Origin of the sequence: Nocardia testacea NBRC 100365 (assembly GCF_000308775.1) — a bacterium.
Classification (GTDB): Bacteria; Actinomycetota; Actinomycetes; order Mycobacteriales; family Mycobacteriaceae; genus Nocardia; species Nocardia testacea.
In genome coordinates, this window is the sequence record NZ_BAGJ01000260.1 from 1 (window position 1) to 46,036 (window position 46,036).

Consider the following 46,036-nt stretch of genomic DNA (forward strand, 5'->3'; position numbering starts at 1 on the left):
GGTCAGCGCGGCCAGCCGGTTGCGGAACTCCACCCCGCCCAGCGAATCGAACCCCAGCTCGGCGAACAGCGCGTCCGGGTCCACCGCCGCGGCCGAACTGTGCCCCAGCACCAGCGCGGCCAGCGACCGGATCTCGTGCAGGACCAGGTCGTAGTGCTCGGCTTCGGGTGCCGTCGCGAGCCGCTGCGCCAGCGATCCGGTCTCCGCCGCCGGCGCGGCGGCCGGCGCCCGCACCAGATCGCGCAGGACCGGCGGCAGCACCCCCGAGCGCGCGAGCGCGGTGAGTGCTTCGATATCGAGCAGTGCGGTGAGGGTGAGCGGATGGCCACCGGCGAGCGCCCGGTCGAACAGGGCCAGGCCCGTCTCCGCGCCGATGGGCACCAGACCGAGCCGGGTGCGGATCTGGCGCACCATGTGCTCGGCCCCCGCCTCGCCGAGCCCCGCCGCCATGCCGATGGTCCACAGGCCCCAGGCCAGGGTGTGCGCGGGTAATCCGGCGGCCCGGCGCTGCTGGGCGAGTGCGTCGAGGAACCGGTTCGCGGCCGCGTAGTTGCCCTGGCCCTGCCCGCCGAGCAGCGGCGCGGCCGAGGAGAACATCACGAAGGCCGACAGATCGTGCCCGAGGGTGAGTTCGTGCAGGTTCAGCGCCGCATCGATCTTCGGCCGCAGGACCCGGTCGAGCTGGTCCGGGGTGAGTGTGTCGATCGTGCCGTCGTCGATGACGCCCGCGCTGTGCACCACCGCGGTCACCGGATACTCGGGGCCGACCGAGTCCAGCAGCGCGGCCAGCGCCGCGCGGTCGGCGATATCGCAGGCGGCGACCCGCACCCGTGCCCCGGCCGCGGTGAGTTCGTCGACCAGTTCACCGGCCCCCGCGGCCGCCGGCCCGCGGCGGGAGACCAGCAGTAACTGCCGTACCCCGTGTGCCGAGACCAGATGCCGGGCCACGAGCGCGCCCAATCCCCCGGTGCCACCGGTGATCAGCACCGTACCGGTACCGAAGGTCACCGGTCCGGCATCCGGCGCACCGGCCCGCGCCAGCCGGGGCACCAGCGCCCCGGACTCCCGGACGGCGACCCGGGGTTCGCCGAGAGCGACGGCGTCGAGCACCGTACGCGAGGTCAGCGGGTTCGTCCCGGTGAGGTCGAGTTGGACGATCCGGCCCGGATACTCCGCCTGCGCGCAGGCCAGCAGACCGGACACGGCCGCCGCCGCCGGATCACAGAACTGTCCCGGGATATCGGCGGCATCGCCGGTCACCGCGACCAGCGTGCGCTCCCGGGTTCGCTCATCGGCCAGCCAGGCGCGCACTGCCGCCAGCGCGGCGCCGACCCGCGCCCGCGCCACCGCGGCCGTCTCCCCGGTCCCGCCGGCCTCGTCGGTCCGCCAGACCACGACTCCGGGAGCGTCGGATGCCGCGAGCAGCGCGCCGAGCCCCGGGTACACCTCCACATCACCGGTGACGGGGACGGCGCCCACCGCCGCGACCCGGCCGCCCACCGCCGCGGCCGGTGCGGGGGCCGGGGTCCAGGTGAGGGTGTAGAGCGGATCGGTACCGGTCCGGGACCGGTGCAGCATCCGGGTGTCGACCGGCCGGGCCAGCACGGATTCGATCGTGGCCACCGGATTCCCGGCGGGATCGACCGCGTCCACGCGGACCGAGTCGGTATCGACCAGCCCGACCCGCACGCGCACCGTATCGGCCCCGGGCCGGGACAGCCGCACCCCCGCGTAGGAGAAGGGCAGCGGCACCTTCCCGGCGTCGGTATCGGCCAGCCGGTCCAGGGCGGGATGGAAGGTGGCGTCCAGCAGCGCCGGGTGGATGCGGAAGGACTGCCCGTCCAGCCCCTCGGGCAGGCGCAGCTCCGCGTACACCTCGTCGCCGGAGGTCCATGCCGCCCGGACGTCCTGGAAGGCGGGACCGTAACCGAATCCCATCTCGGACAGGCGTTCGTACAGTCGCGCCGGGTCCAGCGCCGCGGCGCCCGCCGGCGGCCACACCCGCGCATCGAACCCCGGCCCGGCGTGCCCGGTCGCGGCGGGGGCCAGTACGCCCACCGCGTGGGTCGTCCACGCGGTCTCACCGGTGGACTCGCCGGCGGCGCGGGAATGCACGGTGAAGCGGCGGCCGCCGTCGCTCGCGGCGGCCTCCACCACGACCTGGATGTCCACGGCGGCCTCGTCGTCGAGCAACAGCGGCGCCTCCAGGACCAGCTCGCGGATCGTCTCCGCGGCGAGCCGGCTCCCGGCGTACAGCGCCAGTTCGACGAACCCGGTACCCGGGACCAGCACCGTCCCGAAGACCGCGTGGTCGGCGAGCCACGGGTGGGTGCGCGTGGAGATCTGTCCGGTGAACAGCCACTCGTCCCGGCCGGCGAGCGGATGCGCCGCGCCGAGCAGATGTCCCGAGGGCTGTCCCGGCGTGCCGGTCCCCGGTTCCAGCCAGTACCGCTGACGCTGGAAAGCGTAGGTGGGCAACTCGGCCCGGTGGGTGACCCGCCCGGCGAACAGCGGCTGCCAGGCGACCTCGAGCCCGGCGTTGTGGGCCTGGGTGAGCATCCGGGTGAACTGGGTGAGCTCGTCGGCCGTCCGCCGCGCCGCGGCCGCGACGAGCGTCCCGGCCTCGATCTCCGGACGTTCGGCGAGACATTCGCGGGTCATCGCGGTGAGTACCGCGTCCGGACCCAGCTCCAGGAAGCGTCGCGCACCTTTTTCGACGAGCGTGTCGACGGCGGCCGCGAAGCGCACACAGCCCCGGACCTGCTCGACCCAGTAGCCCGGTCCGGCCGGGTCCGCCCCGGTCGCCGAACCGGTGGCGATGATCGGGATCGACGGTGCACGGTAGGTCAGACCTTCGGCGACCGAACGGAACTCCGCGAGCATCGGTTCCATCAGCACCGAATGGAAGGCGTGGCTCACCCGCAGCCGGGAGTTGCGGATCCCGTCACCGGCCAGCAGCTTCTCGACCGCGTCGACCGCGTCCGCGGTCCCGGAGAACACCACCGAGCGCGGGCCGTTGACCGCGGCCAGGGACAGGGTCTGCGGATGGTCTGCCAGCAGTTCGGCCGCGTCCGCCGCGGTGAGCGCCGCCGCCAGCATCGCGCCACCGGAGGGGAGCGCGCCCATCAGCCGGCCGCGGGCCGCGACCAGCGCACAGGCGTCACCCACCGACCACACACCCGCCACATGGGCGGCGGCGAGTTCGCCGATGGAATGTCCCGCCACCAGATCGGGGGTGAGGCCGAAGGATTCGAGGAGCCGGAACAGCGCGACCTCGTAGGCGAACAGCGCGGGCTGGGTGAACTCCGTCCGGTTCAGCAGTTCCGTCGCCTCGGGGTCGAACATCAGCGCCCGCAGCGAGCGCCCGAGCAGCGGGTCGAACCGGTCGCACAGCTCGTCCAGGGCTGCCGCGAACACCGGGAAGGCGCGGTAGAGCTCGCGGCCCATCCCGGCCCGCTGGGCGCCCTGCCCGGTGAACAGGAACGCGGTCCGGCCGGGTTTCGGGCCGGATTCCCGTGCCGCGCCCGCCCCGGTGGCCAGGTCGGCCAGCCCCGCCAGCAGTTGTTCCCGGTCGGCGCCGACCACCGCCCCGCGGCGGTCCCACCGGGTCCGGTGGCCGAGCAGGGTGGCCGCGACGCTCCACAGGTCGGCGGTGGGCCGTTCGAGCAGCCAGTGCCGCAGCCGATCCGCCTGCGCCCGGAGCGCGTCGTCGGTTTTCGCGGAGAGCAGCAGCGGGACCACGGTGGTGGTCGCGTGCGGGGCCGGAGCAGCGGGGGCGGCGGTGTCACCGGCCGGCTCCGCCGGCGCCTCTTCGATGATGACGTGGGCGTTCGTGCCGCTGATACCGAACGAGGACACTCCGGCCCGGCGGACCCGGCCGGAACCGGCCGGCCACTGTTCGGCCCGGCTCAGGACCCGCACCGCCCCGGAGGACCAATCCACGTGCGGGGACAGCTCTTCCGCGTGCAGCGATTTCGGCAGCACCTGGTGGCGCAGCGCCTGCACCATCTTGATCACGCCGCCCACGCCCGAGGCCGCCTGCGAATGGCCGATATTCGATTTCAGCGAGCCGATCCGCAGCGGCCGGTCCGCGCGCTCCCGGCCGTAGGCCGCGAGCAGCGCCTGGGCTTCGATCGGATCGCCCAGCGCGGTCCCCGTCCCGTGGGCCTCCACCGCGTCCACATCCACCGGTCGCAGACCCGCGTCGGCCAGCGCCGCCGCGAGCACCCGTTCTTGTGACAGGCCGTTGGGCGCGGTCAGTCCATTGCTGGCGCCGTCCTGGTTCACCGCCGAACCCCGCACGATGCCCAGCACGGTATGCCCGGCACGGCGGGCGTCCGACAGACGCTCCAGCACCACCACACCGACTCCGTCGGCCCAGGCCACCCCGTCGGCGGCGGCCGAGAACGATTTGCACCGGCCGTCGGCGGCCAGACCGCGCTGCCGGGCGAAGTCCAGGTACAGCGTGGGGGTCGCCATGACCGTCACCCCGCCGGCCAGCACCAGGGAGGCCTCGCCGCGGCGTAGCGCCTGGCAGGCGAGATGAATCGCCACCAGCGACGACGAGCACGCCGTATCCACGGTCACCGCCGGGCCTTCCAGTCCCAGCGCGTACGACACCCGGCCGGAGGCCACACTGGCCGCCGAGCCGATGGACACATACCCTTCGGCCGCCGGCCCGGACGCCTTGGCGATGGTCCCGTAATCCTGGTACGCCACCCCGGTGATCACCCCGGTCGCGCTGCCGCGCAGCGAGGCCGGGTCGATACCCGCGTGCTCGAGCGCCTCCCACGAGACCTCGAGCAGTAATCGCTGCTGCGGGTCCATGGCCACCGCTTCCCGGGGGCTGATACCGAAGAAACCGGCATCGAAATCCCCCGCACCCCGCAGGAAACCGCCCTCGCGGGTGTAGACCTTCCCGAACCGATCCGGGTCGGGGTCGAACAATCCGGCCAGGTCCCAGCCGCGATCGGTGGGGAACCCGGCCACCGCGTCGGTGCCGGAGGCCACCAGATCCCAGAGGTCGTCGGGGGATTCGACTCCGCCCGGGTACCGGCAACCCATCCCGACGATCGCGATCGGCTCGTCGAGTCTCTCCCGCAGTTTCGCCAGATCGTCACGCGTCGTCATCAGCTCGACAGTGACCTTTTTCAGGTACTCCAACGTCCGGTCGGAAGAGTCACCGGTGCCTTTGTCCATGTATCACATCCGCAAATTCGAAAATGGGTTGCCAGAAAGCCCGGTCCGGGACCTTCCGGTTTCCAGGAGAATGCTCACGCTGTTCGGGTCGACTTGCTTTACCCGGTAAACCAGTTACCCGGACAAAGGGCCGTCATTGTTTTTCGATCGACCACTGCGGCGACAATGCCGAGAGGTTTGCGTCGAATGTCGTTTTTGTCCCGCCGCCGACCGGCGTGTATGTCAGAGGCGCGGGACGGGGATTATTCGATGTCTTCGGACACTGCACATTATCGTCCGGACCTGCCGGGCCGCCGGTGAATCACCGATAACATCATCGCGAACGACGTTGACAGTTCGTTCCATTCGGGTAAACGAACCGTGGGCGCCACCATCGAATTCACGCACACAACCCGTGGCCACCAGAACCATTTTCCCGTCCCAAGAACGAAACCACTTCTCGATCGGATTCCCCGGCATAGCGGAATCCGTGAGTTCGCCGGCCGGATCCGCCGGCCGCGCAATCACAATGCCACCGTGCTCGAATTCCCGCAACCGGCCCGTTAACGGTAACCGGCCCTTCGCCCGAATGACACTGCGACGCAACGTAAGAGAATTTCCGGCGGCGTTGGCGCCGCGTTTCCCCGAGAACCCCGCGCGCACCGCGCCGGCACCCGCGGCCGCACCGAACCGCACACCCGATCGCCGCACCCCCGGCGCCCGGGCCGCCGTCACCACCACCGGACCCGACCGGATGATCGGATCCGTCACCTCGACCTCACGCTCGAACTCTCCACATCGCACACATCTGAAAACCGACCGATCAACACGGTCGGAGACGAGTGTGGCAGAGTGCGCGCGGATTCGCAGCCCGGACCCCCGTAACACGTCGCGGCACACCACGGTTCGGGCCGCGCAAACCGTCGCGACCTGGACTTTTCCATCGATCGGTACACCCACCGCCCGCGGCTCGCCTCGACAGTCGGCACCGGCGCCCGCATCCGAGTTCGCCCGGAGACCGGACACCGCCCCGAGCACAGCTATTCGCACACGCGGCAATTCACCAGCACAGCATCCGATTCGCCTCGACGCTGCCGTCGACCGGGCGGCACGGACGGAGAGGTCCGGGCGCCGCGTCTGGTTCGCCGTGGGGGCCACGGCCGTCTCACTCGCCATACGGCTCCTTCAGCGACTCGGCTCGCCGAGCGCCACCAAAGGGCAATTTCGTTCAGCGTATAGGCCTTCCCACCAGTGACGAGACCGCCGGCCGGGGCCTGGGATCTCACCGGCCCGCGGTACGGCACCATCGGACGATGCGAACAGGTGCACGCCGGACCGCCGGTGTCCGGCCGGATAGCACCGAGCGGCTCCCACCCGACTTCTACCGGCTCTGGGGCGCGTTCACCGCCGGCCAACTGGGCAGTGCCCTCGGTGCGGGTGCGCTGCCGCTGGTGGCGATAGTGCTGGTCGGCGCCTCCGATCTCCAGGTCTCACTGATGGTGGCGGGTGCCGGGGTCGCGGCGGCCGCGGTTGCCCTGCCACTCGGCCCGTTCCTCGAGTTCCGGCGCAAACGCCCCGTCATGGCGGGTGCGGGTATCACGGCGTGCGCCGCCCTGATCTCGGTCCCGATCGCCGCCCGGTTCGGCATGCTCACCTACGCGCACCTGTGCGTGACCGCCGCGGTACAGACCTTGTGCTCCGTCGTGTTCAATGCCGCGCGCGACGCGCACCTCAAAGCACTCGTCCCCCGCGTCCGACGGGTTCGCGCCGGCAGCCGGCTGGAAACCACCTTCTGGACCGCGACCACACTCGGCGGGCCGGTCGGCGGACTGCTGGTCACCGTATTCGGGACGACGACCACCCTGATCGCCGATTCACTCGGGCACCTGGTCTCGGCGCTCGGCATCCGCCGGATCCGCACACCCGAAACGCCACCCGCGCAACGGAACAGCGGTGGCCGCACGCCCGCCGGGATCAGAGCCGGCTGGACCTACCTCTTCGCGCACCCCACCCTGCACCGGCTGTTCTGGAACGCCATGCTCTTCGGCGGCTCGCTGGTGCTCATCTCACCGTTGCTGGCGCTGCTCATGCTCCGCGAACTGGGTTTCCCACCGTGGCAATACGGGCTGGCCCTCGGAGTGCCGGGACTCGGCGGACTGCTGGGATCCTGGTGTGCCCCGCGACTGGTCGCCCGGTTCGGCGAACACGCGGTCCTGCTCGGCTCCGGCACGCTGCGCACCTGCTGGCCCGGGCTACTCGTGCTCGCCGGACCCGGACCACTCGGCCTCGCCGTTGTCCTGGTCGCCGAAACACTGCTGCTCTTCTGCGCCGGCGTGTTCAACCCGGTGTTCGCCGCCTATCGCACCGACCACACCGCCGCCGACCATATGGTACGGGTCGGCACCGCCTGGTCGATCAGCGCGAAATGCGTCCAGCCCGCATTCATCGCCCTCGGCGGTGTCCTCGCGGCCGCGATCGGTGTCCGCGCGGCGATCGGCGTGGCAGCGCTGGCGTTACCGGCCAGTACCGCCCTGCTGCCCTGGCGCGCCGGCCACGACGCGCGGCCGGACCCGGCCGGCGGCGGACCGTGCTCAGGGCTCGATCAGTCCCGCGCGGATGGCGTAGCGGGTCAGCGCCAGCCGATCACGTAACCCGAGCTTCTGCAGGATATTGGCCCGATGCCGGTCCACGGTCTTCACACTGATGACCAGGTCGCCGGCGATCTCGCGCGACGAATAACCCTCCGCGACCAGTTTCACGATCTCCTCCTCGCGCGGCGTGAGCAGACTGCGCGGCAGGGGTTCGTCGCGGTCGCCGTGCTGCAACCAGTCGCGGATCAGGGAGTTCACCGCGCCGGGATACAGATAGGACTCCCCGCGCAGGGTCGCCCGGCAGGCCTCGAGCAGGTCGCGGTCCGCCACGGATTTCAGGACATAGCCGGAGGCGCCGACCCGCAGCGATTCGAAGAAATACTGCTCGTTGTCGTACATCGACAGCATGAGGATCCGCACGTGCGGGGCGGCCCGGTGGATCTCGCGGGCGGCCTGGATCCCGGTCATCCGCGGCATGGCGATATCCAGGATCGCCAGGTCGACGGGGAGGTGATCGATCTGCTGCACCGCCTCGTGACCGTTGGCGGCCTCGGCGACCACGGTGAGATCGGGTTCGGCGTCCAGGATCAACCGCAAGCCGGAGCGGACGAGCGCGTGATCGTCGGCAAGCAGGACTCGGGCCACGGCCGGGTTCGTCACGGCGTGCTCCTTTCGCCTCGATGTGGGATACGCAGGCAGATCTCGGTGCCACCACCCGGCGGCGACTCGATGGCCAGGGTGGCGTTCACCAGCAGTGCGCGTTCGCGCATCCCGCGGATACCGGCACCGTCCCCGGCCACCCCGCCGCATCCGTCGTCGGTGACCCGCAGCATCAGCGAATCGCCGTGCACCCGCAGGCTCAGCCCGACCCGGTGGGCGCCGGCGTGCCGGGCGATATTGGTCAGGCTCTCCTGGGCGACCCGATAGCAGACGAGTTCGATATCGGGGTGCAGCCGCGGCAGTTTCCGGTCGACGTCGCGGGTCACACCGATCCCGGCCGTCGAGCTGAACTCGCTGCACAACGCGCTCAGGGCGCTGGAGAGCCCGAGATCGTCGAGCACATCGGGCCGCAGCCGCCGCGCGATCCCGCGTACCTCGTCCAGGCAGGAACGCACGGTCTCCTGGGCGCCGTGCAGGACGTCGACGACATCGGCGGGGGCGCGGTCGGCGGCCCGCTTCATCGACAGCAACGCCACTGTGAGACTCTGGCCGATCTCGTCGTGCAGTTCGCGCGCGATCCGCCGGCGCTCACCCTCCTGGGCGGCCAGGGCCGACGCGCTGGCCGCCGCCCGCTCGGCTTCGAGCCGGTCGACCATCGCGTTGAACGAGTCGATCACCCGGGACAGGTCACCGTTGCCGCGCTCGTCGAGCCGACCACTGCGCCGCAGCGGGTCCACCCGGCGCATGGAGACGACGAGCTGGTCCAGTGGAGCCAGGCTGGTCCGCAACAGGAAGGCGTTGGCCGCCAGGATCACCACCAGCCCCACCGCCAGCACCGGTATCTCGGTCAGCCGCACCCGCGACGAGACGGTCGCCGGCGAGACCGCCAGCACCAGGGTGCCGAGGGTGAAGACCAGTCCGTTGATGAGGAAGATCCGCCGGAACAGCGCGTCGACCGGGGTCCGGGTATGCCGCCGGAACAGGCCGTTACCAGTGTCCGGACGGTCCATGACCTCAGTGTGGCCGCCGGCACGCGGGCTGTCCATGGGGTGTGACACCCATCTTCGGGGCCCGCCGCTACACAATGCCGGCCACCGGAGATGGGTAGCGGCACCGATGGCCGGTGACACCGCCGCGCACCGAGACTGGGACCCGGGAAAACCGGCTGCGGGAGGAGCGTTCGACGTGGACATCGACCGCGGCACCATACCGGGCCAGGGCACCGTGCACCACCTGCTGACCCGCAGCGGTGATCGCTTCGCCCTGGTCACCGGCACCGACGGCGAGAAACACCTGCACGTCTACCGCACCGCCCGCGACGAACCCGTCCACTCCATCGCACTGGGCCCGGACGAAGCCGATCAGCTCGCCGAACTGCTGCACAGCAGCCCGCTGCCCGACCGGGTGGCCCGGCTGGAACGGCTGATGGACCGGTTCACCGGCGACAGGTTCCGGTCATGACCACCCTCTCCCCGCACGCGCGACGGGACCATCCGATGCAAGCACACGAGATCGCGGTCGCGCTGCCGACCGTTCGCACCGGCGACCCCGTCGCCAAGGCCATGCGGTCGATGGTGGTCAACCGGCTGCCCGGCCTGATCGTGGTCGACGCGGCCGGCCGGCCCGTCGCGGTCCTGCCCGGCACCCAGGTGCTGCGGCTGGCCATCCCCAGCTCCTATCAGGACGATCCCGCGCTGGCGCGCACCATCGACGAACTGCACGCCGAGCTGTTCTGGCGCGAACCCGGTGATCTCACCGTGGGCGACTGCCTACCCGAACACGCGCCGCGCCCGGCCGTGGTGCACCGCGACGCCACCCTGCTCGAAATCGCCGCCCTCATGGCACAGCGGCACAGCCCGTTGGTCGCGGTGGTGGATCGGAACCGGACCCTTGTCGGCGGCATCACCCTCGAACGACTACTGATCAGCCTGGCCGTCGCCGGGCCCGACGACTGATCCGCCGGGCCGAGGGGAGCTGCGCCGATGAACCAGATCCTGGCGGTCGTCGTATTCGTCGGGGCGTTCTGGTTCATCGCCACCGAACGCGCGGACAAGGTGAAGGTCGTCCTGGTGGCGGCCGGGGCGATGACCGTGCTCGGTCTGGTGCCCGGCGAACAGGTCTTCTACGACCCGCACGTCGGCATCGACTGGAACGTGATCTTCCTGCTGCTCGGCATGATGATCATCGTCGGCGTCATCAAGCAGACCGGGCTGTTCGACTTCCTCGCCATCTGGGCCGCGAAACGGTCTCACGGCAGCCCGTTCCGGCTGCTGGTGATGCTGATGATCATCACCGCGGTCGCCTCGCCGCTGCTCGACAATGTCACCATCATCATGCTCGTCGCGCCGGTCACCATCGTGGTGTGCGGGCGGCTGGGGTTCGCCGCGCAACCGTTTCTCATCGCCGAGGTGCTCGCCGCCAATATCGGTGGCGCGGCCACTCTGGTCGGCGATCCGCCCAATATCATCATCGGCAGCCGGGCGGGCCTGACGTTCAACGATTTCCTGCTGCACATGGCCCCGGCCGTGGCGGTGATCTTCGCGCTGTTCGTGCTGTTCACCCGCTGGCTGTTCCGCAAGCATCTGCGCGAGCGCTCCGAGCACATCGAGACAGTGGCGGCCCTGCAGGAACGCCGGGCCATCACCGACCCGCGCCTGCTCACTCGTGCCCTGCTCGTACTGGCCGGGGTCGTGGTGGGATTCGGCCTGCACTCGGTGCTGCACGTGGCGCCGTCGATCATCGCGCTGCTCGGCGCGGGCGCCATGGTGCTGATCTCCCGTCTCGATATCGGCGATATCCTGCGCGAAGTGGAATGGGGCACGCTGGTGTTCTTCATGGGCCTGTTCGTGATGGTCGCCGGTCTGGTGCACACCGGTGTGATCGAGTTCCTCGGCGACGCCGCCGTCGCGGCATTCGGCGACAATCCGCTCTTCGCCTCGGCGGTCCTGGTTTTCGGTTCCGCCGTCGTGGCCGCGTTCATCGACAACATCCCCTATACGACCACCATGGCCCCGGTGGTCGAGGGGCTGGTCGACCGGACTCCCGACCACGGGCAGAGCCGCGCGCTGTGGTGGGCGTTCGCCTTCGGCGCGGATTTCAGCGGCAACGGCACCGCGGTCGCCGCCAGCGCCAATGTGGTCGCCCTCGATATCGCGCGCCGGGCCGGCCACCGGATCACGTTCTGGCAGTTCACCAGGTACGGCATCGTGGTCACGGCGCTCAGCTGCGTCCTGGCCTGGGCCTATGTCGCCGTCCGGTATTTCTGAGCGACCACTGCCCACCGGCTCGGCCACGTGGTGGTCCGGTACCGAGCTATACCGCCACGCGCTCGGTATCGGCCTCGGGGAGCGGCGGCAGTTCGAGGTTCTCCCGGAGGGTGGCGCCCAGATACCCGGAGCCGACGATATCGCGGCGGCGCAGTTCGGGCAGTAGACCGTTGGTCACGAAATCCCGGGTGCGCGGATCATCCAGGCCGCCCAGCGAGATGATGTCGAGCACTCCGGCGCGATACCGCTCTTCGATGTCGTCGGCCAACTGCTCCGGCGTACCCGCCGCCGACCAGTGGCCGGTGTGCCGCGCTTCCAGGATCAGCTCGCGCAGGGTGCGCCCGGAACCGGCGAGACGCGCGAAGATCTCCACCCGCCCACGCCGGCGATGCACCGAATCCACCGTGGGCACAAGGTTTTCCGGCAGCGGCCGGTCCAAAGGGAGATCGGAGAGGTCGACCCCGCCGCCGAGCATATCCGCGAGCAGCCGGCGGCCGGCTTCGAGATCGAAGGACTCCTCCTGCTCCCGGACCAGCCGCGCGGCCTCGGCTTCGGTCGCGCCGTAGGTGGCGTGGAAGGAACTGAAGATATACGGCAACCCCGCCGGCCGGCCCAGTTCCAGGGCGCGGGCCCGGATCTTGTCCGTGTACGCGCGGGCGTCGTCGAGTGTGGTGAGCGAGGTGAACACGACTTCGGCGAAACGGGCGCCGAGTTCGATCCCGCCGGCCGACTGGCCGGCCTGGAATTGCACCGGGCGTCGCTGCGGCAGCGGCGGAATGTTCAGCGGACCGCGCACGGTGAAATACTCGCCCCGGTGGTCGATCGTGCGCACCCGGGCCGGATCGAGTACGGCGCCTCCGCGGCCGTCCGGGGTGAGGGCGCCCGGGCCCCACGAGTCGAAGAGGGCGTGCACCACTTCCAGTGATTCCGCGGCGCGCGCATAGCGCTGTTCGGGCCCGGGCAGGTCCGCGTCGCTGTAGTTCTCCTCGCCCAGCGACGAGGTCACGGCGTTCCAGGCGGACCGGCCGTTGCTCACATGGTCGAGGGTGCCGAACAGCCGGGCCAGATTGTAGGGGTGATGGAAGGTGGTCGTGACCGTGGCGATCAGGCCGATATGCCGCGTCACCGAACTCAATGCCGAGAGATAGATCAGCGGCTCCTGCGCGCCGATCGCCCCCTGCGCGCCGAAGCCGAGCAGATCGGCCGCGAAGAGCGCGTCGAACCCGTGTTCCTCGGCGACCTTCGCGACGGCGATCGCGGTGTCGAGCGTCGACCGGCCCGGATCCACCGCCGCCGCGTAGATATCGGTACCGCCGCTGACTCCGGTGACCGTTTTGAGATGCCGTCGAGGTCTGCTGCGCGATACCACCTTCCGACGATAAGGCGCTGTTCCGGGCATCGGGCAGCCTTGCGCTCACCGTGATTCGGAGTGCGCGCGCACCGCGGCGCCTGGCCCGAAAGGATAGGTTCCGGCTCACCGGTGTGCCGCGGGAACCACCGCGGCACGGGCACTGTGCACCGTGGGCTCGCCGATCTGGTCGGCCACTGCCCTGGCATACCGCGCGTGGGTGAGTTCCGTGGTTGCCTGCCGCACGCTGACCGGTCCCGTGAGCAGCCGGTACTCCCCCGCCGTGTCCGCGCCGGCGCCGAGCCCGGCGGGCGGGGTGAGGACGGCCCAATCCAGTGTGGTGAGCGCGCGCAGCGCGGTGAGCTGGCGCAGATGTGCTTCGGCGAACGGACGCAACCGGGGCGGGAAGAGATCAGCGTCGTCGCACAGGTGGCCGCCCGAGTCCAGCTCCAGGGTCGCGGCCAGCCCCACCGCGACGAGACGACGCCGCTCCCGGTCCCAGTGCCGCTCGATACCGGCGACGATATGCGCGTAGTAGTCGATATCGAAACCGTCGAACGAATCCGGCGGCGCCGTGAAGGGCGTCACCGCCAGTACCACCGCGTCCACCCCGCGCAGCAGCGCCGCCGATTCCGCCGGATACCGGGCATCCCCCGCGAACACGCTCAGGTCCGCCGGCAGGTCCCGGCACCGGCCGGGTTCGCGCACCACCCCGCTGACCTCGTGCCCGTCCCGCAGCAACGCGGCGGCGACGGCCCGGCCGACCCGTCCCGCCGCACCGAATACCGCGATATGCCGCCGACCGTTGTCCGAAGTGGTGCCCATGCCCGTGACGGTAGGCCCGACCCGCCCGGTGACCGCAACGTAACTACCTACACTGAAGCGGTGACCAGGCCCGAAACCAAGCTGCCCACCTTCGACCCGGCCTGCCCGATGAGCAGTTTCCCGATCCGGATCGGTGGGAAATGGACGGCCATGATCGTCCTGTCCCTCGAGGACGCGCCGCAACGTTTCGGGGTACTGCGGCGGCATCTGCGGCCGGTGAGTGCCAAGGTCCTGGCCGAGACGCTGGCGGCGATGGAACGTGACGGGCTGCTGTGCCGCCGCCCGGTCGGGGCCACCGACGATCAGGGCGTCGAGTACGAGCTGACCCCGCTGGGCCGCTCCCTGCTCGGCGTGATCGAACACGTCCGCGGCTGGGCCCGGGAGCACCTGCCCGAAGTGATGAGCGCCCGGGCCGTTTCCGACGCCGCCGGGATCGACGCGCGCAGTGCCTGATCAGGTCAACCGGCGGATATCCCCGCGCACCCGGTAGAAGCCGCCGCGCGCCGACTCGGCCACCCCGTCCACCACATAGCGGGTGCCGGCCTGCCGGATATCCCGGGGGAACTGCACATTCCATTCCCGCCGGTAGCCCGGCGAGACGATATGGACCCGCAGACGCCCGCCCACATCGATACATTCGACGACCACGCCGCCTCCGGCGTCGGTGGCCACCTCCACGGTGCTACTGGGCACCACGGCGGTCAGCGACGGCGCCTTCACCGAAAGGGTCTGCGGCAGCACACCCTGTTCGGCGTCGCGGACCGCGGTCTCGCTCACATCCAGGCAGGCCAGGGTGCCGGCGGTGGTGACCAGGTACAGCCGGTCGTCGTGGTACTGCATCGAATACGCCGAACCACAGCCGGTACCGAGTTTCCAGAGCCGGCGGCCGTCGGCGTCGAAGCAGTACACCGAGGAGTAGTTGTCGCCGGCGAAGACATAGCGCCCATCCGGCGAGGCCGCGCACGAGTACACCGCGGCATCGCACTGGAACGCCCGGTCCGCGCGGCCACCCTTGTCCAGCATGCGCACCTGGTTGCGCGCGGTACCGGCGTACACCGCCGCGGCCTCCTGCCAGCCGAACAGCACCGCGCCACCGGTGCCGCGGTGCCACCGGTGGTCACCGGAGCCCAGATCGTATTTCGTGACCCCGCCCGAATGCCCGTGGTACACCCCGTCCGCGTCGATCCGCACCATCCAGCCCGAATCGCCCTGGCTGCGCCGCGACCACAACGATTCCTCTTCGTGGTCGATCACGGTGAGGCCACCCTGCACGTCGGAGACGCCGAGAATGCCGTCGTGGATATCGAGCCAGTAGATATCGACGTCGGCGGCGATATCGTAGGCCGCCCGCGGCACCTTGCCCGACAGATCGTAGACCCGGCCGTCGTCGCAGCCCGCGTAGATCCAGAAATCGTCGGCGACAATGCATTTGACCGCATCCGGCAGCCGGAAGCGCCCGGTCACCTCGCCCGCCGGGGTGAGCGTGAAGACGTCGCCGTTCTCGTTGCCCACCCAGCAGCGTTCGGAGTCGATGAAGATACCGAACGCCGCGGCGCCCGAATCGAAGGTCCACAGCACCGGCGCGGTCCGGGCGGTGGAACGGCCACTGGTGATCGCGCGGCGGGTGACCGGCCGCGCCGCCCGCGCGCCCGGGACCGCGGGGGCATAGCCCCTGCGGACCTTCTCGCCGATCTTCTTCTGCGCGGCCGCCTGCGCCTTCCGGGCGTCGGCGAAGGAGCTGACCTTGCTCTGCCCCTGGTCACCGATCCGCCCGTACCGGATGGTCACCTGGGTACCGTCCACGGCGACCTCGTAGAACTTGTGCGCCGATCCTCCTTCCTCCGACAGTTCGAGATAGGTCGTGGTTGCCGTGGTCATACTGGTCCCGCTCGTCGTCGTTGCGCTTCGACGCGAAAATTAGCAAGCGGCACCGACATACGGAGCACCGTCGCACCGTCTCCACGGCACCCGCGGGTCCGGGCGCCCGGCACCGGCCGATGACCCCGCTCACACCGCGTCACGAACGGCCCCCCGGTCTCGTCCTCGGTAACAGAAACCCAGAGAACGGAGCCACCATGCCCCACCAGCGCACCCATGTGGTCGTGATCGGCGGCGGATACGCCGGAACCCTTGCCGCCAACCGGCTGCGCCGCCGGCCGGACCTGAAGATCACTCTGGTGAATCCGCGACCGGACTTCGTCGAACGCATCCGGTTGCACCAGTTCGTCGCCGGCACGGGAACGGCGACCACCGGCTACGACACCCTGCTCGCCGCCGGGACCCGCCTGCTCGTGGACTCCGCCACCCATATCGATACCGCCGCCCGCACCGTCCGCCTGGCCTCCGGTACCACCCTGGACTACGACTACCTCGTCTACGCCGTCGGCAGTACCGCCGCGGGTCCGGCGGTGCCCGGTGCGGCCGAGTTCGCCTATCCGCTGGCCGAGTACGAGCAGGCGCAACGCTTGCGCGAGGCGCTGGCCCGCGCTGCCGGGGACGCGCCGGTCACGATTGTCGGTGCGGGCCTGACCGGGCTGGAGACCGCCGCCGAACTCGCCGAACAGGGTGGCCGGACAGTGCGGTTGATCTGTGGCGGCCTGCTCGGACCCGCGCTCAGCGCGCCCGGCCGCCGCTCGGCGGCCGGGCGGCTGCGCCGGCTGGGTGTGGAGGTCCTCGATACCGCCGTCGTCACCGAAGTGCGGCCAAGCGCAGTCGTTCTCGGCGACGGCACCGTGCTGCCCAGCGCGGTGACCGTCTGGACCGTGGGCTTCGGCGTGCCAGACCTGGCCCGGGCCAGCGGCCTGTCCACCGACGAGCTGGGGCGGCTGCGCACCGACGAAACCCTCACCAGCGTCGACGACGACCGGGTGATCGCCGCCGGGGACGCGGCGGCGCCCTCCGGACAGCCCCTGCGGATGAGCTGCCAGGCCGCGATCCCACTGGGCGCCCAGGCCGCCGATACCGTGCTGAGCCGGCTCGCGGACACCGCCGCCACCCCTATCGACCAGGCCTTCACCGGGTCGGCCCTGAGCCTGGGGCGCGGCGGTGCGCTGATCCAGGTGGCCCGCCGCGACGACACACCGGTGAATCTCTTCCTGGCCGGCCGGATCGCCGTGGCGGTCAAGGAAGCCATCTGCAAGGGCACGCTCTGGCAACTCCGGCGCGAAGCGCGCAAACCCGGTTCCGCGCTCTGGTTGAAAGGTGGCCGGAAGGCGACCGGCCCGGCGGCCACCGCCGCTGCCCGGTCGTGAACCACCGCCGCCGGGGCGGACACGATATCGCCACCGCCGGTGACTGTCACGGTTCCGGCGCACACTGAACGAGACGGAATACCTACGGCCGGTAGCGCTGTTGGCGCCGTCATGGCACTCAGCGCACCGATCGGCATCGCCCTCGCTCCCCGGCCCGCCGCGGCCGATGCCGTCGACGATGTGATCGACCGGGCCCGCCTGCTACAGCGGCTGGGGATCGATCGTGTCTGGTTCGGACAGCGTTTCGATGTCGATGCCCTGGTGCTGGCCGCGGTGGTCGGGTCGGCGGTTCCGGGTCTGCATGTCGGCACCTCGGTGGTCCCGATCAACCCGCGCCATCCACTCGTGGTGGCGAGTCAGGCACAGACCGCGCATGCCGCGACCCATCGCCGATTCACCCTCGGCCTCGGCCTCGGCGCGCCCGGTCTGGAAGAACCCGCGTTCGGTATCCGCACCGAGCGGCCGATCCGGCGGCTGCGTGAGTACCTCACGGTGCTGCGCTCGGTATTCACCACGGGGACGGTCGATTTCACCGGCGAGACGGTCACCGCGGTCCCGCCGCTGTCGGCGGTGGTGGCCGGCGGCGACGATCCCGATATCGTCGTGGCGGCCATGGGTCCCCAGGCCGTCGCCGCCGCGGGCGAACTCGCCGACGGTATCGTGCCGTTCCTGGCCGGGCCGCGCACCCTCGGCGACGAGATCGTGCCGCGCCTCGCCGCCGCCGCCCGAACCGCGGGCCGGCCCCGCCCCCGCGTGATCACCGGTGTCGCGGTGGTGGTGACCGATCGTCCGGAACGGGCGCGGGCCCGGGCCGCCGAGCAGATGGCCTTCTACGACCGCATCCCGTCCTACCGCGCGGTCCTGGCACGCGAAGGCGTCGCCACCGCGGCCGAGCTGGCCGTGATCGGCACCGCGACCGAGGTCGAGGCACAACTGCGCCGCTACGTGGCCGCGGGCGCCACCGAACTGCTGATCACCCAGACCGACCTCGGCGGCCCCGAGGACGAACTGGCGACCTGGCGTTTCCTCGGCTCCCTCGGCGGCATCCCGGCCTGATCCGGACACCGGGTTTCGCTCACGCCGCGCGCAACCCTGCCGGCCGTCCGCCGCGCCCGGTACCGTCCCCACTCCCGCCGGTCGCCGACGATCGGCTCAGCGGCCCTGGTCGGGCGGAAGTGTGGAGTGTGTCGTGACCGACATGGGGCGAATCGTCAGGGGTGCGCGGTGACCGCGACCGATCTCACGCCGGCCACCACCGCCCCACCGGTCCCATCCGGCCGCGGCGCCGGCTACCGGCGCCTGATCCGGCCGTTCGCGACCAGGCTTGCCGCCCTGGCGCTGGTACTCGTGCTCTGGGTGCTGGTCACCGCGGCCGGTCTGGTCGATCCGCTGTATCTGCCCTCGCCCGGTGCGGTCTGGGACGCCTTCGTCCGGGCCAATACCCGGCATCGGATCGCGCCGGGCGTCGACCGGATGGTGATCGGCGAACAGAACTACTACCTGTGGGAGCATCTGGCCGCCAGCCTGCAGCGCATCGGCGCCGGGGTCGGACTGGCCGTGCTGGCCGGGCCGCTCACCGGGTTCGTCATGGGCATGCTGACCCCGGTCCGGCTGATCACCGAGCCGATCCTGAACTTCCTGCGCGCACTGCCTCCGCTGGGCTACATCGGATTGCTGATCGTCTGGTTCGGAATCGGCGATGTCTCCAAGATCTGGCTGCTCTTCCTGGCCGCGTTCCCGCCCATCGCCATCGCGACCTTGAACGGCGTCACCGGCGTCAAACAGGATTACCTGCACGCCGCCCGCTCGCTCGGCGCCGGTCGGGTCCAGGTGATCACCCGCGTCGTACTGCCCGCCACCCTGCCCGAGGTCATCGGCGGGATCCGGCTGGCCACCGCGTTCGCCTGGACCACCGTGGTCGCCGCGGAACTCAACAACGGCATCCCCGGTATCGGCGGGCTCGCCTATATTTCCGGCACGCAGCTGGACACCCCGCTGACCATCGCCTGCATCATCGTCATCGGTTGCGCGGCGCTGGCCCTCGATTCCCTCCTGAAACTGGCCGGCGATGTGGCGGTCCCCTGGAAAGGCAAGGCATGAAACGCACACTTCGGAGCGCCGCCGCGCTACTGCTGGCCCTCGGCGTGACCGCCACCGCCGGCTGTGTCGAATCCGGGCGCGGCGACAGCGGCGCCCGGGACGGCGCGGCGGCCTGCCCGTTCGCCCCCGACACCGGTGTCACCGCGACCGCCCGCATCGGCTACCAGGCGATCCCCAATGCCGACCTCTTCGTCAAGGATCGCGGGCTGCTGGAGGCGTGCCTGCCGAACGCGACCGTCACCTGGAGCCAGTTCTCCTCCGGCGCCGATGTGGTGCAGGCGTTCGGGGCGGGCAGTATCGATATCGGCACCCTCGGCTCCAGCCCGGCCACCAAGGCGGTCTCGGCGCCACTGAACCTGCCGGTGCGGGTGCTGTGGATCCACGATGTGATCGGGGAATCGGAATCCCTGGTGGTCAAGGACAAGGGGGTCACCTCGCTCGCGGGTCTGCGCGGTAAGCGGGTCGCGACGCCGTTCGGCAGCACCGCGCACTACAGCATGCTCGCCGCGCTCGGCAAAGCCGGGCTGACCGGCCAGGTGAACCTGATCAATCTGCAACCGGCCGCGATCCCCGGCGCCTGGTCCGGCGATCAGATCGACGCGGCCTGGGTCTGGGATCCGACCCTGTCCGAGCTCACCGAGGCCGGCGGCACCGTCCTGACCTCCAGCGCGGAGACCGCGGCCCAGGGTGCCCCGACCTTCGATGTCGCCGCGGCCACCACCGCCTTCCTCGACCGGAACAGCGCGTTCGCGGCGGTGTGGGCGAAAGTCCAGAACTACGCCATCGAGCAGGTACGCGACAACCCCGAGGACGCCGCGGTGGCGATCGGCGCCCAGCTCGGGATCGACCCGCGGCTGGCGCGCCCGCAGCTGGCCGGCTACACCTACCCGACCGCGGCCGAGCAGGCCGGGCCGGAATATCTGGGCGGCGATTTCGCCGGTGCGCTGCACAACACCGCGGAATTCCTGCTGAGCCAGGGCGGGGTCGAGGCGGTCGGCGGCGAACAGTCCTACCGGGAAGCCATCTACCCGGACGCCGCGCGGGCAGCGGCACAGTGACCGCCACGAACCACCGGGTGGTCCTCTCCGCGGTGAGCATGAGCTACCCGGGCGGTGGATCGCCCACTCAGGTGCTCGCGCCCACCGACCTGACCATCGAGAGCGGTGAGTTCGTCTGTGTGGTCGGCCCGTCCGGCTGTGGTAAGACCACCCTGCTGAACATCCTGGCCGGGTTCCTGACCCCCAGCGGCGGCACGGTCCGGGTCGGTGACCGGCCGGTGACCGGACCGGATCCCGATCGCGGCGTCGTCTTCCAGCAGCCGACCCTCTATCCCTGGCTGTCGGTCCGGCGCAATGTCGAATTCGGGCCCCGGGTCCGCGGCATCGAGCGCGCCCGGCGACAGGCCGAGGCCGACCGCCTGCTCACCCTCGTCGGCCTCGACCGGCTCGGCGAGCGGCGCCCCTACGAACTGTCCGGCGGCCAGCAGCAGCGCGTCCAGATCGCCCGCGTCCTGATCAACGATCCGCGAATCATTCTGATGGACGAGCCCTTCGGCGCCCTCGACGCGCTCACCAGGGAAAAGCTCCAGGGCGAACTCCTGGCACTGTGGCGGGAACGCCGCAGCACCGTCCTGTTCGTCACCCACAGCATCGACGAGGCGCTGCTGCTCGGAACGCGGGTCATCGTCATGGGCGCGCGGCCGGGCCGGATCATCTACGACGAACCGACCGAGTTCAAGAGCGATCTCGGCGACGCCGGTTTCACCGAGGTCCGCGCCGACCCCGGGTTCATCGCCATGCGCGACGAACTCGCCCGGCACATCTACACCGCCCACGCCGCCTGAACACGCGCCCTCCGACCGGCGCCGGCCCGGGTTCCCTCGTCTCGGACACCGTCGAGCTACCGAAAGATCCACCCGCGGACGGATGTCCGCCGCATCACGTGCTCGTAGGCTCGGCGAGATGACGGAGACCGGCGCTTCGCTGCCGCACTACTTTCCTGATTGGATCGACCGGTTCGGTGTGCGGTTCGTGAACCCGTGGATGCGGCGCCTCGCCCCCTCCCTCCCGGGCTACGCCGTGATCGAGCACACCGGCCGGAAATCGGGAACCCGGTACGAAACTCCGATCTGCATTTTCCGCAGGGGCGGGGCCGTGGCGGTGGTTCTGCTCCACGGCGAGACCGACTGGGTTCGGAACGCGGTGGCCGCGGGACACGCCCGGTTGCGGTGTCGCGGTGGCGTGCTCACCGTGCGTGCGCCGCGAGTGGTACCGCCGCGCGCCGCCACGGCAGAGGTCGCACCTCTCGCACGCCTGGGCAATCGGGTGGCCGGGATCATCGTGTTCGATATCGGCTGATCCGCCGGTGCCACCGCGCGAAGCCCGGCACCGGCCACCGCGGAGCGGCGGCTCGCTGCCCACTACCGTTGCCCCGTGACCGCTTCCGGAGCCCCGCAACCTTTTCCCCCGATCGAACCCTACGATTCGGGCCTGCTCGAGGTGGGCGACCGCAACCGGATCTACTGGGAGACCAGCGGCAACCCGGACGGCCGCCCCGCGCTGGTGGTGCACGGCGGTCCCGGCAGCGGCGGCCACCGCGGTGCGCGCACCGGGTTCGACCCGGAGGTGTTCCGGATCGTGCTGTTCGATCAGCGTGGCTGCGGCGAGAGCTTGCCGCACGCCGCCGATCCGGCGGTCGATATGCGGCACAACACTACCGAACATCTGCTCGCGGATATGGAAGCGCTGCGCGAACATCTGGGCATCGAGCGGTGGTTGCTCTACGGCGGCTCCTGGGGTTCGACCCTGATCCTCGCCTACGCCGAACGGCACCCGGAACGGGTCACCGCTATCGTGCTGGTCGGAGTGACGACCACCCGCCCGCAGGAGATCGACTGGCTCTACCACGGCCTGCGGCTGCTGTTCCCGGTCGAATGGGAACAGTTCCGCGCCGGCGCCCCGGCCGGGGTCCAGGACACGGAGCTGGTGGAAGCGTATCGGCGACTGATGGAAGATCCGGACCCCGAGGTCCGCGCGCAGGCCGCCCAGCAGTGGTGCGCATGGGAGGACGCCGTGATCGCGCACGAGAATCTCGGCACGCCCGGCCAGTACAGCGCGAAACCGGATGCGTCCCGGCTGGCCTTCGTCCGGATCTGCACCCACTATTTCGCCCACGCCGCCTGGCTCGCGGACGGCAGCCTGCTGCGCGACGCCCACCGGCTCGCGGGTATCCCGGGTGTGCTCGTCCACGGCCGGCTCGACCTGTCCGCACCGTTGCGCACCGCCTGGGAACTCTCCCGCGCCTGGCCCGACGCCGAGCTACAGATCATCGACGACTCCGGGCACACCGGCAGCCCTGCCCTGCGCACCGCCGTTCTCGCCGCAATCGCCCGCTTCGCGAATTGATCCGGATATCGCGTCCCGCGCGGGCCCGGCACGCAAGAATCTGCGCGGCAGTATGGCTCGTGACCTCCGGTGGGTACAGCGATGCCGGCCACCCGCGAACGCCGTGTCCGATTACCGCTGGCAGATCGTTCACCGCGCTCCGATAGTTGTTCCATGACCGCAACCTCCGCACAGTCGGCCAGGCACGTCCTCGAAGGTATGTATCGAGCCGAAGCCGAGTACCTCGCCGCCGGCGGCCCCGGCCGCGCCTCGTTCACCACGCTCGCGCCGTTCTTCGCACCCGAGGTCGAACTCCACCAAGCCGACGGTCTCCCGTACGGCGGCGTCTGGCGTGGCCACGCCGGTATGCAGCGATTCTTCCTCGCCATGAGTGCCACCTGGGACCGTTTCGACATGGCCGAGCAGACGATCTTGTCCGAGTCGGGCCCGCTCGTCGTCCTCACCCACGTCCGGGCGCGGTCCCGCGCCACGGGACGAGAACTGAACTTCCCGATGCTGCAGACCATCACCGTGGCCGGCGGACTGATCACCGAAGTGCGGCCGTTCTACTGGGACACCGCGGCCGTCACCGCCGCCTGCTCCCCGGCTCCGTGAACCGGAAACCGATCCGGCACACCGCTACGCCGTCACACCAGCAGTTGCCCGGACTCATCGGACAGTTCGGCCGGGCATCGTCGCGGCTTCCGGTTGACGAGGTTTATGTCGCCGCTGTAGTGGGCGAGGAGCCGATGATCCATGACCGCGCGCCACAGCGGTGGAACGGCGGCGAGCAGGACCATGGTGGCGTAACCGAACGGCAGCTGCGGGGCCTCGTCGGAACTGCGCAGCGTCTGGTAGCGGCGGCCGGGATTCGCGTGGTGGTCGCTATGCCGTTGGAGGTGGAGCAGGAAGATATTGGTGACCAGGCGGTCGCTGTTCCAACTGTGGCGGGGTGAGCACCGCTCGTACCGGCCGTCGGCGCGGCGGGCGCGGAGCAAACCGTAGTGCTCGAGGTAGTTCACGGTCTCGAGCAACCCGATGCCGATCACCGCCTGCAGCACCAGGAACGGGAGAACGACGGGGCCGAAGGCGAGAACCATCGCGCCGAACAGCACGACGCTCATCGACCACGCCTGCAGCAGCTGATTGTCCCGGCAGAACCACCTCTTGCCCTTACGGGACAGACGTTCCCGTTCCAGCGTGAGCGCCGAACGGAAACCACCCACCGCACTGCGCGGTATGAAAGCCCACAGCGGCTCGCCGAAGCGAGCGCTCGCCGGGTCCTCGGGGGTGGCGACGCGGACATGATGGCCGCGATTGTGCTCGATGAAGAAATGACCGTAACCGGATTGCGCCAGTGCGATCTTCGCCAGCCAGCGTTCGAGACGTTCCACCCGGTGCCCGAGCTCGTGCGCCGCGTTGATGCCGATACCGGAAACGATTCCCAGCGTGACGGTCAACCCCAGTTTGTCGACGAGCCCCAGTTCGGCACCGGACCACATGTATCCCGCGATGGCCAGACCGACGAACTGCATGGGCAGGAAGAGAAACGTGCACCAACGGTAATAGCGGTCGTTGGACAGGGCCTCGTAGTCTTCGTCGCGTGGACTGACCCCATCGCAACCCACCACGATATCCAGCACCGGGATCACCACGAACACGAGGATCGGGCCGATCCACCAGAACAGCGCGAGCCCGGTGACGTGCACCAGTTGCCCCGGTAGTAGCGCGCAGCCGGGTGCCAGAGTGCTCAGAATCCAGAGGTAGCGTTTGTGATCGCGCGCGTTTCCGCGTCTGAGAGGTGTCATATCCGTCTCGCTCGTTCAACCGGTCATTCAATTGGGTGGAAACACGGGAAACGCTGAAAACGCCGCATATATCGGTACGCCCGGCCGGGGCCGGTCCGGAGCGGAGACCGCCCCTGGACCGGCCACGGCCGGGAAAAGTACCGGAATGCACGCGGTCAGCCGAGAATGCGTGACAGTGGCAGGCCTGTGCTGCCGGTCGGGTTGTCGGATTCCGGAATCGGCGGTGCCTCCGCGGAATCAGGGTAGGGCGGCGCAATTGACGGGGGCCGGTACGTCGGCGAGGCGATCGGTCACCCACTGCTGCGAATTGGCCAGGGACGGGAAGAACGCCACATCGTGGGTGCCCAGCATTCCGGCGGAAATGGGGGGCAGCCCCGCGTCGGACTCGAGATGCACGGCGGCGCCGCCACCACACCAGCTCGCGGCCATGGCGTGCACGGCCGGATACGGGGCCCCCTCATCGTGCCTGGCCGAGTAGATGCGCACCGGCACCGCGGGGGCGCTCCCGCCGAGCCGCTGCTCGTCGAATGCCCGCTTCAGTTCCGGTGAGCCGTCGATCACGGCCGTGAGCGGCAGCCCGCTGGTGGTCCATTGCGTCGTGTTCTGCGGTTGCGTGAAACTGCTGGAGAGTCCGCCGCATTTGCCGATCGCCGCGTTCATGATCCCCTTACCGGTGTCGTTGAGCGCGGCGTCGAGCACCGGACGGGTCTCGGGATAGTCGGCGGCGATACCGTTGACGATCCATGCGATGGCCGTGGCGACACCGGGGCGGCCGTCGAAGCGCGCGATGTAGTCCTGGGGGCTCACCAGGGGCCCGCCCACATAGGCGCCGCGCACGTTCAGGTCGGGGGCGTACTTCGGTTGCAGCTCGGCCGCCGCCGCGGAGGCCATACCGCCCTGGGAGTAGCCGTACAGCACGACCGGCGAGTTCGGACCGAGGCCGGTCTCGGGCAGCCGCAACGCGGCTCGCGCGGAGTCGAGTACCGCGTAGCCCTGCGTCTTGCGGTTGAGGAAGTTGTGGATACCCGGCGCGGCGAGGTCGTGATAGTCGGTGATCACCACTCCCATACCGCGAGCGAGCAGCTGATAGATCGCGATGACGTCGTACTCGAAGATCATGTCGGCCGGCGGCTGGAAGCGCACCACCTGCGACACCATCGCCGAGGGCGCGCACTCGGGGCCCTGCCCCTGGGTGCCGCCGGCGTATGCCACCAGCGGGCGATCCCCCGGGCCGGTCCACGGCGTCAGCGGCTCCAGGTACGTGCCCACCACCGTGGTCGGCGCGTCATGGGTATCGCTGCTGGCATAGGTGAGGCGTGTCGACCTCGCCGGCACCGTCCCGGGTATCCCGGGGGCTGCCGCCACCACTTGCGACGCTTCGGCACGGAGAATGTCGCCCCCGCTGCCGTGGGACTGTAGCGGGGCAGGTTGCGCCCACGCCGGCGGTGCGGCGATCGCCCCACCACCCGCGGCGATAAGGGTTCCTGTCAACACTGCGACCCAGGCACGTTTTTCGCTCTTCATACCGATCCTTCATGCGTGTGGTTCATCCAGGGCAGGTGTCGAGCCGAAAGGCACGATCGCCGCAGACGCAGCACGACACTGCTGGTCAGCAGACCATTAGCAGAAAACGGTGACGCTTCGATACAACAGCCAGATCGAATACCGCAGGGCACTTCGTGGTGCCGAGGCCACAGCTTAAGCCATACGACCGGCGCACGCCCGGAAGCCGCCGCTTCGATTCGGTAGCTGTCGAGGTGAGGGGCGCGCTCGGTCTCCCCCACCGGGCACCGTGACCGCGCCGGTGGCCCCGCTTCGTGGACGAATTGCGCCGGCGTATCGGTGGCCGGACGACACACCGGACAGGCGGGCACGAGCTCCGGCACCACGAGATCGACGCCGTGTCCCATGACTGTGTGGGGCGGGTGGGGCTCGAACCCACGACCAATGGATTATGAGTCCACGGCTCTAACCGACTGAGCTACCGCCCCTGGTCGCGACCTGAGGTCGCAAGTGTCGGATGCTACCCGGTCGACGTGACAGGGGCCAGTCGATCGGGATCGGGGGGTGGGCGCCGGGTGCCTGGCTAGGCTGGGGATCGTTGCCGGAGCGGAGGAGGGCGCGTGGCGAAGCTGTTCGTGCGGGCATTGCGGGCGCATCAGTGGCTGTACGAGAAGAGCGGCGGGCTGGTGGGGCATCGGCTGCTGTTCGGGAATCCGACCCTGCTGCTGCGGACCGTGGGACGCAGGACCGGGCTGAAGCGGACGTCGGCACTGACCTACGCCAGGGACGGGGCGGATTATCTGGTCACAGCGTCCAACGGCGGATCGCCGCGGCCGCCGGGATGGCTGGCGAATCTACGCGCGCGGCCGGAGTGTGAGATCCAAGTCGGGCGGCGCGCGTTACCGGTTCGGGCCCGGGTCACTCTGCCCGACGATCCGGAGTACGCGCGCCGCTGGGGGTTGGTGGACGCCGTGAATCAGGGCCGATACAGCGAGTACCAGCGGAAGACGAAGCGTCCGATTGCTGTGGTCGTGCTATCGCCCGCGAATGGTGCGGGTCAGTCGGAGTAGCTCTCCGAGCCGACCCGCGCACGTTCTCTCCGGGGACGGAGGTCCTCCGGGGGACGGCTGGCGAGATGGACGACGGAGGCAACGAGAATCAGGATTGCGAGCACTACCAATGCGGTAACCACGGCAGGCACAGTAACGATTTCCCGCGGGCCGTGGCACCCGAGAACGCTCTATGGTGCGCGCGCCACACTCGGCCAACCGGAGACCGTTTCGCCGGATATGACGGATTTACGCATACTCCCGCACACAACCGGACAATTTCGGTTTCGACCCGAAAGTCCCTGACGGGGTGTGAAATTGCGCAGTTCCACCGATACCGAATCGGTATGAGTCCAACACGCCGTGCGGTTCCCATCCATGGGACGAGGTGCAGGAAAGTCCCAATCGAAGACACATAATTTGTGCAGTCCCACAACCCCTTCGGGCCATTCGGCGCGAAATATTAAACGCTACTTCAAGTTACAGCCACATGCTTCGGTAATGGTTCGAGCCCTTGATATTTCGTCTCGCACCCGTGCTTCCGGCAAGGCGGCCGAGCCAGTGGCCCCGGCCCGGCCGGCTAGGACGACGAACCACCGCCACAACTGCTACCACCGCCACAACTGCTACCACCGCCGCAGCTACTTCCTCCGCCGCAGCTACTTCCTCCGCCGCAGCTACTTCCTCCGCTTCCACCACCCGAGCCGGTGTCGCCGTGATCCCAAGGAGCCGAACCGCTGTCACCGGATCGGTGAGGGGTACCGAAATGGTGACCGCCCGAATAGGCGCCTCCCGAGTAGTAACCTCCGGATGTCCCCGAGGGCCGGTTTCCGGTCGCCTTGACGATCGCGTAGATTATCCCCGCCACCGAGCCGACGCACAGCACGCCGAACGCCAGCAGAACGATCACCGCGAACAAGAGATCCATTTCCCAACGGTATCGGCGAATCCGCGCTGCGCATATACGGATTCACCGGGTGGATGCCGAGAGCGAGCCGCGCGCGGGCGATCGCGATCACGGTGGTGCCATCGGATTCCACACCGGGCGATAATGGCACGGTGTTCACTTTTGCCGTATCCCGGCGCCGCCGCGGTATCGATCCGGACGCCGTAGCGCACGCCGTCGGCGAGCTGGAACTCCCCGACGCCGTGTTCAAGACCTGCCCATGGCAGCCGCGGGCGCTCATCGAAACCGGACTGCGCCAATGGCTGCGCTGCTGCGGACCGGCACTGGCCGACGGGCAGGTGATCGGGATGCCGTCACATGCGGTGGACGAGGCATGGCACGGCCTGATCCTGTGCACCGAGCGGTACGCGCGATTCTGCGACCGTGCCTACGGGCGGTTCCTGCACCACCACCCGGACGGTGCGGGCCCGGCCACCGGGGAGCCGGTGGATACGGCGGGCCGGCTGGGCCGGACCGTGGTGGCGTGGTCGCTGGTCGCCCGGCCCGGCGAGCAATGCCTACTGTGGGACCTCGACTCCCGGGTGGGGGTGGCACACCCCTGGGGCATTCCGGCGGATCGGGTCAGGGGGATAGAGGAATCCTTACGCCAGGCTCGCGCCCACTGAAAGGCTACCGTTCCGCTATACCCTCACCAATCGGGCAATCCGGATGAACCCGACGCACTTCCCTGCGGTATCTTCGGCGGGGTGAGTTACTCAGCCGTCGCAGCGGCCACCACCGAACTTGCCCTGATGCCGGGTTTTCTGGACCCGGTGAATCTGCTCAATTCGTTCGGCACCTGGGTACTGCTGGGTCTGCTCGTCGTGGTGTTCATCGAGTCGGGCCTGCTCTTCCCGCTACTGCCCGGTGATTCACTGCTGTTCACCGCGGGACTCATCGCGGCCTCCAAATCGGCGGAGATCGAACCCTTCGCGCCGATCGGGGTGCTGCTGGTGCTGATCCCGCTGGCGGCCATCGCCGGTGACCAGGTGGGGTACCTGATCGGCGCCAAAGGCGGCACCGCGCTGTTCAAGAGCGACGACGCGAAGATCCTGAAAAAGTCCTATCTCGACGAATCGCACGCGTTCTTCGAGAAGCACGGGCCGATCACCATCGTGCTCGCCCGGTTCGTGCCGATCGTCCGGACCTACGCACCGCTGGTCGCGGGCGCGGCGAAGATGAAGTACTCGGTGTTCCTCACCTACAACGTCGTCGGCGGCGTGCTGTGGGGCGCGGGGGTCACCATGCTGGGCTACCTGCTCGGCCAGATCGCGGTCGTACGCGACAATGTCGACCTGATCTTCCTGCTCATCGTGGCCGTGTCGGTGCTCCCGATCGTCTGGGAGGTGGTCAAACGATCCCGCGCCGGGCGGCGGAAATCCGAGGCCGCGGGCGAGGACGAACCCGCCGATCACCCGGCCGCCTGAGGGCTCAGGCGGCCGGGTGACCGGTCAGCACACCAGACGGCGCAGCAATTTGTTGCCGAACAGGGTGGCGATGGTCTTCTCCAGCGTGGCGGCGGTGGCCTCGCTGTAGGGATACCAGATGTTCTCCTTCTTCAGGCCCCACCGGTCCAGCAGCACCGGTTGCGGGTGCGCGAAGCCGCGCAGCGCGTCCCGGCCGTTGACCAGGCCCAGACCGCTGTCCTTGCGGCCACCGAAGGGCGCCTCGGCGACGCCGTAGATCACCGACGCGTCGTTCTGCACCACCGACCCGGTCTTGAGCTGTTTGGCCAGCCGCACGACCTTGGCCTTGTCCTTGGTGAACACGCTGCCGCTGAGACCGTACTGGCAGTCGTTGGCCATCTTCACGGCCTCTTCCTCGTCCCGGACGCGCATGATCGCGACGATCGGGCCGAAGGTCTCCTGCTGCATGATGTCCATATCATGGGTGACGTCCACGACCACCGTCGGCTTGAAGAACACACCCTCGGCGGTATCGGATTCACCGCCGAGCAGGATGGTGGCGCCCTTGGCCTTGGCGTCCTCGACGTGCTTTTCCACGATCTCCAGCTGCCGGTCCCAGAACAGCGGGCCGACGTCCTTGCCCACCGCGCCGTAGGTCACCTCCGCGGCACGTTTGCGCACTTCTTCGATGAACCGGTCGGCGATGCTGTCCACCACGTAGATCCGCTCGACGCCGACGCAGACCTGACCGGTGTTGAACATCGACAGGTACACCGCGCCGAGCGAGGCGCGGTCCAGGTCGGCGTCGGCGCAGACGATCATCGCGTCCTTGCCGCCGAGTTCGAGGGTGACCGGGATCAGCCGGCTCGCGCAGGCGGCGGCGATCTTCTTGCCGGTGCCGACACTGCCGGTGAACGAGATCTTGTCGATATCGCCGTTCACCAGTGCCGCGCCGGTCTCCCCGTCACCGTGCACGACCTGCAGGACATCCTCGGGGACACCCGCCTCGTGCAGCACCTTGACCGCCCACTCCCCCGAGTGCGGGGTGACCTCGGACGGTTTGAGGACCACCGAGTTGCCGGCCAGCAGGGCCTGGGCGATCGGGTTCAGCGAAAGGATGAACGGGCCGTTCCAGGGCGTGATCACGCCGACCACGCCGAGCGGCTGATAGTTGATGACGAGTTTCTTCAGCGGCAGCATGTAGCCGTGCAGGCGGCGCTTCTCGTCGGCCAGATCCTTGGTGGCGCGGCCGCTCCAGTAGTTCAGGAAGTCGCAGGCGGGCACCATTTCCACGGCCAGCGCCTCGACCCGCGGTTTGCCGGTCTCCTGCATCACCGTTTCGACGATCTCGTCGCGCCGGGCCAGTAGCACCGAGACCGCGTTGCGGATGATCGCGGCGCGTTCCGCGACCGGCCGGGCGGCCCAGCCGGGCTGCGCGGCGCGCGCCGTGGCCAGGACCGCGGCCACATCGTCGGCCGTGCTCACCTCGATCTCGCCGACGCGTTCGCGGGTCGCGGGGCTGCGCAGCTCGAGCCGCCGGCGTCCGTCGGCGGTCGGCTCCAGCTGTTCAACGATGGCCATGGTGATCTCTCCTCACCGGAGGAATTGGAACAGGTTCTACTCGAATTCGGAGCTTACGTCATGCGCGCGGGCGACGCACCGGGGATCGCCCGAACAAGTCCGGACTACCTACGATGCCGCTATCAACCGATTCAATCAAGTGATTGACACGGGGCCGCCGCGCGGGACACCATCGACACGCGGTCCAGTGCCGGACCGCGCCCCCGATCGGCAGGAGACCGATGACAGCCGAGTCCCCGGACGCGAGTCTCACCGCGCCCTACAGCATCGAATTCCCGTACAACCGGACGGTCGGCGAGAAGATCGGCACGTTCCTCGGCGGTCTGCGCGACGGCGAACTGTACGGGGTGCGCACCGCGACCGGTGCCGTGCTCTGCCCGGCCCTGGAGTTCGACCCGGCCACCGCGGCCCCCACCGGCGAGCTGGTTCGCCTGGCGCCCTCCGGCACCGTCACCCACTGGACCTGGGTGCCCACCCGGCCCGGCGACGAGATCGCGGCCGACCATTTCGCCTGGGCCCTGATCACCATCGACGGCACCGAGGGCGGCCTCTTCCACGCCGTCGACACCGGCGGCGACCCGTCCCGCCTCGTCGCGGGCCTGCGGGTGGCACCCCGCTGGCGCGCCGAACGGGTGGGCAGTATCCGCGATATCGTCTGCTTCGAACCGGTGGAGGCGTGATGAGCACCCTGCCCACGCCCGTGGAATCGTTCACCAGCCCGCACAAGGTGGATTACACCTTCGTCGCCGGAACCGGCCGCTCGGCCTTCCTGCGCGGGTTGAAGGAACGCCGGTTGCTGGCCCGCCGCTGCCCGACCTGCGAACGCGTGTACCTGCCCTTCCCCGAATTCTGTTCGCGCTGCCTGGCCGAGCTCTCCGCGCCGTTCGAACTCGACGGCACCGGCGTGGTGAAAACGTTCTGCGTGGTGAATTTCCCGTTCCCGGGCCAGGTGATCGACCCGCCGTATCTGGTGGCCTATATCCAGGTCGACGGCGCGGACACCACGCTCATGCATCTGATCCGGGACGTCGAACTCGCCGATGTGCACATCGGGATGCGCGTGGAACCGGTGTGGTGCGCCGAGGAGGACCTGGACACATCCATGAACAGCATCCGCTATTACCGGCCGGTCGCAGGAGGTTCCGATGCGTGATATCGCGGTGGTCGCATTCGCGCAGTCGCCGGCGATGTCCGCCGACCGGCACGACGATATGGCCGAGATCCTGCTGCCGGTGATGCGCGAGGCGCTCGGCTCGGCGGGTATCGATCGCACCGAGGTCGATTTCTGGACATCGGGCAGCCATGATTTCCACGAGGGCCGGACCTTCGCCTATATCGAATCGCTCGACGCGGTGGGCGCGTGGCCGCCGATCTCGGAATCACATGTCGAGATGGACGCGGCCTGGGCCGCCTACGAGGCGTGGTCGTGGCTGCAACTCGGCGAGGGCGAGATCGCGGTGGTCTACGGTGTCGGGCGCGGATCGCTGGCCCACGATCTCGACCAGGTGACCGCCACCCAGCTCGACCCGTACTTCCTGGCTCCGCTGCGGCCGCATCAGGACGCGCTGGCCGCGCTCCAGGCGCAGGCGCTGATCGCCGCCGGGGTACTGGACGAGAAACAGCTGGCCGAGGTGGTGGTCCGGGCGCGGGCGGGCGCGGTGGGCAATCCGGGCGCGCAGGTGTCCGGGGAGTTCACGGTGGACGAACTGCTGTCCGCGCCGTATCTGGCGGCGCCGCTGCGTGAACACGACCGGGGTCCGATCGGCGACGCCGCCGCGGTCCTGGTGCTGGCGGCCGGGGATACCGCGCGACGGCTGGCGCGGCGCCCGGCCTGGCTGCGCGGCGCCGATCACCGGATGGACAGCCACTATCCGGGAACCCGCGATCTCACCCGCGTCGACACGGTGACGCTGGCCGCGGCGAAGGCCGCCGAGCAGGCCGGATTCGCGGCCCGCGAGGTGCAGATCGCCGAACTGCACACCGAGTACAGCTATCAGGAACCACTGCTCGCGCAGGCACTCGAATTATCCGGGGCCACGATCAATCCCGGGGGCGGGCCGCTGGTCGCCCGGCCCACCACCGCCACCGGACTCATCCGGATCGGCGCCGCGGCACAGCACATCCTGACCGGTCGCGCGGACCGCACACTGGCGCACGCCACCAACGGGCCCGCGCTCCAGCAGAACATGATCTGCCTTATGGAGGGAGACCGTTGACTACTCCCTCCCCAGAAGAGCAAGGATTCCAGGACTTACGTCCGGGATTTCCTGTTTCAGCGGCGATTGCCGAAGGGAGGACCCTTGCGGTCTGACATCGCCTCCGCAGGCGTTTCGTGTCTCCGCCAGCCCGGCGGCGACGAGAATGTTCTTCGCGGCATTGATATCCCGGTCATGCCAGGTGCCACAGCCCGGACACGTCCAATTACGGGTCCCGAGCGAAAGCGCGGCGAGCAGATACCCGCACGTGCTACAGGTTTTCGAACTGGGATACCAGCGGTCGATCACCACGAACCGGCGACCGGCACGCTCAGACTTGTATTCCAGCATCGCCCGAAATTCCGTCCAGCCCAGTTCGCTGATCGACTTCGCCAGCCGACGGTTACGCACCATGCCCGATACGTTGAGATCCTCGACCGCGATGGTGTCGAACCGCCTGACCAGCGCCGTCGAGGTCTTGTGCAGAAAGTCGCGGCGTGCGTCCCGCACCCGAGCATATTTGCGTGCCACCCTCACCCGTTGCTTGCTACGGTTGCTCGACCCCCTACGGGTCCGAGCCAGACGCCGCTGATGTCGCCGCAGCCCCCGCTCATAACGGGCCATATGCCGCGGGTTGGCTATCCGCTCTCCGGTGGACAGAACCGCAAAGTCTTTCACCCCGAGGTCGACGCCGACCAGCTCACCGGTTACGGCAGCTGGGGCAGGATCTGGCCGGTCGACGGCAAAGGACACGAACCAGCGACCGTCCGGTTCCTGGGACACAATCACCATGGTTGGATTCAAGTTGGCGAGGTCGAGGTCCGGCCAGGTCCAGACGATCGGCAGCGGAGATCGGGTCTTCGCCAGCCACAACGAACCGTCCTTGATACGGAATGCCGACCGAGTGAAATGCGCAGACTGGCGGCCGTTACGGTTCTTGAACCGGGGATATTTGGCTACGCCTTTGAAGAACGCTGCGAAGGCCGAGTGCTGGTGGCGCAGGGATTGCTGCAGCGGTACGGACGACACCTCGGACAAGAAGGCCAGTTCCGCGCTTTTCTTCCACTGCGACAGCGCGGCGTCCGTTTCGGTGTAGGAGGTGGGCTTCTGCTCGTGGGTGTAGCGGCGTTGCCGGTCGGCAAGGGTCTTGTTCCACACCAAACGTACGCAGCCGAACGTGCGACGCAGCAGCATCGCCTGTTCGACATTCGGATAGGCCCGGACCTTGTACGCGGTTCGCACGCCAGTCAACCACAGCAACCAACAGCTTGTGTAAGAACTGTGCGTCTCGAGCGCGGCCCCTTCTCCCACACCTTGAAGAGCAGGGCATCCTGAGAGGATTGCAGTGAAATTAGCCGTTGTTGGTATCGGACAGAGCAAACAGGCCAAGAAGCGCAAGGTCACCATCGGTGCGATGGTGCGCGAAGCCGTCGACGAGGCAATGGCCGACGCCGAACTGGAATTCGGCGATATCGATGCCGTCGTGCTGTCGAAGACGCCGGACCTGTTCGACGGGGTGATGAATCCGGAGCTGTACCTCGCCGACGCAATGGGAGCCCGCGGGCTACCGGTGACCCGGGTGTTCACCGGCGGCAGCGTCGGCGGGCACGCCGCCATCTACGGCGCCCATCTGGTGCAGGCGGGTCTGGCCCGGCGGGTGCTCGTAGTCGCGTATTCCAAGGAATCCGAGGGCGATTTCACCTGGGCGCTGTCGCGCGGGCTGCCCTTCAGCGCGCAACTCGGCGCGGGTGCGGGGGCGCATTTCGCGCCGGTGATCCGGGAGTACATCCGCCGGTCGGCGGCACCCGAGCACATCGGCTGGCAGATCGCGGTCAACCACCGGCTCAATGCCACCCGGAACCCGTACGCGCATATCCAGTTACCGGATATCACGGTGGAGCAGGTGCGCGAATCCCGGATGCTCTGGGACCCGATCCGTTTCCTGGAATCGTGCCCGTCCTCGGATGGTTCGTGCGCGGTGGTGATCACCGGGGAAGACGACGCCCACCACACCGGCCGTCCGCCCGCCTGGATCCACGGCATGTCGTGGCGTACCGAGACCGGTCATTTCGCCGGGCGCGACGAAGTGAACCCCGAGGCCGGGCGGCAGTGCGCCGCCGAGGCGTACCGGCAGGCCGGGATCACCGATCCGGCCCGCGAGATCGATACCGCCGAGCTCTACATCCCCTACAGCTGGTTCGAGCCGATCTGGCTGGAGAACGTGGGCCTGGCCGAAGTCGGCCAGGGCTGGAAGGTGGTGGATTCCGGCCGTACCGCGTTCGGCGGGGAACTGCCGATCAATCCGTCCGGCGGGGTGCTGTCCGGAAATCCCACGGGGGCGACGGGTCTGCTGCGGTTCGCCGAGGCGGCCATGCAGGTCCGCGGTACCGCGGGCGAGCACCAGGTCCCGGACGCCCGCCGCGCCATCGGCCACGCCATGGGCGGGGCGGCGCAGTTCCACGCGCTCTGGGTGGTCGGCGCCGAACCGCCGATTTCCTGACCCGGAGGTTCCGGCGACATCGGCCGGACCCCCACCGCATCGGCCCGGCACGGGCCACCACACTTCCGCAAACCGCGGGACCGCACGAGGCGAGGAGAGAGCAGATGATGCGATACCGCCGCGATCGCTGCGGCCTCCGCGGACCGCGTGTGTCAGCTACCGAGGAGCGATCGTGATGCGATACCTCCGCCTCCGCTACGGCCTCCGCGGGCCGCATGTATCAGTTTTCGAGGAGAGATAATGACCGGACGGGTGTATGTCGCCGGGGTCGGGATGACCAAGTTCGAGAAGATCCAGTCCCGGGACTGGACGTATCCGGAGATGGTCGCCGAGGCGGTAGGCCAGGCGCTCACCGACGCCGGAGTCGGTTACGACCAGGTGCAGCGCGCCGCCGTCGGGTACGTCTTCCAGCCGTCCACCGCGGGACAGCGGGCGCTCTACGATATCGGGCTGACCGGTATCCCGATGGTCAACGTCAACAACAACTGCGCCACCGGGTCCACCGCGCTCGTGCTCGCCCGGGAATGGGTGCAGGCCGGTCTGGCCGATATCGTGCTCGCGGTCGGGTTCGAGCAGATGACCAAACAGGCGATGTCGGGCGACGGCACCGTCCCGAAGGTCACCACGGTGGACCGGCACATGGACGCGCTGAAGGCCGCTGCCGGTTTCGGCCACGCGCCGATGACCGCCCAATTCTTCAGTGCGGCAGCGGTCGAGCACATGCAGCGGTACGGGACCACCCGTGAACAGCTGGCCCGGGTCGCGGTGAAGAACCACGAACACTCCACCCGCAACCCCAAAGCCCAGTTCCAGGACGCCTACACCCTGGACCAGGTGCTCGGCGACAAACTGGTCTCCGATCCGCTGACCCGCTCCCAGTGCTCCCCCATGTCCGACGGCGCCGGCGCGGCGGTGCTGGTGAGCGAACGCTACGTGCGCGAACACGGTCTCGATCGGGCGGTGCCGATCCTCGCCCAGGAACTGGTGACCGATACCGGCGCCTCGTTCGAGTCGGGATCGATGATCGATGTGGTGGGCGCACCCATGGCGCGTATCGCCGGCCGGAAGGTACTGGAGACCGCCGGGGTGGGTATCGACGATATCGATGTGCTCGAACTGCACGACTGCTTCTCCATCAACGAGCTGCTCACCTACGAGGCGCTGGGTCTGTGCGGCGAAGGCGAATCCGGCGCGCTGGTGGAGTCGGGGGCGACCACCTACGGCGGCCGCTGGGTGGTGAACCCGTCGGGTGGGCTCATCTCCAAGGGGCATCCGCTCGGCGCCACCGGGCTGGCACAGTGCACGGAACTGGTCACCCAGGTGCGCGGTGCGGCGGGTGCGCGTCAGGTGGACGGCGCCCGGCTCGGGCTCGCCCACAATCTCGGGCTCGGTGGAGCCTGCGTCGTGACCCTGTACGGTGCGCCGGACACGGTCTCCTAGAGTTCCGGTCATGACGAGAAGCCGGGTGCGGTCCGGGCGGGCGATGTCCTCGCCCGCCGCATCCCCGCGCCGGGGTCCGGCCGCGGCCCGCGGCGCGGCCCGCCCGGACCCCGGCCCCGGGCACTCCCCCGAGGCCGGTCTTCCCACCGATCAGCGCCTGATCCTGGCCGCCGAACGCCTCTTCGCCGAACGCGGGATCGACGCGGTCTCCCTGCGTTCGGTGATGGCCGAGGCCGGCGCGAACGTCGCCTCCGTGCACTATCACTTCGGTTCCAAGGACGCCCTGGTCGACGCCTTGATCAGCCGCCGCAGTGAACAACTGCACACCCGGCGCGCCGAACTGCTGGACGCCGTGGAGGCCGCCGGCGCACCCGATGCCCGCGCACTGGCCGACGCCTTCGTCCGCCCCGTCGGCGAACTCGCCGCCGCCGGCGGCACACCGTGGATCCGGCTGGTCGCGGGCATCATGAGCGGTAACCATCCCGCCCTCACCAAACTCACCGAGGGATTCGCCCCCCAGGCCCTGCGATTCAACGCCCTGCTGGAGCAGACCGCCCCCGGCGTCGCGTCCCGGACCATCCGTTTCCGCCTCACTCAGGCCATGAACCTGACCTTCCAGACGCTCGGCGACCCGGACGGTCTGCGGGGCATGCTGGCGCTCAGCGGAACCCGGCTCTCCCCCGACGAACTGCTCACCGAACTGATCGATACCGTCACCGCGATCCTCACCGGGCCACCGGACCGCTGAGGTCCTCGCCGACCTGCTCGGCGCGCGCTATCACCGATAGTGGACCCACTGCGGCACCTGGGGTCTGTTCAACTCGCCGGGCGGTACCCACAGACGTGTACATTGCGGCCATGAACGATCGGCTGAGCATTCGCGAAGCCCGCGCACAACTACCGACTGTGGTCGATGCCGCCGCTCGCGAAGGACACGTCACCGTGATCACCCGTGGCGGTGAGCCGGCAGCCGCTGTCATCCCGTTGTTCATGCTGGCCGAGCTCGAGGGGTGGGAAGATGCGCAGCTGGAGCGTATGGCGGACGAAGCACTTGCCGAAGCGGGTGAGCCCGAACGGATCACCCTGGGACAGATGATGGACGAGATCCTCGCTGCGGGAGACGACACCGTGGCCTGAAGTACGAATCTGCTGGATCGCTACCGCCAGTGGCGCCGCGATCCGTTCCCCAGGAGGACGCGTTGCGCCTTCTGGCCCGCACGACTTCATCGGTTGCGGATCCATATCGGAACGACGCCGGTTCGGATACCGAAGCATCGACAGGTCGCCCCGGGTTCCGCCCGAGGGTGGGCAACTACCGCCTCGTCTACGAGGTCGACGACGGAAAGGCTGTGATCCTGGTGATCTCCGCGCGCCATCGACGAGAAATATACGAGCGGTAGTTGCCCGGCGGCCTCAGTTGACCTGCCGACCCTCACCCCAGTACTGCGCCCGCAGCGCTTTCTTGTCCGGTTTACCGAGCGGGCTGACCGGGATGCTCTCGGCGAAATCGACGGTTTTCGGGGTGTAGACCGCCCCCTTGCGGTCCTTCACGAGGGCCTGCAATTCCTCGACCGGCACCGACTGCCCGTCGCGCAGGACGACGACCGCCTTGACCGCCTCGCCCCACTTGTCGTCCGGCACCCCGATCACGGCCGCGGCGCTCACCGCGGGATGCGCCGACAGCACGTCCTCGACCTCACGGGGGTACACATTGAACCCGCCGGAGACGATCATGTCCTTCTTGCGGTCGACGATGTAGAGGAAACCCTCCTCGTCCTGCCGGGCGATATCGCCGGTGTGCAGCCAGCCGAATTCGGTGGCCTCCGCGGTCTGTTCGGGTTTGTTCAGGTACCCGTTCATCACCAGCGGGCCCCGGACACACACCTCGCCCGGCTCGCCCTGGGGCACTTCGTTGCCCTTCTCGTCGAGCAGCGCCACCGACAGCCACGGCACCGGACGGCCACAACTGGCCAGCCGCTCGGGCTTGTTCAGGTCGTGGTCGGCGCGGCGCAGCACCGAGATGGTCATCGGGCTCTCGGCCTGGCCGTAGAACTGGAAGAAGATGGGACCGAACTTCTCGATGGCCTCGGCCAGCCGGGTCGGGGAGATCGCGGAGGCGCCGTAGAACACCGTCTGCAGGCTGGACAGGTCGTACTTGTCGAGGTCGGGGCTGTCCAGCAGGGCGTAGAGCATGGTGGGCACCAGCATGGTCGCGGTGATCTTGTACTTCTCGATCGCCTCGAGCACCTTGGCCGGGTGGAAGTACGGCAGCACCACGATCGAACCGCCCTGTTGAGCAGTGGGACCCCAGAACGCGGCGCCCGCGTGGCTCAGCGGGGTGCACACCAGGAACCGGACCTCGTCGGGCCACTCCCATTCGGTCATCTGGATGCGCAGCATGGTGGTGCTGCCGCGGAAGCTCATCTCCACGCCCTTGGGCTTACCGGTGGTGCCGCCGGTGTAGGCCAGGCTCATGGTCGCGTTCGGATCCACCTGCGGACCGCGCACCCGCTCGGGGGTGAACCCGGCGGCCAGTTCGATGAGATCGGTCCCCGCCTCGGACGAGCCGAACGAGAACAGGTTCCGCAGCCCGGGCACCTTGTCGCGCAACTGCGCGGCACGTTCGTCGAAACCGCTCGGGTCGTAGATCAGGGTTTCCACGCCCGCGTCCTCGAGGACGTAGGCGTGATCGTCGAGCGAGCCCATCGGGTGCAGTGCCATGGCCCGCGACCCGTTCACGTTGTTGGCGCCCTGGGCGAAGATAACCTCCGGGCGGTTCGCCGAGAGGACCGCCACCGGGGAGCCCACGCCCAGTCCGGCCGAGGCCAGCGCCTGGGCGAACCGGCTGATCTGATCGCGCACGTCGCGGTAGGTCAGGGTGGCGTCGTCGATATGGACCGCGGTGCGGTCGGCATATCGCTCGAGAGCTTTGCCCAGCAGGTCCACCGCCAGTGGCTCGCGGTGTAGCAGGGCGGCGTCGTCGACGTGCGGTTCAGTGTTCATTCGTCTGCCTTTCGGGCCGGCCCGTAGCAGTGGACCGGCGAAAATCGACCGGCGCTCCGGCGCGGTCACGGGCCGCGGGCACCGCCACATGGCGCCGCGGCCCGTGAACCACCCACGGGGCTCGCAAACCGCAAAAACTATAACACGTTCTATTTTATTTTCGAGGCGAATCCATCGGTCCCCCGGCCGTCCCGGCGAGAGCCGACCGGCACGCCGCCACATAACCGCGCACCAACGGCCGGATATCGTCGCGCCGCCAGGCCAGGGCCAGCTCGCTCGGGCTCAGCCCGCCGACCGGCCGCACCACCACACCCTCGTGAGCCACCAGCGGCGCGTTACCCGCCGCCAGCAGCACCACCCCGTCGCCGCCGCGCACCGCTTCGTAGGTCTCCTCGGTACTCGCGATCTCACCACCGATGACCGGGGGCCGGCCACCGCGTTCGTCGACCGCGAGGAAGTGGTCGCGCAGCGCCCGGGCCGATTCCGGGAGCGCCAGGAACGGTTCGTCCAGCAGTTCCGCGAACTCCACGACATCGCAGCGGGCGAGGCGATGGGAATCGGGCAGCGCCACCACCCGGGGTTCGCGAGCCACGACCACCCATTCGTACCGGTCTGCACCTGCCAGCGGTAGCCAGACGAACGCCACATCGGTGGATCCGTCGGCCAGCCCGGCGGTCGGATCGAGCCAGCCGATCTGACGCAGAACGGGTTTGGCGGCGGGATGGGCCGCCGTGAACCGGGCCCGCACCGCCGGGAGCAGGCCACGGCCCGGGCTGGTACTGATACCGATGGCCAGGGTGGCCCGTTGCCCCGCCTTGGCGGCTTCCACATCGGTGTACGCCGCCTCCCACGCGGCCAGCAACTGCCGCGCATGCGGTAGCAGCGCCTCCCCCACCGGAGTGAGCCGCACCGAACGCCCGTCCCGGTCGAACAGCGGCGCGCCCAGTTGCTGCTCGAGCGCCCGGATCTGCTTGCTCAGCGCGGGCTGGGAGACGAACAGGCGTTCGGCGGCGCGGGTGAAATTCAGCTGCTCGGCGACCGCCGCGAAGTAGCGCAGGTCCCGACCGTGCACGTCCATAACCAACGGTTATCACACCGGGTCTTGGACATCACCCCGGCACTGGATCAGGATCGTTGTCGACCCACGAATCGAGGAGAACGCAGTGAGCAACCCGAAGATCTGGCTGGTGACCGGAGCGAGCAGCGGCTTCGGCCGCGCGATCACCGGGGCGGCGATCGACGCCGGCGATACCGTGATCGCGGTGGCACGCCGCACCGCCGCCCTCGACGACCTCGTCGCCGCCCATCCAGACCAGGTGGAAGCGCTGGCGCTGGACGTCACCGATACCGAGCGCATCGAGACGGCGGTCGCCGATATCGTCGCCCGCTACGGCCGGATCGACGTACTGGTCAACAATGCGGGCCGCACCCAGGTAGGCGCGGTCGAGGAAACCACCGACCGCGAACTGCGCGACCTTTTCGACCTGCACTTCTTCGGACCCGCCGCACTCACCCGCGCGGTACTGCCGCATATGCGCGCCCAGCGGTCCGGCGCGATCGTCATGATGAGCAGTGTCGGCGGGCAGCTGTCCTTCGCGGGCTTCTCCGCCTACAGCGCCACCAAGTTCGCGCTGGAAGGTTTTTCCGAGGCACTGGCCGAGGAGGTCGCGCCGTTCGGGATCGATGTACTGATCGTCGAACCCGGCGCGTTCCGGACGGGACTCTTCGGGGCCGGGGCGGCGTATTTCAGCGCCGAGAACGAGGTCTACACCGAGACGGCGGGCGCCACCCGGCGGATGGTCGAGACGGGAGACGGGACCCAACCCGGCGATCCCGCCAAGGCGGCCGCCGCCATCCGCGCCGCACTGGACGCCGAACGCACACCCCTGCGCCTTCCGCTCGGCGCGGACGCCGTGGACGGGATCCTGGATCACCTCGACGCGGTGCGCACCGACATCACGGAATGGGAAAAGATCACCCGGGCCACAGCTTTCGACTGAGATCGCGCCCGCGAGTACACCGCCCGAATCCGACACCCCGGCACCTCGAGGCGGATCGCCACGCGATCTCGGCACGCGCTAGGTGTAGTCCCCCGTGAGGTCGTGAACACGGGGAACTACACCTGTTGTTCCCCGGGACGTCGTGGCCGGGGACGTGAGATCGGTACCCACCCCGGACGGGCAGGACGAGAACATGTTTCTTGCCGAGCATGGGAAACCGAGGACCGTTGCCGAACGGTAGCGTGCGCGAACCGAAAGTTGCTGAAAGCAAAGGGCTCTGATGGCAATCGATCAGATGGAATCACTTGCCGGGCGTTCACCGTCCCACGACGAGCATGTGAGAGCGTCGCGAATACTTGCCGTCGGGTTGCGGTCGCTTCGGCCGAGGGGCGGCGCATCGGCGACAGTTCGCGCAAGATACCGCGCCGGCAGTCGGCCGCGTTGATCGACGCCGAGTAACAAACCCTACCGGGCGGTGATCTCCGCGGTCACGCCCCGAGCCTGTGTCCAGCGAGCACCATCGAACAATGAGACACGTCTTCCTGGATGTGTCCCGCACCGACCGGTAGCGAGACCGGCAGCCGCTTCGTCCTATTCCGTGTGCACATGTCGAACAACCTGGAGTTGCCCTGTGTCTCTTCCCCCTTCGCTGGAATCGCCACTGTCCTTTGACGGCGGCACCATAACGCCGAGTTCAGTGATCGATGGTGAGACGCGAGTAGCTTTGTACACCAGGGAGTTCGCCGCGGACCCTCAGCGCGTCTACGGAGAGCTGAGAGCCCGCTACGGATCACTGGCCCCGGTGGAGATCGCACCCGGCGTTCCGGCCACCCTCGTGGTCACCTACGCGACAGCGAAGCGGATTCTGCACGATCCCGAGCACTTTCCGGCCGACCCGCGGGCCTGGCAGGCGAACGTGCCGCTGGACTGTCCCGTCCGGCCGATGTTGCAGTGGCGGCCGAACGCGCTGCGTAATACCGGAGCTGCCCACGCCCGGCTGCGCTCGGCGAATACTTTCGCCCTCGACGGAATCGATCTGCACGCCGCACAGGCATTGGTGGAGAAGATCGCGGTGCCGCTGATCAACGGCTTCTGCGCCGCCGGACAGGCCGATCTGCTCGCGCAGTTCGTACACCCCCTGGTCTTCGAGGTACTCAACACTCTGGTCGGCTGCTCGCCCGAGATCGGGTCGCGTGTGGCGCGGGGAATGGCCGCCGTATTCGACACTTCCACCGATGCCGAAGCGGGCAACGTGACACTGGAATCGGCGCTGTACGAGCAGACCATGCGCAGAATCGCCGATCCCGGTGACGACATCACCACCCGCATGATCGCGCACAGCGCGGAACTGACCGAGGAGGAGGTGATTCACCAACTGGTCGTCATATACGGGGCGGGAATCGAGCCGACGGTCAACCTCATCCTGAACACTCTGCGGCTCATGCTGACCGACGATCGATTCGGTGGGGGCATGGTCAGCGGTAGTCTCTCGACCGGCGACGCGCTGGAGGAGTTGCTGTTCACCGATCCACCGCTGGCGAACTTCTGCTTCAGTTATCCACGGCAACCGATTCTCATCGATGGTGTGTGGCTTCCCGCGCATCAGCCTGTACTGATCAGCATGTCCGCGTGCAATAACGATCCAGCAGTGCACTCCGAAGATTTCACCGCCAACCGGTCGCATCTCGCTTGGGGTGCCGGCCCCCACGTCTGCCCGGCCAAGGATCTGTCCTCGACCATCGCCCGTGCGGCGATAGATCAACTGCTCGATGCGCTCCCGGAGATGGAATTGGCGGTGCCCGCTGCGGACTTGCAATGGCGGACCGGGCCGTACCATCGTTCCTTGGCATGCTTGCCTGTGACGTTCGAACCGACTCCGCCGATGAGGGCGTGAAGCGCTGCCATCGGCACCGACGCGATCATCGTGTGCCTCGGAATCTCGGTGCTCGCCGAGACCGAGCCGGGGCACACCGGCACAGGTGTTCCCCGTTTCGCCGCCGGCCCGCGATCCCGGGAAACCCGCCGCCGGCCCCGTCTCCGATGACGGGGCCGCGCCCATACGACAACTGACGTGATCAGTCCCGCGTGACCGCCCCATCCACCCGGCGCCAGATACCGAGCGGGTTCTCCACGCGGATCTCGTCGGCGAGTAGTTCCTCCGGCACGTTCTGGTAGCTCACCGGGCGCAGGAAGCGTTCGATCGCGCGAGATCCCACCGAGGTGGTGGCCGGGGCCGTGGTCGCCGGGAAGGGGCCGCCGTGCACGACCGCGTGACCGACCTCGACACCGGTGGGCCAGCCGTCGAAGAGCACCCGCCCCGCGATCAGCTCCAGTTCCCCCAGCAGCGGGCGGGCGATCGCCCGGTCGGCGGCGGTGGCGTGCACGGTGGCCGTGAGCTGGCCCTCCAACTCCCCGGCCAGTGCCAGCAGCTCCGCGGTATCGGCGGCACGCACGATGATCGAACTCGGCCCGAACACTTCATCCTGGAGGGCGCGATCGGCCCGGAAGCGCTCGGCGGTGGTGACGAACAGATGCGGATCGCCGGAACAACTCGTCGCTCCCGCGGTCCCGATGGCGGCCAGCCGCACTCCCTCGGTACCGGTGAGGCGCTCGACACCGGCGCCGAACGACGACGCGATCCCCTTGTTCAGCATGGGCGCGCCGGACGCGGCACCGACCGCCGTCGTGGCCGCCGCCACGAATTCGTCGGCGCCGGGTCCGTCGGCCAGGAAGACCAGTCCCGGGCTGGTGCACAGCTGCCCGACCCCGGTGGTCAGCGAGGCGACGAATTCCGCGCCCAGGCTCGCGCCGCGTTCGGCCAGTGCGCCCGGCAGTACGAAGACCGGGTTCACGCTGGACATTTCGGCGTATACCGGGATCGGTACCGGCCTGGCCGCGGCGGCCGCGGCCAGCGCCAGGCCGCCCTGCCGGGACCCGGTGAAGCCCACCGCGCGGATATGCGGGTCGCCGACCAGCGCCAGGCCGGTTTCCACACCACCGTGCACCAGCGCGAAGGTCCCCTCCGGCAGACCGTGCGCCCGGACCGCCGCGAGCACCGCCCGCGCCACCAGTTCGGAGGTGCCGGGATGCGACGGATGCGCCTTGACGACCACCGGTGCGCCCGCCGCCAGCGCGGAGGCGGTGTCACCACCCGCGACGGAGAAGGCCAGGGGGAAATTGCTCGCGGCGAACACCGCCACCGGTCCCACCGGGATACGGCGCTGGCGCAGATCGGGTTTCGGTAGCGGCGTCCGCGCCGGATCGGGCCGGTCGAGCCGGGCGCCGGTCCAGCTGCCCTCTCGCACCACCTCGGCGAACAGTCGCAACTGGCCTGTGGTGCGGCCGATCTCCCCGCGGATACGCGCTTCGGGCAAGCCGGATTCGGCGATGGCCCGCTGCACCAGTGTCTCGCCCAGTTTCTCGATCTCCGTGGCGATACCGTCCAGAAACGCGGCACGCCGGATGAAGCCGGTGGCCCGGTAGCCGGCGAAAGCCGCCCAGGCCGCGGTCGCCGCCCGCGCCACGGTGGCGGCGTCGGCTGCGTGGAATTCCGGTTCGAGTACGGCGCCGGTCGCCGGGTTCACCGCACGGAAGGCCCCGCCGGTCCCGGGGACCTCGATGTCGCCCAGCAGGTTCGCGCCGGTGAGGTGTGCGGTCTCGGTGCCGGTCATCAGCTCACCTTCTTCACGAGGTCGGCCAGTTCGGCGATTTCGGTCTCGTCGAGATCGGTCAGCGGGCTGCGCACCGGACCGGCCGGGCGGCCGATGACCTTCATCCCCGCCTTGATGATGCTCACCGCGTAGCCGGGTTTGCGATTGCGCAGGTCGCAGTACGGGATCACGAACTCGTTCAGCGCGTTCAGCACGAAGGCGTTGTCGCCGCGACGCAGGGCGCGGTAGAAGTCGAGGGCGAACTCGGGCAGGAAGTTGTAGATCGCCGAGGAGTAGGTGGTCACGCCCAGCGCCAGGTAGGGCAGCGCGAACATCTCCGCGGTGGGCAGGCC

General features: G+C 69.1%; 40 protein-coding genes and 1 tRNA gene. 26 read left to right on the top strand and 15 right to left on the bottom strand.

Features of this window, described 5'->3' with window-relative positions; all coding sequences use genetic code 11:
* Window positions 1–5,199, bottom strand: a 5,199-nt coding sequence (locus tag ON38_RS37180; protein WP_039827997.1) for a type I polyketide synthase, incomplete at its 3' end; no start/stop codon positions are given.
* A gap of 1,292 nt (window positions 5,200–6,491) precedes the next feature.
* On the opposite strand from ON38_RS37180, the gene ON38_RS27700 reads away from it, so the two are divergent.
* Window positions 6,492–7,829, top strand: a complete 1,338-nt coding sequence (locus ON38_RS27700; protein WP_083873145.1) for an MFS transporter — start codon at window positions 6,492–6,494, stop codon at window positions 7,827–7,829.
* On the opposite strand, the gene ON38_RS27705 is transcribed toward ON38_RS27700, so the two are convergent.
* Both ON38_RS27705 and ON38_RS27710 read right to left on the bottom strand, forming a co-directional pair.
* The gene (locus ON38_RS27705) at window positions 7,770–8,429 is read right to left on the bottom strand and encodes a response regulator (RefSeq protein WP_083873146.1); all 660 of its coding nucleotides are present in this window, start codon (window positions 8,427–8,429) and stop codon (window positions 7,770–7,772) included. The genes ON38_RS27700 and ON38_RS27705 overlap by 60 nt on opposite strands.
* The gene (locus ON38_RS27710; protein ID WP_051165308.1) at window positions 8,426–9,439 is read right to left on the bottom strand and encodes a HAMP domain-containing sensor histidine kinase; all 1,014 of its coding nucleotides are present in this window, start codon (window positions 9,437–9,439) and stop codon (window positions 8,426–8,428) included. Before ON38_RS27710 ends, ON38_RS27705 begins: the two co-directional genes overlap by 4 nt.
* A 175-nt stretch (window positions 9,440–9,614) precedes the next feature.
* On the opposite strand from ON38_RS27710, the gene ON38_RS27715 reads away from it, so the two are divergent.
* From ON38_RS27715 to ON38_RS27725, 3 genes are read left to right on the top strand one after another with little or no spacing between them, the layout of a single operon-like run.
* Window positions 9,615–9,890, top strand: a complete 276-nt coding sequence (locus tag ON38_RS27715) for a cation:proton antiporter regulatory subunit (protein ID WP_039828031.1) — start codon at window positions 9,615–9,617, stop codon at window positions 9,888–9,890.
* On the top strand, window positions 9,887–10,384 hold the full coding sequence (locus tag ON38_RS27720; protein WP_245564269.1) for a CBS domain-containing protein: 498 nt from the start codon (window positions 9,887–9,889) through the stop codon (window positions 10,382–10,384). The genes ON38_RS27715 and ON38_RS27720 overlap by 4 nt, the downstream gene beginning before the upstream one ends.
* Window positions 10,385–10,411: 27 nt before the next feature.
* Window positions 10,412–11,695 (top strand): ArsB/NhaD family transporter, encoded by a 1,284-nt coding sequence (locus tag ON38_RS27725; RefSeq protein WP_039827999.1) that lies wholly within the window; start codon window positions 10,412–10,414, stop codon window positions 11,693–11,695.
* Window positions 11,696–11,741: 46 nt separating this feature from the next.
* Here the strand turns inward: ON38_RS27725 and ON38_RS27730 are convergent, their stop codons facing one another.
* Both ON38_RS27730 and ON38_RS27735 read right to left on the bottom strand, forming a co-directional pair.
* Window positions 11,742–13,064 carry an NtaA/DmoA family FMN-dependent monooxygenase gene (locus tag ON38_RS27730; protein ID WP_039828000.1) on the bottom strand — a complete coding sequence of 441 codons (1,323 nt, stop codon included), beginning with the start codon at window positions 13,062–13,064 and terminating at the stop codon, window positions 11,742–11,744.
* Between the two features lie 105 nt (window positions 13,065–13,169).
* Window positions 13,170–13,868: an NAD(P)-dependent oxidoreductase gene (locus ON38_RS27735; protein ID WP_039828001.1), complete on the bottom strand. Its 699-nt coding sequence runs from the start codon at window positions 13,866–13,868 to the stop codon at window positions 13,170–13,172.
* 60 nt (window positions 13,869–13,928) lie between these two features.
* On the opposite strand from ON38_RS27735, the gene ON38_RS27740 reads away from it, so the two are divergent.
* On the top strand, window positions 13,929–14,321 hold the full coding sequence (locus ON38_RS27740; protein ID WP_039828002.1) for a winged helix-turn-helix transcriptional regulator: 393 nt from the start codon (window positions 13,929–13,931) through the stop codon (window positions 14,319–14,321).
* Here ON38_RS27740 and ON38_RS27745 read toward each other — a convergent pair whose 3' ends face one another.
* Window positions 14,322–15,746, bottom strand: a complete 1,425-nt coding sequence (locus ON38_RS27745; protein ID WP_039828003.1) for a WGR domain-containing protein — start codon at window positions 15,744–15,746, stop codon at window positions 14,322–14,324.
* Between the two features lie 197 nt (window positions 15,747–15,943).
* On the opposite strand from ON38_RS27745, the gene ON38_RS27750 reads away from it, so the two are divergent.
* The 8 genes from ON38_RS27750 to ON38_RS27785 all read left to right on the top strand — a co-directional run bounded on the left by ON38_RS27750 (window position 15,944) and on the right by ON38_RS27785 (window position 23,217).
* Window positions 15,944–17,119 carry an NAD(P)/FAD-dependent oxidoreductase gene (locus ON38_RS27750; RefSeq protein WP_039828004.1) on the top strand — a complete coding sequence of 392 codons (1,176 nt, stop codon included), beginning with the start codon at window positions 15,944–15,946 and terminating at the stop codon, window positions 17,117–17,119.
* 111 nt (window positions 17,120–17,230) lie between these two features.
* Window positions 17,231–18,175 carry a TIGR03564 family F420-dependent LLM class oxidoreductase gene (locus ON38_RS27755; RefSeq protein WP_039828005.1) on the top strand — a complete coding sequence of 315 codons (945 nt, stop codon included), beginning with the start codon at window positions 17,231–17,233 and terminating at the stop codon, window positions 18,173–18,175.
* 168 nt (window positions 18,176–18,343) lie between these two features.
* Window positions 18,344–19,219 carry an ABC transporter permease gene (locus tag ON38_RS27760; protein ID WP_039828006.1) on the top strand — a complete coding sequence of 292 codons (876 nt, stop codon included), beginning with the start codon at window positions 18,344–18,346 and terminating at the stop codon, window positions 19,217–19,219.
* The gene (locus tag ON38_RS27765) at window positions 19,216–20,277 is read left to right on the top strand and encodes a taurine ABC transporter substrate-binding protein (protein WP_039828007.1); all 1,062 of its coding nucleotides are present in this window, start codon (window positions 19,216–19,218) and stop codon (window positions 20,275–20,277) included. Before ON38_RS27760 ends, ON38_RS27765 begins: the two co-directional genes overlap by 4 nt.
* A complete protein-coding gene (locus ON38_RS27770; protein WP_039828008.1) occupies window positions 20,274–21,062 on the top strand; it encodes an ABC transporter ATP-binding protein in 789 nt (262 codons plus the stop codon). Before ON38_RS27765 ends, ON38_RS27770 begins: the two co-directional genes overlap by 4 nt.
* Window positions 21,063–21,180: 118 nt before the next feature.
* On the top strand, window positions 21,181–21,576 hold the full coding sequence (locus ON38_RS27775) for a nitroreductase family deazaflavin-dependent oxidoreductase (protein WP_039828009.1): 396 nt from the start codon (window positions 21,181–21,183) through the stop codon (window positions 21,574–21,576).
* Between the two features lie 75 nt (window positions 21,577–21,651).
* Window positions 21,652–22,623, top strand: coding sequence for a prolyl aminopeptidase (pip, locus tag ON38_RS27780; protein ID WP_039828010.1), 972 nt, complete (start codon window positions 21,652–21,654; stop codon window positions 22,621–22,623).
* Window positions 22,624–22,776: 153 nt separating this feature from the next.
* Entirely contained in the window at window positions 22,777–23,217 is a 441-nt protein-coding gene (locus ON38_RS27785) for a nuclear transport factor 2 family protein (protein WP_039828011.1), read from the top strand.
* 32 nt (window positions 23,218–23,249) lie between these two features.
* Here the strand turns inward: ON38_RS27785 and ON38_RS27790 are convergent, their stop codons facing one another.
* The 3 genes from ON38_RS27790 to ON38_RS27800 all read right to left on the bottom strand — a co-directional run bounded on the left by ON38_RS27790 (window position 23,250) and on the right by ON38_RS27800 (window position 26,401).
* Window positions 23,250–24,410: an alkane 1-monooxygenase gene (locus tag ON38_RS27790; RefSeq protein WP_051165303.1), complete on the bottom strand. Its 1,161-nt coding sequence runs from the start codon at window positions 24,408–24,410 to the stop codon at window positions 23,250–23,252.
* 237 nt (window positions 24,411–24,647) lie between these two features.
* Entirely contained in the window at window positions 24,648–25,934 is a 1,287-nt protein-coding gene (locus ON38_RS27795) for a lipase family protein (protein WP_039828012.1), read from the bottom strand.
* A gap of 393 nt (window positions 25,935–26,327) precedes the next feature.
* Window positions 26,328–26,401, bottom strand: a tRNA-Ile gene (locus tag ON38_RS27800).
* A 132-nt stretch (window positions 26,402–26,533) separates the two neighbouring features.
* Between ON38_RS27800 and ON38_RS27805 the strand changes: the two genes are divergently transcribed.
* From ON38_RS27805 to ON38_RS27815, 3 genes are all read left to right on the top strand, one after another.
* Entirely contained in the window at window positions 26,534–26,983 is a 450-nt protein-coding gene (locus tag ON38_RS27805; RefSeq protein WP_039828013.1) for a nitroreductase family deazaflavin-dependent oxidoreductase, read from the top strand.
* A gap of 1,038 nt (window positions 26,984–28,021) precedes the next feature.
* On the top strand, window positions 28,022–28,534 hold the full coding sequence (locus tag ON38_RS27810; RefSeq protein ID WP_039828034.1) for a UCP032817 domain-containing protein: 513 nt from the start codon (window positions 28,022–28,024) through the stop codon (window positions 28,532–28,534).
* A gap of 126 nt (window positions 28,535–28,660) precedes the next feature.
* Window positions 28,661–29,335 carry a VTT domain-containing protein gene (locus tag ON38_RS27815; RefSeq protein ID WP_085995499.1) on the top strand — a complete coding sequence of 225 codons (675 nt, stop codon included), beginning with the start codon at window positions 28,661–28,663 and terminating at the stop codon, window positions 29,333–29,335.
* A gap of 24 nt (window positions 29,336–29,359) precedes the next feature.
* On the opposite strand, the gene ON38_RS27820 is transcribed toward ON38_RS27815, so the two are convergent.
* Window positions 29,360–30,895, bottom strand: coding sequence for an aldehyde dehydrogenase family protein (locus ON38_RS27820; protein ID WP_039828015.1), 1,536 nt, complete (start codon window positions 30,893–30,895; stop codon window positions 29,360–29,362).
* Window positions 30,896–31,116: 221 nt separating this feature from the next.
* Here ON38_RS27820 and ON38_RS27825 point away from each other — a divergent pair, with 221 nt between their 5' ends.
* The 3 genes from ON38_RS27825 to ON38_RS27835 are packed head-to-tail and all read left to right on the top strand — an operon-like array spanning window position 31,117 to window position 33,111.
* Window positions 31,117–31,575 carry a DNA-binding protein gene (locus ON38_RS27825; protein WP_039828016.1) on the top strand — a complete coding sequence of 153 codons (459 nt, stop codon included), beginning with the start codon at window positions 31,117–31,119 and terminating at the stop codon, window positions 31,573–31,575.
* The gene (locus tag ON38_RS27830) at window positions 31,575–32,048 is read left to right on the top strand and encodes a Zn-ribbon domain-containing OB-fold protein (protein WP_039828017.1); all 474 of its coding nucleotides are present in this window, start codon (window positions 31,575–31,577) and stop codon (window positions 32,046–32,048) included. The genes ON38_RS27825 and ON38_RS27830 overlap by 1 nt, the downstream gene beginning before the upstream one ends.
* Complete coding sequence (locus ON38_RS27835) at window positions 32,041–33,111, top strand: thiolase family protein (RefSeq protein ID WP_039828018.1); 1,071 nt, start codon at window positions 32,041–32,043, stop codon at window positions 33,109–33,111. The genes ON38_RS27830 and ON38_RS27835 overlap by 8 nt, the downstream gene beginning before the upstream one ends.
* Here the strand turns inward: ON38_RS27835 and ON38_RS27840 are convergent, their stop codons facing one another.
* On the bottom strand, window positions 33,112–34,332 hold the full coding sequence (locus tag ON38_RS27840; RefSeq protein WP_039828019.1) for an RNA-guided endonuclease InsQ/TnpB family protein: 1,221 nt from the start codon (window positions 34,330–34,332) through the stop codon (window positions 33,112–33,114).
* Window positions 34,333–34,429: 97 nt separating this feature from the next.
* On the opposite strand from ON38_RS27840, the gene ON38_RS27845 reads away from it, so the two are divergent.
* The 5 genes from ON38_RS27845 (at window position 34,430) to ON38_RS38290 (ending at window position 38,430) form a co-directional block, all read left to right on the top strand.
* Window positions 34,430–35,590 (top strand): thiolase family protein, encoded by a 1,161-nt coding sequence (locus tag ON38_RS27845; protein WP_039828020.1) that lies wholly within the window; start codon window positions 34,430–34,432, stop codon window positions 35,588–35,590.
* A 240-nt stretch (window positions 35,591–35,830) separates the two neighbouring features.
* The gene (locus tag ON38_RS27850; RefSeq protein WP_039828021.1) at window positions 35,831–37,030 is read left to right on the top strand and encodes a thiolase C-terminal domain-containing protein; all 1,200 of its coding nucleotides are present in this window, start codon (window positions 35,831–35,833) and stop codon (window positions 37,028–37,030) included.
* A 10-nt stretch (window positions 37,031–37,040) separates the two neighbouring features.
* Window positions 37,041–37,778 (top strand): TetR/AcrR family transcriptional regulator, encoded by a 738-nt coding sequence (locus ON38_RS27855; protein WP_245564271.1) that lies wholly within the window; start codon window positions 37,041–37,043, stop codon window positions 37,776–37,778.
* A gap of 110 nt (window positions 37,779–37,888) precedes the next feature.
* Window positions 37,889–38,167 (top strand): type II toxin-antitoxin system Phd/YefM family antitoxin, encoded by a 279-nt coding sequence (locus ON38_RS27860; RefSeq protein ID WP_039828022.1) that lies wholly within the window; start codon window positions 37,889–37,891, stop codon window positions 38,165–38,167.
* Window positions 38,168–38,196: 29 nt separating this feature from the next.
* Window positions 38,197–38,430 (top strand): type II toxin-antitoxin system RelE family toxin, encoded by a 234-nt coding sequence (locus ON38_RS38290; protein WP_039828023.1) that lies wholly within the window; start codon window positions 38,197–38,199, stop codon window positions 38,428–38,430.
* Between the two features lie 13 nt (window positions 38,431–38,443).
* Here ON38_RS38290 and ON38_RS27870 read toward each other — a convergent pair whose 3' ends face one another.
* Both ON38_RS27870 and ON38_RS27875 read right to left on the bottom strand, forming a co-directional pair.
* Window positions 38,444–40,033 (bottom strand): AMP-binding protein, encoded by a 1,590-nt coding sequence (locus ON38_RS27870; RefSeq protein WP_039828024.1) that lies wholly within the window; start codon window positions 40,031–40,033, stop codon window positions 38,444–38,446.
* Window positions 40,034–40,187: 154 nt separating this feature from the next.
* Entirely contained in the window at window positions 40,188–41,111 is a 924-nt protein-coding gene (locus ON38_RS27875) for a LysR family transcriptional regulator (RefSeq protein ID WP_039828025.1), read from the bottom strand.
* 85 nt (window positions 41,112–41,196) lie between these two features.
* On the opposite strand from ON38_RS27875, the gene ON38_RS27880 reads away from it, so the two are divergent.
* Both ON38_RS27880 and ON38_RS27885 read left to right on the top strand, forming a co-directional pair.
* A complete protein-coding gene (locus ON38_RS27880; RefSeq protein ID WP_039828026.1) occupies window positions 41,197–42,033 on the top strand; it encodes an oxidoreductase in 837 nt (278 codons plus the stop codon).
* Between the two features lie 724 nt (window positions 42,034–42,757).
* Complete coding sequence (locus tag ON38_RS27885; RefSeq protein ID WP_306306702.1) at window positions 42,758–43,927, top strand: cytochrome P450 family protein; 1,170 nt, start codon at window positions 42,758–42,760, stop codon at window positions 43,925–43,927.
* 181 nt (window positions 43,928–44,108) lie between these two features.
* Here the strand turns inward: ON38_RS27885 and ON38_RS27890 are convergent, their stop codons facing one another.
* Together ON38_RS27890 and ON38_RS27895 are read right to left on the bottom strand one after the other, a co-directional pair.
* Window positions 44,109–45,704 carry an aldehyde dehydrogenase (NADP(+)) gene (locus tag ON38_RS27890; protein WP_039828027.1) on the bottom strand — a complete coding sequence of 532 codons (1,596 nt, stop codon included), beginning with the start codon at window positions 45,702–45,704 and terminating at the stop codon, window positions 44,109–44,111.
* Window positions 45,704–46,036, bottom strand: a 333-nt coding sequence (locus ON38_RS27895) for a dihydrodipicolinate synthase family protein (RefSeq protein ID WP_039828037.1), incomplete at its 5' end; no start/stop codon positions are given. The genes ON38_RS27890 and ON38_RS27895, both read right to left, overlap by 1 nt.

Coding starts and splice junctions, on each gene's coding strand:
- ON38_RS27875 (WP_039828025.1), bottom strand. CDS start 41,111: ATGGACGTGCACGGTCGGGACCTGCGCTACTTCGCGGCGGTCGCCGAG.
- ON38_RS27775 (WP_039828009.1), top strand. CDS start 21,181: ATGACGGAGACCGGCGCTTCGCTGCCGCACTACTTTCCTGATTGGATC.
- ON38_RS27750 (WP_039828004.1), top strand. CDS start 15,944: ATGCCCCACCAGCGCACCCATGTGGTCGTGATCGGCGGCGGATACGCC.
- ON38_RS27745 (WP_039828003.1), bottom strand. CDS start 15,746: ATGACCACGGCAACCACGACCTATCTCGAACTGTCGGAGGAAGGAGGA.
- ON38_RS27825 (WP_039828016.1), top strand. CDS start 31,117: ATGACAGCCGAGTCCCCGGACGCGAGTCTCACCGCGCCCTACAGCATC.
- ON38_RS27735 (WP_039828001.1), bottom strand. CDS start 13,868: ATGGGCACCACTTCGGACAACGGTCGGCGGCATATCGCGGTATTCGGT.
- ON38_RS27700 (WP_083873145.1), top strand. CDS start 6,492: ATGCGAACAGGTGCACGCCGGACCGCCGGTGTCCGGCCGGATAGCACC.
- ON38_RS27835 (WP_039828018.1), top strand. CDS start 32,041: ATGCGTGATATCGCGGTGGTCGCATTCGCGCAGTCGCCGGCGATGTCC.
- ON38_RS27855 (WP_245564271.1), top strand. CDS start 37,041: ATGACGAGAAGCCGGGTGCGGTCCGGGCGGGCGATGTCCTCGCCCGCC.
- ON38_RS27765 (WP_039828007.1), top strand. CDS start 19,216: ATGAAACGCACACTTCGGAGCGCCGCCGCGCTACTGCTGGCCCTCGGC.
- ON38_RS27850 (WP_039828021.1), top strand. CDS start 35,831: ATGACCGGACGGGTGTATGTCGCCGGGGTCGGGATGACCAAGTTCGAG.
- ON38_RS27830 (WP_039828017.1), top strand. CDS start 31,575: ATGAGCACCCTGCCCACGCCCGTGGAATCGTTCACCAGCCCGCACAAG.
- ON38_RS27725 (WP_039827999.1), top strand. CDS start 10,412: ATGAACCAGATCCTGGCGGTCGTCGTATTCGTCGGGGCGTTCTGGTTC.
- ON38_RS27870 (WP_039828024.1), bottom strand. CDS start 40,033: ATGAACACTGAACCGCACGTCGACGACGCCGCCCTGCTACACCGCGAG.
- ON38_RS27790 (WP_051165303.1), bottom strand. CDS start 24,410: ATGACACCTCTCAGACGCGGAAACGCGCGCGATCACAAACGCTACCTC.
- ON38_RS27860 (WP_039828022.1), top strand. CDS start 37,889: ATGAACGATCGGCTGAGCATTCGCGAAGCCCGCGCACAACTACCGACT.
- ON38_RS27820 (WP_039828015.1), bottom strand. CDS start 30,895: ATGGCCATCGTTGAACAGCTGGAGCCGACCGCCGACGGACGCCGGCGG.
- ON38_RS27795 (WP_039828012.1), bottom strand. CDS start 25,934: ATGAAGAGCGAAAAACGTGCCTGGGTCGCAGTGTTGACAGGAACCCTT.
- ON38_RS27720 (WP_245564269.1), top strand. CDS start 9,887: ATGACCACCCTCTCCCCGCACGCGCGACGGGACCATCCGATGCAAGCA.
- ON38_RS27815 (WP_085995499.1), top strand. CDS start 28,661: ATGCCGGGTTTTCTGGACCCGGTGAATCTGCTCAATTCGTTCGGCACC.
- ON38_RS27710 (WP_051165308.1), bottom strand. CDS start 9,439: ATGGACCGTCCGGACACTGGTAACGGCCTGTTCCGGCGGCATACCCGG.
- ON38_RS27785 (WP_039828011.1), top strand. CDS start 22,777: ATGACCGCAACCTCCGCACAGTCGGCCAGGCACGTCCTCGAAGGTATG.
- ON38_RS27890 (WP_039828027.1), bottom strand. CDS start 45,704: ATGACCGGCACCGAGACCGCACACCTCACCGGCGCGAACCTGCTGGGC.
- ON38_RS27755 (WP_039828005.1), top strand. CDS start 17,231: ATGGCACTCAGCGCACCGATCGGCATCGCCCTCGCTCCCCGGCCCGCC.